The sequence below is a fragment of the Kitasatospora sp. NPDC058444 genome (assembly GCF_042721415.1).
GTDB lineage: Bacteria > Actinomycetota > Actinomycetes > Streptomycetales > Streptomycetaceae > Kitasatospora.
The window spans coordinates 1-46092 of the sequence record NZ_JBHXLL010000060.1; the positions used below are offsets into that span (position 1 = coordinate 1).

General features: G+C 72.4%; 33 protein-coding genes and 5 pseudogenes. 21 read left to right on the forward strand and 17 right to left on the reverse strand.

Translation table 11 applies throughout. The features are described from left to right. Window positions 1–225: pseudogene (locus tag ACFWP2_RS36310) on the forward strand (hypothetical protein); the annotation flags it as partial. A gap of 51 nt (window positions 226–276) precedes the next feature. Here ACFWP2_RS36310 and ACFWP2_RS36315 read toward each other — a convergent pair. Next, window positions 277–426: pseudogene (locus tag ACFWP2_RS36315) on the reverse strand (IS5/IS1182 family transposase); the annotation flags it as partial. Window positions 427–1161: 735 nt separating this feature from the next. Between ACFWP2_RS36315 and ACFWP2_RS36320 the strand changes: the two are divergent. From ACFWP2_RS36320 to ACFWP2_RS36330, 3 genes are all read left to right on the forward strand, one after another. After that, window positions 1162–1893: a ribonuclease BN gene (locus tag ACFWP2_RS36320; RefSeq protein ID WP_380459753.1), complete on the forward strand. Its 732-nt coding sequence runs from the start codon at window positions 1162–1164 to the stop codon at window positions 1891–1893. Then, window positions 1890–2291: a hypothetical protein gene (locus tag ACFWP2_RS36325; protein ID WP_380459755.1), complete on the forward strand. Its 402-nt coding sequence runs from the start codon at window positions 1890–1892 to the stop codon at window positions 2289–2291. Before ACFWP2_RS36320 ends, ACFWP2_RS36325 begins: the two co-directional genes overlap by 4 nt. Before the next feature lie 248 nt (window positions 2292–2539). Then, window positions 2540–3565, forward strand: coding sequence for a hypothetical protein (locus tag ACFWP2_RS36330; RefSeq protein ID WP_380459757.1), 1026 nt, complete (start codon window positions 2540–2542; stop codon window positions 3563–3565). Between the two features lie 19 nt (window positions 3566–3584). On the opposite strand, the gene ACFWP2_RS36335 is transcribed toward ACFWP2_RS36330, so the two are convergent. The 3 genes from ACFWP2_RS36335 to ACFWP2_RS36345 form a co-directional block, all read right to left on the reverse strand. After that, complete coding sequence (locus ACFWP2_RS36335; RefSeq protein ID WP_380459759.1) at window positions 3585–4196, reverse strand: hypothetical protein; 612 nt, start codon at window positions 4194–4196, stop codon at window positions 3585–3587. A 347-nt stretch (window positions 4197–4543) separates the two neighbouring features. Then, window positions 4544–5737: a serine hydrolase domain-containing protein gene (locus tag ACFWP2_RS36340; protein ID WP_380459761.1), complete on the reverse strand. Its 1194-nt coding sequence runs from the start codon at window positions 5735–5737 to the stop codon at window positions 4544–4546. Between the two features lie 405 nt (window positions 5738–6142). Then, window positions 6143–7066 (reverse strand): ArsR/SmtB family transcription factor, encoded by a 924-nt coding sequence (locus tag ACFWP2_RS36345; protein ID WP_380459764.1) that lies wholly within the window; start codon window positions 7064–7066, stop codon window positions 6143–6145. Window positions 7067–7700: 634 nt separating this feature from the next. Here ACFWP2_RS36345 and ACFWP2_RS36350 point away from each other — a divergent pair. The 4 genes from ACFWP2_RS36350 to ACFWP2_RS36365 all read left to right on the forward strand — a co-directional run bounded on the left by ACFWP2_RS36350 (window position 7701) and on the right by ACFWP2_RS36365 (window position 13070). Further along, window positions 7701–8786: a cytochrome P450 gene (locus ACFWP2_RS36350; RefSeq protein ID WP_380459766.1), complete on the forward strand. Its 1086-nt coding sequence runs from the start codon at window positions 7701–7703 to the stop codon at window positions 8784–8786. After that, window positions 8783–9949, forward strand: a complete 1167-nt coding sequence (locus ACFWP2_RS36355; protein WP_380459768.1) for a cytochrome P450 — start codon at window positions 8783–8785, stop codon at window positions 9947–9949. Before ACFWP2_RS36350 ends, ACFWP2_RS36355 begins: the two co-directional genes overlap by 4 nt. 96 nt (window positions 9950–10045) lie before the next feature. Beyond that, window positions 10046–11281 carry an MFS transporter gene (locus tag ACFWP2_RS36360; protein ID WP_380459770.1) on the forward strand — a complete coding sequence of 412 codons (1236 nt, stop codon included), beginning with the start codon at window positions 10046–10048 and terminating at the stop codon, window positions 11279–11281. A 4-nt stretch (window positions 11282–11285) separates the two neighbouring features. Next, a complete protein-coding gene (locus tag ACFWP2_RS36365) occupies window positions 11286–13070 on the forward strand; it encodes a prolyl oligopeptidase family serine peptidase (protein WP_380459773.1) in 1785 nt (594 codons plus the stop codon). Window positions 13071–13073: 3 nt separating this feature from the next. On the opposite strand, the gene ACFWP2_RS36370 is transcribed toward ACFWP2_RS36365, so the two are convergent. After that, on the reverse strand, window positions 13074–15407 hold the full coding sequence (locus ACFWP2_RS36370) for an ATP-binding protein (RefSeq protein WP_380459775.1): 2334 nt from the start codon (window positions 15405–15407) through the stop codon (window positions 13074–13076). Window positions 15408–15546: 139 nt separating this feature from the next. Between ACFWP2_RS36370 and ACFWP2_RS36375 the strand changes: the two genes are divergently transcribed. Next, window positions 15547–16455, forward strand: coding sequence for a hypothetical protein (locus ACFWP2_RS36375; RefSeq protein WP_380459777.1), 909 nt, complete (start codon window positions 15547–15549; stop codon window positions 16453–16455). Between the two features lie 75 nt (window positions 16456–16530). Here ACFWP2_RS36375 and ACFWP2_RS36380 read toward each other — a convergent pair whose 3' ends face one another. The 4 genes from ACFWP2_RS36380 to ACFWP2_RS36395 all read right to left on the reverse strand — a co-directional run bounded on the left by ACFWP2_RS36380 (window position 16531) and on the right by ACFWP2_RS36395 (window position 24512). Further along, the gene (locus ACFWP2_RS36380; RefSeq protein ID WP_380459779.1) at window positions 16531–17454 is read right to left on the reverse strand and encodes a glycoside hydrolase family 19 protein; all 924 of its coding nucleotides are present in this window, start codon (window positions 17452–17454) and stop codon (window positions 16531–16533) included. Window positions 17455–17755: 301 nt separating this feature from the next. Beyond that, window positions 17756–19267, reverse strand: a complete 1512-nt coding sequence (locus ACFWP2_RS36385) for a phosphodiester glycosidase family protein (RefSeq protein ID WP_380459781.1) — start codon at window positions 19265–19267, stop codon at window positions 17756–17758. 14 nt (window positions 19268–19281) lie between these two features. Further along, window positions 19282–20010 (reverse strand): peptidase inhibitor family I36 protein, encoded by a 729-nt coding sequence (locus ACFWP2_RS36390; RefSeq protein WP_380459783.1) that lies wholly within the window; start codon window positions 20008–20010, stop codon window positions 19282–19284. Between the two features lie 101 nt (window positions 20011–20111). Then, the gene (locus ACFWP2_RS36395; RefSeq protein ID WP_380459785.1) at window positions 20112–24512 is read right to left on the reverse strand and encodes a LamG domain-containing protein; all 4401 of its coding nucleotides are present in this window, start codon (window positions 24510–24512) and stop codon (window positions 20112–20114) included. A 633-nt stretch (window positions 24513–25145) separates the two neighbouring features. On the opposite strand from ACFWP2_RS36395, the gene ACFWP2_RS36400 reads away from it, so the two are divergent. Next, entirely contained in the window at window positions 25146–25619 is a 474-nt protein-coding gene (locus tag ACFWP2_RS36400) for a phage tail protein (RefSeq protein ID WP_380459787.1), read from the forward strand. 16 nt (window positions 25620–25635) lie between these two features. Here ACFWP2_RS36400 and ACFWP2_RS36405 read toward each other — a convergent pair whose 3' ends face one another. The 3 genes from ACFWP2_RS36405 to ACFWP2_RS36415 are packed head-to-tail and all read right to left on the reverse strand — an operon-like array spanning window position 25636 to window position 29573. Then, window positions 25636–26568 (reverse strand): DUF4436 family protein, encoded by a 933-nt coding sequence (locus ACFWP2_RS36405; protein WP_380459789.1) that lies wholly within the window; start codon window positions 26566–26568, stop codon window positions 25636–25638. An 18-nt stretch (window positions 26569–26586) separates the two neighbouring features. After that, window positions 26587–28212: an alpha/beta fold hydrolase gene (locus tag ACFWP2_RS36410; RefSeq protein ID WP_380459792.1), complete on the reverse strand. Its 1626-nt coding sequence runs from the start codon at window positions 28210–28212 to the stop codon at window positions 26587–26589. Beyond that, window positions 28209–29573, reverse strand: coding sequence for an alpha/beta fold hydrolase (locus ACFWP2_RS36415; RefSeq protein WP_380459794.1), 1365 nt, complete (start codon window positions 29571–29573; stop codon window positions 28209–28211). Before ACFWP2_RS36415 ends, ACFWP2_RS36410 begins: the two co-directional genes overlap by 4 nt. A gap of 1149 nt (window positions 29574–30722) precedes the next feature. Here ACFWP2_RS36415 and ACFWP2_RS36420 point away from each other — a divergent pair. Next, window positions 30723–31985 (forward strand): hypothetical protein, encoded by a 1263-nt coding sequence (locus tag ACFWP2_RS36420; protein ID WP_380459796.1) that lies wholly within the window; start codon window positions 30723–30725, stop codon window positions 31983–31985. 74 nt (window positions 31986–32059) lie between these two features. On the opposite strand, the gene ACFWP2_RS36425 is transcribed toward ACFWP2_RS36420, so the two are convergent. Continuing rightward, window positions 32060–32968, reverse strand: coding sequence for a LysR substrate-binding domain-containing protein (locus ACFWP2_RS36425; RefSeq protein ID WP_380459798.1), 909 nt, complete (start codon window positions 32966–32968; stop codon window positions 32060–32062). A 264-nt stretch (window positions 32969–33232) separates the two neighbouring features. Between ACFWP2_RS36425 and ACFWP2_RS36430 the strand changes: the two genes are divergently transcribed. The 5 genes from ACFWP2_RS36430 (at window position 33233) to aspA (ending at window position 38791) form a co-directional block, all read left to right on the forward strand. Then, window positions 33233–34021, forward strand: a complete 789-nt coding sequence (locus tag ACFWP2_RS36430) for a gamma-glutamyl-gamma-aminobutyrate hydrolase family protein (RefSeq protein WP_380459800.1) — start codon at window positions 33233–33235, stop codon at window positions 34019–34021. A 31-nt stretch (window positions 34022–34052) separates the two neighbouring features. Next, window positions 34053–34760: a FadR/GntR family transcriptional regulator gene (locus ACFWP2_RS36435; RefSeq protein WP_380459802.1), complete on the forward strand. Its 708-nt coding sequence runs from the start codon at window positions 34053–34055 to the stop codon at window positions 34758–34760. Between the two features lie 19 nt (window positions 34761–34779). Beyond that, window positions 34780–36219, forward strand: a complete 1440-nt coding sequence (locus tag ACFWP2_RS36440) for an amino acid permease (protein WP_380459804.1) — start codon at window positions 34780–34782, stop codon at window positions 36217–36219. 108 nt (window positions 36220–36327) lie between these two features. Beyond that, window positions 36328–37344 (forward strand): asparaginase, encoded by a 1017-nt coding sequence (locus ACFWP2_RS36445; RefSeq protein ID WP_380459806.1) that lies wholly within the window; start codon window positions 36328–36330, stop codon window positions 37342–37344. Window positions 37345–37381: 37 nt separating this feature from the next. Further along, window positions 37382–38791, forward strand: coding sequence for an aspartate ammonia-lyase (aspA, locus tag ACFWP2_RS36450; protein ID WP_380459808.1), 1410 nt, complete (start codon window positions 37382–37384; stop codon window positions 38789–38791). Between the two features lie 224 nt (window positions 38792–39015). Here the strand turns inward: aspA and ACFWP2_RS36455 are convergent, their stop codons facing one another. After that, window positions 39016–39390 (reverse strand): hypothetical protein, encoded by a 375-nt coding sequence (locus tag ACFWP2_RS36455; protein WP_380459810.1) that lies wholly within the window; start codon window positions 39388–39390, stop codon window positions 39016–39018. A 463-nt stretch (window positions 39391–39853) separates the two neighbouring features. Here ACFWP2_RS36455 and ACFWP2_RS36460 point away from each other — a divergent pair, with 463 nt between their 5' ends. After that, entirely contained in the window at window positions 39854–40618 is a 765-nt protein-coding gene (locus ACFWP2_RS36460) for a maleylpyruvate isomerase family mycothiol-dependent enzyme (RefSeq protein ID WP_380459812.1), read from the forward strand. Window positions 40619–40632: 14 nt separating this feature from the next. Further along, a pseudogene (locus ACFWP2_RS36465) lies at window positions 40633–40872 on the forward strand (transposase); the annotation flags it as partial. 196 nt (window positions 40873–41068) lie between these two features. Here the strand turns inward: ACFWP2_RS36465 and ACFWP2_RS36470 are convergent. After that, window positions 41069–42052, reverse strand: coding sequence for a GNAT family N-acetyltransferase (locus ACFWP2_RS36470; RefSeq protein ID WP_380459814.1), 984 nt, complete (start codon window positions 42050–42052; stop codon window positions 41069–41071). On the opposite strand from ACFWP2_RS36470, the pseudogene ACFWP2_RS36475 reads away from it, so the two are divergent. Further along, window positions 42051–42494, forward strand: a pseudogene (locus tag ACFWP2_RS36475) (TnsA-like heteromeric transposase endonuclease subunit); the annotation flags it as partial. The gene ACFWP2_RS36470 and the pseudogene ACFWP2_RS36475 overlap by 2 nt on opposite strands. 171 nt (window positions 42495–42665) lie before the next feature. Here the strand turns inward: ACFWP2_RS36475 and ACFWP2_RS36480 are convergent. Beyond that, window positions 42666–43784, reverse strand: coding sequence for an NADAR family protein (locus ACFWP2_RS36480; protein WP_380459816.1), 1119 nt, complete (start codon window positions 43782–43784; stop codon window positions 42666–42668). A gap of 182 nt (window positions 43785–43966) precedes the next feature. Here ACFWP2_RS36480 and ACFWP2_RS36485 point away from each other — a divergent pair. Together ACFWP2_RS36485 and ACFWP2_RS36490 are read left to right on the forward strand one after the other, a co-directional pair. Next, window positions 43967–44179, forward strand: a pseudogene (locus ACFWP2_RS36485) (IS5/IS1182 family transposase); the annotation flags it as partial. 120 nt (window positions 44180–44299) lie between these two features. Further along, entirely contained in the window at window positions 44300–44806 is a 507-nt protein-coding gene (locus tag ACFWP2_RS36490) for a DUF6624 domain-containing protein (RefSeq protein WP_380459818.1), read from the forward strand. A gap of 290 nt (window positions 44807–45096) precedes the next feature. On the opposite strand, the gene ACFWP2_RS36495 is transcribed toward ACFWP2_RS36490, so the two are convergent. Then, complete coding sequence (locus tag ACFWP2_RS36495; protein WP_380459820.1) at window positions 45097–45621, reverse strand: AAA family ATPase; 525 nt, start codon at window positions 45619–45621, stop codon at window positions 45097–45099. Window positions 45622–46092: the final 471 nt, after the last annotated feature.

Below are 46092 nucleotides of genomic sequence, written 5' to 3' on the forward strand. Positions count from 1 at the left end.
CACTACACACCCGACGTCGCCAAGGTCACCATCAGCTACGGCGACGACCCGACCCAGTACCCGGCCGTCATGGCGGGCGGCGCGTTCGTCCACACGGCGGCCATCTCCACCGGCCCCGACGCGAACACCTTCCCCCCGGCCCCCTACGTCCACGCCTACAACGCGGACGGCCAGGAGATCTACAACCAGAAGACCCAGCCCACCATCAAGAACACCCGCCCGTAGACGCGACTCCGAACACCCGGTGGCGGAGCGGGGCCACACGGCGGGCGGGCAGAGGGAGAAGTCCACGACGCGGCCGCGCTTCCCGGTGCAGCGCCGCAGCCTGCCGAAGCCGTTCATCCACGAGTGGCTCCGCTCCACCACCCACCTCCCGTCGGCCCGGATCGGGGCGGGGACGCCCTTGCGGGCGATCTCGCCGGTGAAGTCCGGCGGCTGCCACTCGGCCCCGCCCCCGGCTGGTCGACACCTCGGTGCACCGCGGGCAGCGGGCGCCGGGGCGGCCGTCGGCCCGGCACCTCCCGGGGTCGCCGGGCCGGGGCATCATGCGCCGGAACGCCGGAACGCCGGAACGCCGGAACGCCGGAACGCCGGAACGCCGGAACGCCGGAACGCCGGAACGCCGGAACGCCGGAACGCCTCCGGGTACGGTCCGGGCGATGGGCCGGGACACCGGAGGGTTTCGCGGCTGTCGCGCCCACCGGTGGCCTTCACGGGCCGTCGTGCTGCCGGCTGGACGGCGCCGATGGCCGCGGTGCCTACCGGGCACCTGGCGCACCTGTGGCTGCGGTGTGTGACCGACGGGGTGCGTCGCGTGCGGCCCGGTTCCTGGGGCCGCCTGACGCCGCCGTGCGGCCGCGACGGCGGGGCCCTGTCGCCCTGCTCGAGCCGGGGCGCGGTGGGAGGGTGGATACAGGGGCTCCAGCTGATCGCCGATCCGGGCGATCATCGCCGGGAGGGTGCACGATGCGGATGCACAACGGCCCGGGCAAGGTACGACACGGGCATGCGGCACGAGCCAGAGCCGCTCCGGGGAGCCGACTGCCGGGCGGGAAGGCCGCCGGCCGGGCGAGCGTACGGCGTGCCCGGCTCACGACCGAGTGGGGCCGGGCGAAGTACGTCGGGTCCTGGGCCGAGAACCTCTGGCAGCGGCTGAACGCGGTGGACTTCCTCAACCAGGCCGTTCAGCTGGCCGCGACGCTGCTGCTGTGCGCCGTCCCGTTCCTGCTGGTCGTGTCCGCCCTGGCCGGGCGGTCGGCGGTGTCGGCGCTGACCCGGCGGCTGGGACTGAGCTCCGAGGCGGCGACCGATGTCGGTCATCTGTTCGCGTCTTCCGCAACCACGTCCGCAGCCGTGACCGGTGTGTCGTCGGTGTTCTTCGTCCTGGGCGGTCTCGCCGCGGCCGGCTCGATCCAGCAGCTGTACCGGCGGGTGTTCCAGCTGGGCGGGCAGTCCTGGGACAAGCTGCGCGCGCTGGTGTGGCTGGCCCTGGTGATGGGCTGGGTCGCCCTGGGAAGCGCGGTGGGGCGCGGGTTCCACGCGAGCGTGCCGGTGCTGTGGTGGATCGTGCACGTCGCCGCGTTCATCGGCTTCTGGTGGTTCACGATGTGGTTCCTGCTGGCCGGGAGGGTCGCCTGGCGCAGACTGTTCCCGTGTGCCGTTGCCACCAGCCTGTTCTGGATCGGCATGGTGGTCGTCTTCCACTTCACCCTCTCCGGGATGATCGTCGGCAACAGCGATGAGTACGGGCCGATCGGGGTCGTCTTCTGCCTCATGTCGTTCTTCATCGCTGTGGGAGTGGTGATCATCCTGGGTGCGGCCACCGGCATGATGTGGGACGAGCGCGGCCTGTCGTGGCGTGCCGCGATCAGCAGGATTCGTCGCTCGTCATGACCGCGCGGAGCGGAGCGATCCCCGGGAGCAGGGGGAAGCCCGGCCCTCCTCCCCGAGGACCGCTGGAGCGCGTACTGCGTGCGGCCCCCACTCCCGCGGACGTCGCCGCCCTGGGCGCCCACGCCCGTCCCGCCGCGGAAGCCGGCACCCGCGTCGGCGGCAGCAGCGCCCTGATCCGTACGCCGTACCGGCTGTCCAACGGGCACGGCTTCTACAGCCGGCCCGAGCGCCGCGAGGGCCTCTACTTCCCCGCGCGCGACGGCGCCGGCACCGTCGTGCCGTGGGAGAAGTCCTGGATCGCGGACAACGACACCGACTCCGAGGTCTTCCTCTGCTTCGACGGCCGCTCCTTCGTCGACGAGGTGTACATCACCCGGGCCGAGGACCAGAAGAGCTGACCGCGGACCCGGCCCGCGCGGTGCACAGCACGGTGCCGTCGGCGGCGGTGAAGATGAGCGTGCCCCGGCCCGTGAACTCGCGCAGGACGTCCACCGGATGGGCCTCGGCCGTCGGTGATCGATGTTCGCATCTCTCCACTGGTGTCGGGCGGTTGATGCGGGGATGCGCCGGGCCGGGCAGCGCCGGAAGGCCGTCCGTGACCGAACCGTGTGGCGGCTCGTTGTCGGGACATGAGTCTGGATGACCGATGACCGAGCGTCCCGCGCGCGACAGGGGCGCGGCCCGTCGTATCCGTCGGCAGGCGGCACGCGCCGGGGCCGCCCGCGGTGCCGGTGAAGCCGGTGGTGGCGCCGAGGCGGTCGCCGGGCCCGAGGCGGCGCCACCGGAGGACCGGACCAGGGCGTTCCTGGAGAAGGCCGCGTACGTCGTGGCGCCGGGGTCGGTCATCGTCGGCCTGCTGTACTACATCGGCAGGACCTACACGACCTCGTACTACGTCCACTTCGGCATCCCGACGACCGACCTCGAACTGTCACGCGAGAGCTATCTGGCGGTCGTTCCCACGGCCCTGTTCCTCCCGCTCTGGGTGCTGCTGTGGTGTGTGCTCGTCGTCCTGGCGGTCTTCGGCCTGGTCCTGCACTGGCTGGCACGGCCGCGGGAGAAGCCGCTGTGGCAGCTCGCTGCCGTCACGTGCGCACTGGCAGGCGGCCTGCTGCTCCTGCTGGGATTCCCGGTCTTCACCGAGCCGAGCTGGTGGACGCGCGGGGTCCTGTCGCTCCTGGAAGCCGGCTGGCCCCGCGTGGTCATTCCTCCGTTGGTGGTGGCGCTCGGTGCCGCGCTGGCCCTGTTCGCGCTGCGCCTCCACCGGATCGGCCGCCGGGAGCGGGGCGCCCCGCCGGTCGGCCTACGGATCCAGCGGCTCGCCGGCGCCGTGCTGATCGGGCTGTTGACGATGAGCCTGTTCTTCTCCCTGGCGCGCTACGCGGACGAAGCCGGGGACGACCAGGCGGCCCTCGACGCGGAAGCCGGGTTCGGTGGCCGGGTCAGAGTCCTGATCAACTCCCGCTCTCCCATCACCCACGATGCCCACGGCATCGAGGCCAAGGACCTCGGCGACACGGGCGGGCCGTACCGCTACCAGTATCGGGGGTTCATCCTGCTCGCCAAGTCCAGCGCCCGCTACTACCTCGTCTCGCACGAACGCCTCTGGCCAAAGGACGTGACCGTAGCCCTGCCGGACAACGAGGACATCCGCATCGAGACGCTCGGCTGACGTCTCGGCTCTCCGTCGCTCAGCTCTCCGTCACCTCGGGCGAGGGCGCCTCGGCCGAGGAAGTGGTCCTGGGGGAGGGCGTGGTCACGGGCGTGGGCGATTTCGAGGACGACGACGGTGACGGCGAACCCGGTTCCACGCCCTCGCCGATCAACTCGACGCGATAGTCCGCGTCGGCCGCCGACGTGTCGACGGTGAGTTCGGCGGTGTGCGTGCCGACGGTCGTCGGCGAGAAGGCGATCGTGATGACGCAGGTGTCCCCGGGCTGAAGGGTCCTTCCGGTGCATGGGTTGTCGGCCACCGAGTAGCTACCCGTCGACAGGTGCACAGCTCCGATCGTCGTCCCGGTGCCGGTGCTGGTGGCGGCTTCGACGCCGGTGACGGTGTTGCTTTCGGGCGGGGCGGAATGGGTGCCGAGGGCAATGCTCTTGTCGGACTGCCCGCCGAGCGGCGTGGAAGGAAGCATCGCCTTGGCGGCCGGCGAGCCGCCTTTGCTACCCGGAAAGAGCGTGGAGATCGCGCTCGGGTCAGAGGCGGACGACCCGGTCGGCGCGGGCGTCTCCCCGGAGGACGAGCCCCCGCCGCACCCGGCTGTCACCGCCAGCAGTACGACGGCCGTGGCCGCCCGCACCGCCCGTCCTGCACGAACAACGTTCCGTCCACCCGGCACGATCGCCTCCGCTCCGCGAGAAATGGGTCGCGGTCGAACCTTCGCCTATTCGCGTGCCCGGGTGGCAGCAGCACGCCTCCGTGGCACGCGTCATCACCCGCACGGGCGGCGATCGAGGCCGTTTGGAGGGGGCCGTCGGTGAGAGCGGCGGCACCCGTGAGGCACGCCGGTCACCGCGGCGGCCCCGGCGGCGGGCTCCTGTCGGGTGATCAGGACACAGTCGGGGCCGCCCGGGCCGTTCGGCTGCCCGGCCGACCGCCGCCCCCGCCGCCCGCCCCCGCGCCGCGATCGGCGGCCGGTGGCTCGGATCAGGTGAGTGGTCCGGCGGGCCGCGGTGTCGCGGTGGCGGACGGGAGGGCCGGCGCCGGGGAGGCCGGCGGGCGGCCGCCGCAGGCGCCCGTGGCGTACAGGTCGGTGGAGGTCCTCTCCATCGCGGCGGGGTCGGACAGGTCGTACCGGTTGATCGAGGTGGCGAACTGCCGCTTGCCGGTGACCTCGCCGATCATCAGGGTGTTGTAGCCGGGGATGCCGCCGTCGTGTCCCCAGAACTCGCCGCAGGGCGTGGTCATCCGCTGGAGTCCGAGGCCGTAGCCGGTGGCCTCGCCCGGGCCGCTGGTGCGCTTCATCTCGGCGAGTTCGGCCGGGCCGAGCAACTGCCCGCCGAGCAGGGCGGAGATGAAGCGGGTGAGATCCGCGGTGGTGGAGATGCCCGCCCCGGAAGCGGATGCCATCGACGGGTTGAGCAGTGTCACGTCGGCGGGGCCGGTGGGGAGCTTGTAGTAGCCGTGCGCGTGCGCGCCGGGAATGAAGGGCGAGTCGATGGGCATCGAGGTGCCCGTCAGGCCCAGTGGCCGGATGATGCGGCCGTTCACCTCCTGTGCCCAACTGCGGCCGGTGAGGCGCTCGATGATCATGCTGACGAGCACGTAGTTGGTGTTGGAGTAGTGCCAGCCCTGTCCGGGGGCGAAGTACGGCGGGTACTTGTTGGCGATGTCCACGAGCTGCTGCGGCCGGTAGGACGTCCAGCGCCCACCCGCCAGCCACTGCCGCAGCGTCGCCTCGTCGCTTGCGTCGAATGCCGGGTCCTCGGTGTAGTCGTGGATGCCGCTGGTGTGGTTGAGCAGTTGGCGCACGGTGATGGCGGTGCCGTTGGGCACCACGCCCGGCAGGCGGCTCTCGACGGAGTCATCGAGGCCGAGCCGGTGTTCCGCGACCAGCTGGAGGACCACCGTCGCGACGAAGGTCTTGGTGACGCTGCCGATCCGGAACCGGCCGTCCGGATCGGCGGGGGCACCGGTGGCCAGGTCGGCCACGCCGGCCGCACCCTTCCAGGCCGTGGAGCCGTTCTCCCGGACACGGGCCAGCGTCGCCGTGGTGCCGCCCTCCCGGACCATGGCCCGGACCACCGCGTCCAGGGCCGCCCGGTCCGCCTTCCGTGCCTCGCCCGCCGCCGCCCGGTAGGGCGCCGCCGGGGCGTCCGTCGCGCCGGCGGTCGGAGCCAAGGTCGCTAGCAGGCCCGCGCCGGCGAGCGCGACGACCGCCGACCGCCTGGCCGTGCCCCGCCACCGCCGACCCCTGGACCCGACCCTCCCGGGCCTCGGATCCGTCGTCCCGTCCGCCATGCCGTCCTCCCGGAGTCGACCGAAGGATGTGATCAACATCCTTCGCAGTAAAGGTAGTTGGCACGATGTCAGGTCGTCGCGACGCGGGGCGTCCACCTCAGGTCCGGAGGAGGTCCGCCCCGGGGCCCATCTTCCTGCCCGCGGAACTCCACCTCAGGTCGAAGGCCGCCCCCGATGATCCCTGAGGGGTGTTCGCTTCGGGGCGTCGTCGACCCGGCGACGCCCCGCCCGGCCGCCGCGTACCGCCTTCCGCCCATCCGTCGGTCGGCGCTGTGCCGGAGGTGGCTACGCCGGACGGTCCGCCGCCGGGCGGCATCCGCCGACGAGCTCGGTGCCCAGTGGGGTGATGCTGTGGAGCACGGAGGTGCCCTGGCGGCGGGTGATGACGAGGCCGGCCGCACGCAGGACGGCGGCGTGCTGGCTGGCCGCGGCGGGGGTGACGCCGAGTCGCCGGCCGAGTTCGCTGGTGGTGGTGCCGGTGGCGATGGCTTCCAGCGCGGCGGCGCGGGTGCGGCCCAGCAGTGAGGGCAGGGCGGTGTCCCCCTCCGTCTGCATCCCCCGGACCGTGGTCCGGAAGGACACCGCGTCGAGTGCGACGGGGAAGGCCAGTTGGAGCGGCTGGTCGTGTGCCGCACAGCTGCGGTGGCTGTCGACGTTGGGCCAGAGGAAGAAGGACGGTGCCAGCAGCAGGCCTTGACCGTCCAGCCGGATCTCGGCGGCGTCGGCGGAGGGGATCTCCAGTACGGGGGAGTGCCAGCGGACGGACGGGTGGAGCGTCGCCAGGAGGCCCTCGACCCCCTGTTCGGCCATGATCCTGCGGCGGATGGCGATCTCGCCGTGCACGGCGGCCGAGATGCGCTGCCAGAACGGGGCGACGGCGATGTCGTGGTAGGCCCGGAACGCCGTGCTCATCCGGTCGAGTGCCGCGTGGTCGGCCTCGGCCAGGTCGCGCATCCATTCCGGTAGTGCGCGTGACGCTCCGAGTACGGCCAGTTCGGCGGCGATCCGCTCGGGTTCCGCGCGGAGCCGGGCGAGACCCTCGTCGAGGGTTCGGGTACCGCGTACCGTGGTGAGGAACTCCGGCCGGCCTATCGGCGCGTCGGGCGGCAGCAGATCGAGCAGCGGGCCCATGGTCTCGCGGGAGAACCGGGACCGGACGAGTGCGCGCCACGGTCCGTAGGCGGACGCCTGGTCGCGACGCTGGAGCACGCGGACGCTGTTCGCCGTTTCGGCGAGCGGATCCGGAGTGAGCGCGATTCGTACCCGTGAAAGATCATCGGAAGTCAAATGGACCCGCAACACTGGCTCCCCCTGTGCCATCGCCGGTGATTGCCTTCCGGGTCAGCTTCGTCAGGGTGATCGTTCCTGTCCAGTGTTTTGACGAAAGTGCCGTCCCCGCTCCGGAGCCGATCTTCATGGATGTGAATGAATGGCGAGTGCGATGACGGTCAAGGGAGCGTATTGCGCAGCTCGGTGCGGTAGACGCTGTTGGCCGTGGTTTGTCCGGTTTGCCTCGAAGGGAACCGGACCGATCGCCGAATCCCCGATTCTCCACGGCTTTTAAGCGTGGATTGAACGTCCTCGACAACCCGGGGCGGCCGGGCGAGGGTAGTGGTGGCTGCCACCGCAGCGATAGGAATCCCGGCCACAGGGGGAGGCTGACATGCGTTACAACTACTGAGATTGACTAATTGATGCGGCCCAGGTCATGCACCTGGGCCGCATGTCAGCATTGCTGCCGCCGGTTCGTGAGGAATGCATGATGCTCGATTATGACCCGCTTTCAGCGGACGTGATTGCCGACCCGTATCCGGTTTACTCCGAACTGCGTTCGGCTGCCCCGGTGTTCTGGAGCGAACGGCTCGGATCGTGGGTACTGACCTCGTACGAAGACTGCCGTGCCGTCATCGGCGACACCGGGACGTTCGCGAGCGACTGGCGTCGCGCGGGCCATGACGAGAGCGGTGCGACGCCGTCCATGCAGTCGCTCGATCCGCCGGAGCACACGCCCGTCCGGAGGCTGTTCACCCTCGCCTATCGCGCACAGGACCTCGACGGCATCGGGATCCGGGCCACCGAGGCCGCGCGCGCCGTCTTCGAACAGCTGGCGGACGCGCCCGAGTTCGACTTCACCGCCCAGGTGGCCAGGCCGGTGGCGCTCCGTGCGGTCTGCGAGCTGCTGGGGGTGGAACCGCCCCCGGTGGCGAGCTTCGCCGAGCTGTCCGACGCGCTGGTCCGCGGCATGGACGCGGGTCTCGTTCCCGAGGTGCTGGAACCGGCACTCGCCGCCCGGGTGGAGATCACCCGGCTGCTCGCCGAGTGGGCCGTCGCGGAGCCGAAGCCCGGTCTGGTCGCGGACGTGCTCGCCGGCGCCCGGAGCGCCGGCGTCCCGGACGACGAGGTCTGGAGCAACGTCCGGGTGCTGTTCCTGGCCGGCTTCAGCACCACCGTGGCCGCGGCCGTGAACGCGGTGCTCGCGCTGCTCCGGCACCCCGAGGCGCTCGGCCGGATGCGCGCGCCCGGCGTGCTGGAGACCGGGGTGGACGAACTCCTGCGCTATGACGGCCCGGTGCAGGGCACCACCCGGGCCTGTGTCACCAGGACGGAGATCGGCGGGGTGACGATCGAGCGCGGTGACCTGGTCATGGCGCTCTTCGGCGCGGCCAACCGCGATCCCGCGCGCTTCGAGGCCCCGGACGAACTGCGGGTGGACCGGACGAAGAACCGGCACCTCTCGCTGGGCTGGGGCCCGCACGCCTGCACCGGCGCGTCGCTCGCCCGCATCGTCATCCGGTCACTGGTGACCGCACTGCTCGACGCACCGGCCGCCACCCGGCTCGCCGGCGCCCCCTGGCGGGCTCCCCGGGCGACCCTGCGCTACCCCGACCGGCTGCCGATGACCTTCCTCCCCGTGGAGCATGACGCGTGAGCATCGAGACGAGCGCCTACCACCCGCTGGACCCGGCCGTCCACGCCGACCCGTACCCCGCCTACGCGGCCATGCGCCGCACCGGCGGCCCCTGTTGGAACGAGCGGTTGAACGGCTGGCTGGTCACCTCCTACCGGGACTGCCGGCAGGTGCTGCGGGACCACGAGACCTTCGCCGCCGACTGGCGGCGGGCCGGTGAGAGCATGCCGGACAGCGCGCTCAGCATCCACCATCTCGACCCGCCCGAGCACAGCGTGGTCGCCGGCCTGATCGCGAGCACCCTGCGGCCGCTCAGCTCACCGGAGTTCGCGGCGCGGGTGCGCGTCACCGTCGACGAGCTGCTCGACAGCCTGCCGCCCGGGCCGGTGGACCTGATCGGTTCCTTCACCGTGCCGCTGTCCCGCTGGTTCGTCCCCAGCGCCATGGGACTGCCGGAGTTCGAACCCGAGGTCATGGAACCGATCGCGGCGGCGATCATGCGCGCCATGGACGCCGGGCTGGTGCCCGAGGCCGGCAAGCCGGGAGCGGCCGCGCGCCAGAAGCTGACCGGCATGCTGAAGTCCTGGATCGACGACATGGAGCCCGGCGCCCCGCTGCGGAACCTGCTGGACGACGCCCGCCGGGCCGGCCTGCCCGAGCTGATGACGATCAACTCGCTGCGCACCCTGGTGGTCAACGCCTTCAGCTCCGTCCCCGGATCGCTGGGCAACTCGCTGTACGCGCTGGCGCGCCACCGCATCCCGCTGAAGGAGCACCTGGGCACGCCGGGAGTGCTCGACGACACGGCCCCCCAGGAGCTGTTCCGCTACGACACCCCGTTGCAGGCGACCACCCGGCTGTGCGTCACCGACACCACGCTGTCCGGCGCCGACATCCGGCGCGGGCAGGACGTCGTGGTGTTCTTCGGCGCGGCCAACCGGGACCCGGAGCGGTTCCCGGAGCCCGACCGGATCATGTTGGACCGAACTCCCAACGGGCACCTGGCTTTCGGCTATGGTGCGCATGCCTGCGCCGGGTCGATGCTCTCGAAGCTCCTGCTCGGCGAGGTGCTCCAGGCCCTCGCCCGCCGCGGCGCGTCCCTCCGGCTGGCGGACGAGGTCACCCGCCATCCGTACGCCACCATCCGGTCGCTCGCCGCGCTGCCGGTGGAGATCTCCGGCTGAGTGCCGGCCGAGGGCCGTCCGAGTGCCGGCCGACAGCCGACCGAGTTCGGCCCGAGTGCAGGCCGAGTTCCGACTGAGGAGAGGGGAGCCGCCCCCGTGAGCAGCACAGGCCGCTACCGCGACGCGCTCGCCGTGGCGGAGTTCCGCGCGATCTTCGCCGCCCATGTGGTCTCGGTCACCGGCATGGTCGTCGCGAACTTCGCGCTGACCGTGCTCATCTACGCCAGAACCGGATCGCCGCTGCTGTCGGCACTGGTCTTCACCGTCACCTTCGCCCCGTATCTGGTCGCGGGGACGCTGCTGAACGCGCTGACCGACCGCCTGCCGATCCGCCGGCTGCTGGTCTGGTGCAACCTGGCCTCGGCAGCGCTCACCGCGGTGATGGCCGTCCCCGGGACCCCGGTGGTGATGCTGCTGGCACTCGCGTTCGGGCGCGGCCTGATCGCCCCGGTGATCGCCGGGGCGCGCGCGGCCACCCTTCCCGATGTGGTGCCCGGGCCGGCCTTCGTGCCGGCCCGCAGCCTGCTGCGACTGGTGTCGCAGAGCGCGCTGCTCGGGGGCACGGCGGTGGCCGGCGTGCTGCTCACCGGCGTCTCGGCGACCGGCGTGCTGATCGGGAACGCCGCCTGCTTCGCGGTCTCGGCCGCGCTGCTCAGGTTCGGCACCGTGGAACGCCGCCCCGAGGACACCGCCGAACGCCCGTCCCTGATCCGGGACTCGTTCAACGGCATGGGCGCGATGTTCCGGGTCCGACCGCTGCGGAGGGTCCTCCTGCTCAGCTGGGCCGTCCCCGCGCTGGGCGTGGCCGCCGAGGCGCTCGCCGTCCCGTACACCGGGAGCGTGCACGCCGGGAGCCTCGGCGCCGGCCTCTTCCTGTCCGCCGTCCCGGCCGGCGCCGTGCTCGGCGAGGTGCTCACCAACACCCTGGCCGACGCGGGCCGGCAGGTCCGGCTGGTCGGCTGGGCCGCCGCCACCGTCTTCGCGCCGATGCTGGTGTTCGTCCTCCACCCGCCGCTGGCCGTCGCTCTGCCGCTGCTCGTGGTGAGCGGCCTCGGCTTCGCCCACCACCTCGGCCTGGACCGGCTGCTGATGGACGTCGCCCCGGAGGAACTGCGCGGCCGGGCGCTCAACCTCCAGTCCACCGGCCTGATGTTCTGGCAGGGCCTCGGGTTCGCCGCGGCCGGTGCGGCCGCCCAGTTCCTCGGCGCGGCCCAGGTCATCGCGCTCGCCGGCTGCTGCGGCCTGCTCTGCGTCGCCTGCCTGATCGGGCCCGGACCCGCCCGCCGACCGGAACACCGCACCGACGCCCCCGTCACCGCTGCCTCGGAGTGAAGAGTTGACCGATCACGAGCCCGTCATCGACCAGGAACGGTGGAAGGCCAGGTTCCGGGCGGCCCGGGTCGGCCTGCCGGAATGGGCCGCGGACGCCCCGGCCCGCAGCTTCCACCGCTCCAACGCCTCGGGAACCTGGGAGATCCACGCCCGGGACGAAAGCACCGGCACGACCCGGCAGGTGACCCACCGGGCGAACGGAACCCTCACGGCGGCCATCGACCCGGCCGGCGACTGGCTGTGGTGGTTCGCCGACGCCGACGGCGGTGAGTACGGCGTCTGGATGCGCCAGCCGTTCGACGGCGGCGACGACGAACCGGCCGTCCCGGGCCTGGAACCGGCCTACCCGGCGGGTCTGGCCCTGGGATCGAGCGGTCTGGCGGTCGTCGGCGGCACGGTCCGCGGCGGAACCGCCATCCACCTCTGCGTCCCCGGGAAGAGCCCGACGGTCCTCTACCGGCACGAGCAGGACGCCTGGGTCGCCGCGCTGTCCCGGGACGAGTCGCTCATCGCGATCGGGCACAGCGAGGCGGGGGACAGCCGGCACCCGGCCGTGCGGGTGCTGCGCCCGGACGGAACCGTGGTGGCCGACCTCGCGGACGGGCCCGGCCTGGGCGTGCGGGCCGGATCCTTCTCCCCGTCCCCGGGCGAGGCGCTCCTGCTGGTGGAGCACGAGCGGCGCGGCCGCCCCGAACCCCTGCTCTGGGACGTCCTGACCGGCCGGCAGGAGGAGATCCTCCTCGACCTGCCCGGTGAGCTCACCGCCTCCTGGTACCCGGACGGCTCCGCCCTCCTGATCACCCACACCCACCACGCCCGTCACCAGCTCTACCGCTACGACCTCGCGCACAAGGAGCTGACCCGCCTGCCCACCCCGCGTGGCGTCATCGCGGGCGCGGCGGCCCGGCCGGACGGCACCGTGGCGTTCGCCTGGACCGACGCGGCCTCGCCACCGGTCATCCGCTCGACGTCCGGATCGGTGCTCCTCACCCCGCCGGGTCCGACACCGCCGTCCTCCGTCCCCGTGGAGGACCTCTGGGTCGACGGACCGGGCGGCCCGATCCACGTGCTGATCTCCCGGCCGCCCGGCGGTGAGCGGCCCCACCCCTGCCTCTTCGACGTGCACGGCGGCCCCGCGGGCTGGAACGACGACTCGTACAACCCGCCCGCCGCGGTCTGGGTGGACCAGGGATTCCTGGTCGTGCACCTCAACTTCCGCGGCTCGACCGGCTACGGCTCGCGGTGGCGCGACGCGATCGAGGGCCGCCCCGGACTGACCGAGCTCGAGGACGTCCACGCGGTGCGCGACCGCCTGGTGGCCGACGGGATCGCCGACCCGGCCCGGATGGTGCTCTCCGGCCGGTCCTGGGGCGGCTACCTCACCCTGCTGGGCCTCGGCCTGCGGCCCGAGGCCTGGACGCTCGGGTTCGCCGACGCGCCGATCGCGGACTACCTCACCGCCTACCGGGACGAGACGGAGATGCTCCGGGCGTACGACCGCTCGCTCTTCGGCGGATCCCCGGACGAGGTGCCCGAGCGGTACCGGCGGTCCTCCCCGCTCAGTTACGCCGAGCGGGTCCGCGTCCCCGTCATGATCCTCGCCGGGGAGAACGACCCCCGCTGCCCGATCCGGCAGATCGACCGGTACGTCGAACGGCTGGGCGAACTGGGCAAGGAGTGCCGGGTGTACCGGTACGACGCCGGTCACGGCTCGCTGGTCGCGGAGGAGCGGATCCGGCAGACCATCGAGACGATCGACTTCGTCGGCGCGCACATCACCACGTCGTGATGTTCAGGGCAGTTCGCCCCGCTGCTCGTACGTCCACACCGCGAGCTGCGTGCGCGAGGTGAACCCCAACTTGCCCAGGATGCGTTCGACGTGGTTCTCCGCGGTGCGCTGGGCGATCGTGAGGCGCGCCGCGATGTCCTTGTTGGTGAGGCCTTCGGCGACCAGTTCCGCGACCTGGCTCTCGCGCTTCGTCAGTCCCGGCACCCCGGCCGTCTCGTCCAGGACGTAGGCCAGTGCCTCGTCCACGGTGGTGCGCGCTCCGCGGCGGAACTCACGGTCGAAGGCGGCGGCGCCCAGCGCCTCCCGTACATCGGCGTCCAGGCGCAGGTGCTGCGTGCGCATGAACGGTGCCGCGCCGAGCCGCCCGCCCAGCGACTCCCACAACAGGTGCAGCACACCCAGGAGCCGGGCCGCGCGCCGCGGGGCGTCCCGGGTGCTCCAGGCGATGACCTCCACGCACATGGCCACGTCCCACCAGTCCTGGAAGGGGCGCAGCCGGGCGATGGCCGCCCCGGCCCGGGCGGTCGCGCCGGCGGGTTCGCCCGCGCGCAGGGCCAGCAGTGCGCGGGCGAGCAGGGCCATCCCGTGCAGCCAGGACTCGCCGTGGGCGAGGGCGGCCGCCTCGACCTCGTCGCACGCCTCGGCGGCCGCGGCGGCCTCGCCCCCGTAGGCGTGCGCGATGGCGAACTTGACCCGGCATTCGAGCGCCGCGTCGGGGCAGCCCAGCTCGCGGAACTCGGTGCGCGCCCGCGCGAACAGCTCGGCGGCGTTCGCGAAGTCCCCGCGCCAGACGGCGAGGATCCCGTGGTGGTGCCGCACCCACGCAGACTCGCGCCGGTGACCCCCGTGCCCGGCCGCCGCCTCGCAGGCGGCGAGCGCGTGCCCCACGTCGGCCTCCGGGTCGCCGTTCAGGATGCCCAGGTACGTGTCGGTGACCTGGGCCTGGAGCCGGACGGTGGCGTCCGGGCCGGCCGGGTCGCCGCCGTCGTCCTGGGCGTCGGCGGCGAGCAGCCGGGACAGCCAGTGGCGGCCCTCGGACAGCAGGCCCGCGGTCATCCAGTAGTGCCGGGGCGAGACGGCCAGGGCCAGACCGGCGCGCGCGTGCCCGGGCCGCTCCAGGCAGAACTCCAGGGCGGCGCGCAGGTTCGGGTGGTCCTGGCGCAGGCGGGTGAACCAGTCGACCTGGCGGGGCCCGAACCACTCCTGCCCGGCTCGCGCGGTCAGCTCGGCGTACCGGTCCCGGTGGCGACCGCGCAGCGTGTCGAGGGAGCCGGACGCGGCCAACCGCTGGTGCCCGTACTCCCGTACCGTCTCCAGCATGTGGTAGCGCGAACGCCCGTGCACGTGGCGGCAGTTGACGATCGACCGGGTCACCAGGCCGTCCAGGGCGTCGAGCAGGGCGGCGGGCGGCAGTTCGGCGTCCGCGCAGACCCGTTCGAGGCTCTCCAGGTCGAAGCCGCCACGGAACACCGAGGCCCGCGCCCAGAGCAGCCGCTCGGGCGCGGTGCACAGGTCGTGGCTCCAGTCGATCAACGCGCGCAGGGTGCGCTGCCGGTCGGCGGCGACGCTGCTCCCTCCGGTCAGCAGCGCGAACCGGTCGGTGAGCCGCTTCAGGATCTCCTGCGGCGTCAGGCTCCGGACGCGGCCGGCGGCCAGCTCGATGGCGAAGGGCAGCCCGTCCAGGCGGCGGACGAGCTCGGCCACGGCGGGGGCGTCGGACCCGGTCAGGGCGAAGCCGGGGAGCACGGCGGCGGCCCGGTCGACGAACAGCGCGACGGCCGGATTGCCGTTCAGGGCCCGCAGGCCGTGACCCGCGTCGGCGTCCGGCACCGGCAACGGCTCCACGGGGAAGACCTGTTCTCCGGCGATGCGAAGCGGCTGCCGACTGGTCGCCAGGACGCGCAGCCCGGGAGCGGCCCGCAGCAGCGTGTCGGTGAGGCGCGCGCAGGCGTCGATCACGTGCTCGCAGTTGTCCAGGACCAACAGGGCGCGCCGCTCGCGCAGCCTGGCGGCGAGGACGGCCGCCGCATCGGCGCCGGGGCGCCCCGGGTCGGCCACGTCGAGGGCGCCGAGGACGCTCGGTGCGAGCAGCTCCGGGTCCCGCAGGTCGGCGAGTCCGGCGAGGTACACGCCGTCGGGGAAGACGGAGCGTGTCGCCTCGGCCGCCGCGCGCAGCGCCAGCCTGGTCTTGCCCACGCCACCCGGTCCGGTGAGCGTGACCAGGCGCGCGCCGGAGAGCAGCCCGGCGATCCGGGCCGTCTCCGCCCGCCGTCCGATCAGCGGCGTCAGTTCGCCGCCGAGGCCGGCGATCGTCCCCGTGGCTGCCCCCGTTCCCATGGGTGGCCATCTTACGGACGCGCACGGACGGTACCGGCACCGTGGGGGGCGGGAATTGAGTAGTTCTCCCGTTGTCCCCCGCGCGAACCCGCCCGAGACTCGACGACGCGACAGCGGACGACGATGCGAGGTGTGTGTGGTGTCAGCAGGCACGGCGGGGGGACCGGAGCCGACCGGGCGGCTGGGGCAGCGGGTGTGGACCTACCAGGGGGCCTACGCGCGCAGGCCGCTGAGCGCGCTGGTCGTGCTCCTCATCGTGTTCGGCGTGATGTGCACCCTCATCAGTGACCACTACGACGAGGAGGCCTCGTTCCGCCTCGCGTTCTGGGCGGTGCCCGGGGCGGCCGCGCTGTGCCTCGCCCTGTGCGTGCGGCACTCCCGGATCCGGATCCGGGAGTATGAGCACGGCTTCGAGCTGCGCCGGCCGGGGCGCCGCACGCTGCGGTACGCGTGGGAGGAGATCGCCTCCGTCGAGTCGACCCGGGTGTCCGTCCACATCAACCTGGCGCACTCGCACGACGTGCTCAAGGCCGTGATCCGCCCCTACGCGGGCGGCCGGATCCGCCTCAGGGGCCTGGACTACGTCAAGGTCCGGGAGGAGTGCGGCTTCTGGAGGATGATCACGAAGGTGGCCCCCGACACCGGCGCGCGCTTCGTCTCGGTCGCGACGCGAGCCGTCGCCGAGGCCCGGGCGCAACGCCTCCTGGACGAGCTCGGCGCGGGCGGCGCGTTTCGCTGGGGTGCCCTGACCTTCACCGCGGAGGGGATGACGCTGTCCCCCTTCCCGGCGCCGGTCGACTGGTCCCGTCTCGCCCTCGTCTCCGCGGGCCCGGAGAGCGGCGTCCGGCTCGACGTCCGGGGACTGGCCGCGCACGTCGGCAGCCCGGCCCTGTCGGGGCGCAAGACCAGAGGGGGCTACCGCACCGAACGGGACCGGCTGGAGGTGTTCGTGCCCGTCCGCCGCCCCGGATCGGACTACGCGGCGCTGAGCATCCTGCTCACCTACGGCTCCGCTCTGCGGGGCGGGCGGGAGGACGGACGCGAGTAGGACGAAGGACGCCGACCGCGGTCCGCCTCCCGGCCGCTTCCCGCGGACCGGCCAGGTCCCGATGGGCCTCGGGGCTCAGCAGCTCAGGTTGTCGCCCGGCACGGTGCCGAGCAACTGGGTGAAGCGCTGGTAGGCGTTGATCCGGCTCTGCACCTGCGCGGGGTTGCCGCCGTTGCACTCCAGGGAGCCGTTGATGCTGCGGATGGTCTCGCCGAAGCCGTAGCCGTTGACCATGGCGTTGTGCGGGGTCATGGTGCCCGGCCCGTTCTGGGTGTTCCAGTACCAGAGCGCGGTCTTCCAGGCGACGGCCGGGTCGGTCTGCACCAGGTTGGGGTTGCGCAGCAGGTCGATGCCGAGGGCGTCGCCGGCCGCCTTGTAGTTGAAGTTCCAGCTCAGCTGGATCGGGCCGCGCCCGTAGTAGGCGGCCTGCCCGGCCGGGCAGCCGTACGGCTGTGAAGTGTCGCAGTAGTGGGGGTAGTTGGCGGTGTTCTGCTCGACCACGTAGACCAGCGCGCCGGTCTCGTGGTTGACGTTGGCGAGGAAGGCGGCGGCCTCCTGCCTGCGGACGGTGTCGCTGCCGGTGGCGGCGAAGGCGGGGTAGGCGGCGAGGGCGTCGATCAGGCCCTGGTAGGTGTAGAAGGGGTTCCGGTTCGGGAACATCTGGTCGAACTGGGCCTGGCTGACCGGGAATCCGCCCGGCTTCGGCGTGCTGGTGGACGTCGGCGTGGCGGTGGGGGTCGGCGTCGGGCCGGTGCCGCAGCCGCCCTGGTCGGACCAGACGCCGGAGCCGCCGGTGCTGGGCGGCTCGTTCTGGGTCCACCACTTGGCGAGCCAGTTGTGGCCGTTGTAGGAGACGGCGGCGCCGCCGGTGTAGACGGCCGAGGAGTTCCAGGGCGTGGCGCAGACGGCGGCGCTGGCGTTGGCCGCGGGCAGCAGCAGGACCACCGCCAGCGCCGTGACGGCGGCGGAGAGCAGTGCGAGCAGGCGTTTCGTGGACACTTGATCACCCCTTGTGCGGTGTGGGGCCGCACGGTCGTGGAGGTAGGGACGTCGGGGCAGGGGAGCCGGGCCCCGCGAGGCGCGTCGTGGGGGACGGGCCGACCGGAGTGCGGGCCGGTGCGGGGCTGACCCAGACTCAAGCGGAATGGTCTATACCTGTCAAGGGGGTGCGGCGAAAGAGGCGCCCCGCGGAACGGGGCGCCGCGGCCGGGGACGCGGCACCGGGGCGGCGAGAGGCCCTCCCGTCGGCCGGGCCGGCGAGAGGGCCGGGGCCGGCCGACGGGAGGGCCGGGGTGCGGGCCTACTTGGCGAGGCCGTAGCCGCCGACCGCGGCGTACACGGTGTCGGCGACGTGACGCGGCGCGGAGTCCGTGGTGGTGGTGACGGGCGGTTCGCTGCCGTTCTGGTCGCGCAGGTTGAGGGTGGTCGAGCCGCCGCCGTCCATGTTGACGGCGTCGACCAGGTTGAGCGCCTTGAGCAGCTGGGCGAGCTCGCTGCGGGTGGCCCCGGCGGCGAGGGGCGCGGTGCCGCCCTTCTGGCCCTCGACGGTGACGAAGAAGAGGTGGCCGAAGCCGTCCGCGCCGCCGGCGGTGCGCCAGGCCCGCGCGGTGTCACCGGGCACCTGGTAGACGACCGAGGCGTCGCGGAGCAGGACGTCGCCGACGGGGGTGGCGTACATCGCCGGGTCGATCGGCAGCTCGACGGCGCCGGCCGGGGCGCGGCCGAACCAGGTGTCGGCGACGGTGTCGCCGAAGCGGGTGTCGGTGACAACTGTGTGCAGGCTGACCGGCCTGCCGGCGCAGGCGTTGTCCCAGAGCCAGGTCGCGCCGTCGCCGGTGCCTTCCAGGGCCCGTCCGCCGGGCGGCACGTCGTGGCCGCCGCGCGGGGCGTCGGAGACGATGCCGCCGGCGGTGGCGCCGGGGCGGAAGCAGGCGGTGGCGACGCCCGCCGCGTTGAACAGCACCTCGACGCCCGGGTCGTCGTCCGTGGTGGTGGCGGTCTGCCTGAGCAGGTCGGCGGCCGGCGTCCTCGCCCCGAACTCGGGGGTGAACTCGACGATCTCCGACGGGTCGAAGCAGACGCCGCCGGCGACCGTCACGTCCGTGTTGGCGGGGTCGGTGTTGCGCAGGCAGTGGCCGGCCCGGCCGGGGAGCCGGTTGACGCCGTCGACCTTGCGGCTGACGGTGGCGTCGTCGGAGAGCCGCACGGTGAGCGCGGTGCCGAGCTCGGTGATGTACGGGCGGCCGTTCTGCAGCATCAGCACGGAGTTGGCGGGGCGCAGCCCGACGGCCTTGCCGGTGACGGGGTCGTAGGCGTAGCGGCCTCCGCCGGCCTCGCTGAGCAGCCGCCCGTTCCGCATCGAGGTGCCGCCGAGGTCGCCGAGGTAGATCCGGTCGGTCTGGTCCAGGACCACGCCGTCGTCGAAGTAGCCGCCGTTGACCCCGAGGTAGGGGCGTCGGCTGGTCACGCCGGTGGTCTGCTCCAGCATCTCCTGGACGGTCTGCGTGGTGTACATGCCCTGGCCGATCGAGCCGTCGAAGGTGATCGGGGCCCGGTTCGGGTCGATGTCCATGACGTTGACCGTCCACGTGCGGTCGGTGTCCTGGTAGACGGTGCGGGTGATCCCGGGGAACGGCGTGGTGGCCGCGGCCTGGGTGAGGGTGATGGGGCCCAGGACGATGTCGCCCGGGTCGGTGTCGCCGGTCGCCGCGCCGGCCAGGCCGCTGCCGGGGACGGCGAGGACGGAGGCCGCCAGGCCGAGGGCGGTGGCGGTCCGGATCGCGGTGGCCCGCCGGACGAGGGTGTGCTTCATGAGGGGCTCCCGGTTCAGCAGAAGTCGGTGGCGGGGCGGCCGTTGGCGGCGACGACGAGACGGTCGGAGCTGAGCGTGCCGGCGTAGGGCGCGGGGACGAAGGTGCTGTCGCCGCTGAGGACGACGAAGGCCCGGTAGGTGGAGCCGTTGGCGGTCCAGGAGCCGGTGAGCCCGTTGTCCGGGTAGAAGCAGGCGTGCTTGGCGGTGTGGTTGAAGACGGAGACCGTGCGGTCGTTCCACTCGGTGCCGTAGTCGCGGACCTCGTCCTCGGTGAGGGAGGTCATCGCGCCGCGGCCGCCCTCCTCCGCGAACAGGCAGAGCCGGCCGGTCTCGCAGCGCTCGTAGCCGGTGAAGCAGCCGGCCTTGGACTTGGCGCCCTTGAAGGAGGTGACCTTGCCGTCCAGGTGGGTGCCGAGGTCGGCGAGGTCGGCCTGGCCGCCGGGCCGGACGGCCTGGACGGTGCCGCCGTAGGCGCCGTCGGCGTAGAGGCAGGCCCAGTAGGCGGACTGGTTGTCCACCGAGCGGGCCCGGTCGTTCCAGGCGGGGTCGACGCCCTGGACGGGGACCCGGGGGTCGTTGGCGAGTTCGGCGCCCTGGCCGCCGTTCTGGTCGTAGAGGCAGAAGCCGCCGACGGCGCAGTGGCTGGTCCAGCTCGCGGCGGTGGCCCGGGTGCCGGGCAGGAAGGCGATCACGAGCGCCACGAGCAGGATGCCCATGACGGCGCGCGGGAGGTGTTGCCTCACGGCGGAGTTCCCCTTTCGGTGAAGCGGTGGTCGGAACACGGTGGAACGCAGGGCGCGGGCCGGGCGGCAGTGCGGCCGCCCGGCCCGGGCTCCCGGACCGGTCAGGGACCGGTGGTCGTCGGGATCTCGGTGTTGTAGTCCGCGAGCCTGGCGATCTGAGCCGCGCTCAGGATCCCCTGGTAGGCCCAGACGTCGTCCAGCTCGCCGGAGAAGTACTCGCCCCAGGTGCCGGCACCCGTCCTGGCCCGCCCGAACTGCAGGCCCGGGCCCGCGTCGAAGGGCCGCCTGGCCGGGCCCCAGGAGGTCCGCGAGACGCAGGAGTCGCCGCCGGTGCAGAGCTGGTTCTCCGGCTGCCCGTTGACGTACAGCGACAGCTGTCCCGCCAGGGCGTCGTACGTCACCGCGAGGTGGGTCCAGTTCTCCAGCACGCTCGTGGCGGGGGAGTGGGCGACGACGGTGCGGCCGGTGGTGGCGCCGTCGCCGGTGTTCACCTCGGCCTGCCACTCGCCCAGGTGGGCGCCGGTGGCCGGATCGTCCTTCAGGTAGTGCCAGCGCACGGTGACCGCGTCGCCGTTGGCGCCGGCCTGGGAGAGCACCGTCATGTCCCGGGTCGGGACGCCGGCGGTGTCCGCCCACGCGGCGAGGGTGAAGCTCTGGTCGGCGTGCAGCGGGGTGGTGGCGCTCTGCGCGTAGCCCTTGACGCCGTCCAGCCGGAGTGTGCCGGGAGTGAGGAGGAGCCCGCCGCCCGGGTCGGTCCTCGCGCCGTCGCCGAGCTGCGCTCCGGAGGCGGTGCTGTTCTCGTCCGGTGAGACGGGCGGGGAGCCGGCCGCGGTGTCGAGTCGCCAGCGGCCCACCAGCTGCGGTCGCTGCTTGACCAGGTCGGCGGCCTCGGTGGCGGTCACCACCCGGTCGTAGAGGCGGACGTCGTCGATGTCGCCGTCGAAGAAGTCGCCGTTCCTGCCTTCCCGGCTGATGGCGCCGATCTGCACCGGGCCGGGGTCGGGCCAGGGCGTGGTCTGGACGTAGTCCGTCTCACCGACCAGCGTCCCGTTGACGTACAGGCGCAGCTTCTGCGCGGTGGCGTCGGAGACGCCGAGCAGGTGCGTCCACTGGCCCTCGTTCGGGCCGAAGCAGGGGATGCCGTTGACCGGCCCCGTGCAGACCGGCTGGACGGCGCGCACCAGGGTGTCGGCGGCGCTGTCCTCCTTGTAGCGCCCGAAGATCCACTTCTTGCTGTAGGCCGAGTAGTAGAGCGAGAACTCGTTGTTGTGGGCCCCGATCTGGTCGATCACCACGCGCGCGGCGGTGTCGCCGTCGGCGAGCTTGGGCAGTCGCACCCAGCTGGAGACGGAGAAGCTCCTCGTCCCGTCGACCATCGGCCGCGCGGTGCGGGCGTAGCCGCTGGTGCCGTCCAGGCGGATCGCCTTGTCGGCGACGCCGGGGATGCCGAGCTGCGCCGCGCCGGAGACCGTGAGGTCGTCGGACTCCGACGCGCTGGGTGCGGTGCGGGCGTTGCCGTCGAGGTGCCAGACCGCCTTGGCCGGGAGGCCGGCGGCGAGCTGCCGGTCGGCCGCCACGTCGGTGACATCGCTCGCGGACAGCGCGCGGTCCCAGACCTTCACCTCGTCCAGCGCGCCCGACCACGGGTCGTTGTAGCCGCCGCGGTAGCGCATCCGGCCGAGCTCCAGCGACCCCCGGGCCGACCAGGAGGCCGGGGCGGCGACCGGCGCACCGGCCGGAACGCCGTTGACGTACAGCATCACGGTCCTGGCCGCGGCGTCGTACACGCCGGTCAGGTGCGTCCACTGGTTCAGTGCCGCCGGACCGGTGGCGCCGGCCAGTTGGTAGCCGTAGCCGACGTCGTCCGTGCTGACCGTCTCGAAGGCCCAGCCGCCGTTGCGCACGCCGAGGCTGAAGCCGGGCATGTACGACCCGGACTGCGAGACCGCCGAGCGGTTGCGGTCGGCGTTGGCGAGCTTCACCCAGGCCGAGACGGTGAAGCTCCTGGCGGTGTCGAGCACCGCGCCCTGGGTGCTCGCGTAGCCGTCGGCCGTGGCGTCGAAGGCCAGGGCGTCGCCCAGGTGCCCGGGGGACTGCGGGCTCGCGCCGGAGCCCAGTGTGGCGTCGGACCCGCCGCCCGTGCCGGTCAGCCTGGTGCCGGAGGGGTCGTCCATGGACCACCCGGCGCGCTGCGGCCGGCCGGCCAGGACGTTGAAGTAGTACGTCTCGGGCTGCGAGGCGTTGCCCGAGCCGTCGATCGCGCGGGCGGTGAGGGTGTGCAGGCCGGGTTTCTCCGGCAGCAGGTTCACCGTGGCGGCCGCGCCGCCGCTGACGGCCACCTCGTTGGTCAGGGCCGTGCCGTCCACCACCCACTGGTACTTGGCCACGTCGGTGGCCTTCGACCTGATGGTGAAGCTTCCGTAGCGGCCGACGCCGTCGGTCCAGGGCAGGGTGGCGGTGGCGTCCGAGGAGCCCGGGTAGGACGAGGACGTGATGGCGGGGCCGTCGGGTGCGGTGGTGTCGACGGAGAAGTAGCAGTCGGTCGGGTCGCCGTCCGAGGACCACGGCCCCCACTCGGCGCCGTCCCAGGCCCGCACCTCCCAGCCGTACTGGCCCTTCGCGGGCGCCGGCAGCGCGGGCAGGGTGATCGAGAAGGCCGAGCCGGAGGCCTTGAAGGTGTCGGAGCCGGGCGCGGTGCCCTCCGCGCCGGTGGACCACCAGCGGCGCCGGAAACCGGTGGTGCCGTCGTCCCAGGCGGCGGCGAACTGGAGGCCGACCGCCTCGCCGTCCGGGTCACCGGCCTTCGCGGTGAGCTGGGGCCACTTGTTGAGCTTGACCCCGGTGGACACGCACATGCCGGGCGACATGGTCAGGTCGCTCATCGAGGTCTGGCGCGGAGGCACGTTGTAGCGGACCCGCAGCGCGGCGTCGTCGGTGAACTTCTTCCAGCCGTAGAGGTCGCTCTCGTCGCGGGCCCGCAGGCCGAAGGTGGTGGACGACCAGCCCCAGTTGGCCGCGTCCTGGACCAGGTCGCGGACCGGGCCCGAGTCGCCGCCGAACTCCAGTTGGCCGGCCGGGCAGTCACCGCTCCAGCCCTTGGCCGTCCAGACGGTCTGCAGGTAGCGGTTCCAGAACCCGCTGCCGTTCTGGCCGTCCCAGGTGAGGCCCGAGCTGATGTAGCCGGTGTTCCAGAGCTCGACCGGCGTCTGGTGGGTGCAGTCGAAGGACCAGCTCTCGTTGGCGACGAACTCGGCGCTGAGGATGTGCTTCCCGGCGAACTGGCTGGTCGGCACCTGGAAGAACGCCCGCTTCACGTCGCGCGGCTGACAGCGCGAGGTGTCACCGCAGTACCCGACGCCCCAGTCGCCGACGTACTTTCCGTTGTAGGTGAAGTGCCAGTACGCCTGCGAGTGCCAGTACTGCGAGACGCCCGCCCAGTCGCCGGCGTGCGGCGTGCTCCAGGCCGGGTCGATCATGACCGGGTAGACCGTGCCCGGGTCGTCCAGCATGGACCGGTCCGGGGTGAGGACCATCCCGTCCTGCGCCTTCGGCAGCTCCACGCCGATCCGGGCCACCTTCGCCCCTTCGCCGGGGGCGGCCAGGGACGGGGCCTCGGGCGCCTGTTCCGTGGGTGCCTGGGCCGCGGGCGCCTCAGCAGCGGGCGCCTGCGCCGCGAGCGATCGCTCCTGCGGGCGGGAGGTCTGCGCGGGCTCGGCGGCCGGCGCCGCCTTGGTTGCGGAGTCCCACATCACCGGGGTCGGGGCCTCGAAGACCGTGCCGCCGGCGCCCTTGTCGACGGCCGTCATCGAGCCGTCCGCGGCCTGCGCGACCGTCAGGCCGTCGCCCTGGAGGCCGAGCCGGAGCCGTCCGAGCTCGGGGTTCTTCGCGGCCTGCGGGGTGTGCACCACGAGGACCTGGGTGAACCCGGTCCGGGTCGCGGTCAGCCGCAGGTCCACGTCCGGCAGGACCGAGCGGTACTCGGCCGTACTGCCCTTCAGGTCGGGCTTGGGCAGCGGCTTGGGCCAGCTGAGCTTCAGCTCCCGGCCGGCCGAGGCCATCCGCACCAGCGGACGGCCGCTGCCGCCGCCCGAGAACTCCACCTCGGCCGTCGCCGCCTTGGCCGCCACCACGCCGCCCGGCCGCTCGGCGAGGGTCGGGTCGATGTCCACCCAGGTACCGCCCCGGCGCACCCAGTGCGGCTGGACGTACGTCGTCGTCACCAGCTGTCCGTCCGGCTGCGCGACCGTGGCACTGGACTCGGTCCGCTTCTGCGCGACGTCCACCGGCTTGCCCGTCCGCCGTGCCTCGGCGACCGCGAGGCCCTCCGGCCCCTCGGCGGAAACCGCACCGGCCGCCGTCGCCCCCTGACCGGGCCCGGTGCCCACGGCACCCGCGCCGCCCGCGGCGGTCGCCGGAACGACCCCCGCCCCGAGCAGCGCCCCCACGGTCAGCGCGGCGGCGAACCAGCCCTGGGCGAATCGCCTCCACCTTGTTCTTTGCACTGTTAACCAATTCGAGATCGACCGACATCGTGAAATGACGGCACCGAATCGGGCCTGCGGGGAGGTCCACGGAACGGGTGAAACCGATGGGGACGCGGTCGGAATCGGAGACATCCCACCGGGTCGGGCATCGGATCCGCACTCGATGTCCCGAGCGCGCCGTCGTGTGCGCCCCGTGAAGGCCTTTTCCTCGGCGCCAGGGCAGAACTGTAGGGGGCGCGGGCGGTCGGCAGGCCGGGGTGACCTGTCCGGCCGCCTGTCTCACGACTGTCTCACGGCTCTGACCTGCTGTTATTCAAGCCGGAAAGGCGCTGAATTGGAGACACCGAGGGGAGATCGGAGGGTTCGACAGGACGATCCGGGTGTCCGGGCAGGACCTCTCGGCCGATTCATAGGTTCGTATACGATGCTCAAATTGCTACTGGCGGAACGCAAGTCGAGAGGATTTCAGGGAATAGATCAGGACGCGTTCGCGCCGTGCGCGCGCCGACCGGGATAGCGCGGTGCGGTGTGGCACCGTACGGGGTGGGTGCGGCGCCCGACGGGGAGCTCGCGACCGGTTGCCGGGAACGCGGAACTCCCGCATTCCGGGGCGTCCGCCGTTCACCGACGTCGAGGAGGAAGGAGCCGTCAATGACGTACACCGTGGATTTCGAGACCGTCTCGACCGTGGGCCTGGAGTCGTCGCCGGTCGCGGAGGCGCTGGCCGGCCTGCGGGCGAACGAGGCCCGCTACTTCAGGAACAAGTATGGCCACGTCTTCACGGTGGAGCCGGTGGAGTCGGCGGGCGACGCCCGGGAGGCCGTCGACTGGGTGCACCGGATCCTGAAGGAGGAGCGCGACATCGTCATCTCGTCCCGACCGCTGGAGGCCACGGCCTTCCAGGTCGAGGACATCCGCATGGCCTACGTCTTCTACGAGAGCGGGCTGGCGGTCAACGTGATGTACACCGTCGACGACGCCAAGAAGCGGGCGGTCGGGTTCAAGCTCTCGGAGGGGATGGAGGTCCCGGAGGAACTCGCCTCCCGGTTCAAGTTCGCCCGGCAGAAGTCGAAGCTCGCCGGCACCATCCGCGGCTCGTATTTCGTCGTCAAGGGCGAGTACTGACGGCGGCACCTGCGGGTCAGGGGTCGCCCGGTTCGGCCCGGGGGGCCTCGGTGGCCTGGTCGGCCTGGTCCGCTCGGGCCGCCTGTTCCGCCCGGGCGCGCTTTCGGCGTTCGACGCGGGTGCCGGCGATCACGGCGGCGGTCAGGCTGGTCGCGATGATCGCCTCGGCCCAGAAGAACGCGATGTAGTCGATCAGCGAGCCGATCGGCGGCCCGCCGGGCGCGGCGTTGCGCATGCCGATCAGCGCGAACAGGGTCGCCGCCATCCAGCCGAGGGCGGGCCACACCATGCCCTGGCCGCCGCGGTACACCACTTCCGCGCCGCCCATGACGGCCAGTGCCAGCGCCCACATTGCGGCGATCATGAACCAGGCCAGGATCAGCGTGCTGCGCGCCCGGGTGGCCCTCGCGTGCAGGACCACCGCCCCGGAGGCCGGGGTGTCGGCGGTGGGGTGGACGGAGAAGAACGGGTCCGCGTCGCCGAAGACGAGGCCGACGGGCACGGCGCCGGTGCTGTCCGAGGCCGAGAAGGCGGCGGTGAACCGGTAGCGGTCGAAGGGGTAGTCGGTCTCGGTGCCGCCGTAGAGGCCGGCCGGGACGAGCTGGGGTTCCGTCACCTCTCCGGGTGCCGTCCGCAGGACCGTCCTGGCGATCGCCCCGACCGTGATCTCCACCTGGCGGCTGAAGGCGGACGAGCCGGGCCCCTGGGCCAGGCCGCCGTGCGGAAGGGCCACGACGAAGAGCGTCAGCTGCGCACCCCCGGGGTCGAAGTCCTGGGACGCGACGTTCAGTTCGACCCAGTCGGGGGCGCTCGGCACCGCGAGTGCCCGGCTCCGCTGCCGGGTGTCGCGCTCGTCGAGGTAGAGCGCGACACCCGTCCCGCAGGCGAGGGCCAGCAGCAGGACGGCGAGGGCGAAGCGGTTTCCGCGCAGCCTGGCGAGGGCGCTCACGACGGGGACCGGAAGGCCCTACGGCGCGATCTCGAACGCGGGCGGCTCGAGCCCGGCGAGGCAGCCCGTGTCCGGTGCGGTCGGGGCGTCGAAGAACGACCGGGTGATCGACTGGGCGCACGGCGAGTCGGCGAAGACCACGTGGGCGACGTAGGGGACCGTCACCTCCGTGGAGCGGCTGAGCGTGCGGGCCGCGTACGGCCCGCTGCTCGGTGCGGTCTGGGCGTCGAATCCGCCGGAGAGCACGAGGGTCGGGATGTTGCTGTCCGTCACGTCCCGGACCGAGTCCGGCGCGGCGGGAACGTCCCAGGCACGGCAGTCCGCCTGGAGGAAGGCGAGCAGCGGGGCGTTGGCCACCACCGACCGGGGGAAGGACGGGAAGGCGCGGTGCCCCGCCCGCATCACGTCGGCCCGGCTCTCGAACGGCGTCCACTCGCTGCAGAAGACGCCGTAGGCGAGCCCGTGGGAGACCCTGCCGACGGCCTGCGGGCTGAGCTTGCCGCCCGCCCACTGCTCGGCGATCCGCCGGGGGTCGCCGTGGGCCAACTCGTCGATGGAGCGGGGCACGCCGGCCGCCAGGTGGGTGGCGGAGACCAGCCAGTTCACCAGGACCCCGCCGTCCAGCACGACCTCGACCGGCTCCGGGCGGCCCGGGACGGTGACGGTGGTGGTGACCGGGTCGGCTTCGAGCTCACTGACGAGGCGCTCGAAGGTGCCCTTCAGGTCCGGGTAGCGGTCGGCGCAGGCGGGCTGCCGCGCGCAGGCCCCGAACAGGCCGTCGAAGCCCTCGCGCGCCGCCTTCCAGGTCACGGCCCCGCCCGCCAGGGACGGCGGCAGTACGCCGTCGATGCCGACCGAGCGGATGCCCTGCGGGTGCAGGCGCAGGTAGGTGAGGGCCAGGTCGGTGCCGTACGAGATGCCGAAGACGTTCCACCGCTCGATGCCCAGCGCCCTGCGCAGGTCCGCGTAGTCGGCGGCGCTCTCGGTGCTGTTGTAGGCACTGAGGTCGACGCCGCGGCCCTCCAGTTCGTCGTGGCAGGCCCGCGTCGCCTCGACGTGCAGGTGCCCGGTGGAGCGCGCGTCGTAGACGAGGCCGAGGGCGCTCGCGTTGAACTCGTCGATGTTCGGGCAGGTGAGCGCCGGGTCGGCCGAGTAGGTCCCGCGCTGGGACATGAAGATCACGTCCCGGTCGCGGTTCAGGTCGCCGTTGAGCGCCAGGGGGATCTCGGAGACCGCGTCGTCGCCGGGCCCGCCGGCGAGCCACACGATCGGGTCGTCGGCCTTCCGGTGGGTGGCCGGCACGATCGCGACGCCGAGGGTGATCTTCCGTCCCTCGGGGTCGTCCCGGTCCTCGGGCACGGTGAGCGTTCCGCAGCGGGCCCCCGTCAGCGCGGGGGACGGGTCGGCGGTCCTCGGGCAGGGGCCCGGCGCGTAGCGGGCGTGGCCCGCCGTCCCGGCGACGGTGCCGAGGGGCTCCCCGGCGCCGGACGCCGCCTCGGCGGGCACCGCGGTCAGGCCGGTGGCGAGGCCGGTGAGGAGACCGGTGACGAGGCTTTGGACGAGGACGGCGGCGGTGGCCCCGGCCAGGGTGGTCAGCGACCGTCGCGCGGTGCGCCGGTGCCGGGCTGGGTGGATGGACATCATGCGGACTCCGGGCCGGGGGTGACGGTGAACGGTTCGGGGGCGAGCCCGGCCACGCAGGCGGTGTCCGGCGGCGCGGTCGGATCCGCCAGGAAGGAGGCCAGGACGCTCTGCGCGCAAGGGGATTGGGGCACCACCCAGTGGCCGATCCCGGGGATCCACACGGTGGTCGAGCGGGACAGCGTCCGGGCCGCGTACGCGCCCCAGGCCGCCCCGGACTTGGCGTCGAAGGTGCCGGAGAGGACGAGCGCGGGCACGTCGCTGACGGTGGCCACCCGCTGGACGTCGGTGCGGTCCGGGACGTCCCAGGCCCGGCACACGCCGTACTCGAAGGGCAGCTGCGGTGCCTGCGCCAGCACCCGGCCCGGCCAGCCGGGGAAGGCCTCGCGGCCCGCCTCCAGCACGTCGGAGCGCGCGTACCCCGGCACCCACTCGCCGCAGGCCACCGACTGGGTCAGGCCGTGGCCGACCTCGCCGACCGGGGTCTTCGCGCCCGCGGCCTGGGCCCGTGCGAAGCGCTCCGGATTCCCGTCGGCGAGCTCGTCGAGCGCCGCGGGGACGTCGACGGCCTTCACGGCGTTGGCGACCAGCAGGTTCACCAGGGCGCCCCCGTCGAGGACGACCTCCACCGGCTCGCCTCCCGACGGCGGCCGCGCCGTCAGCCGCAGCGGACCCGCCTCCAGGCGCCGGACCTGCTCCGTCAGCGTGTCCGGGAGGTCCGGGTAGCGGCTCCCGCAGACGGGCTGCGCCGCACACGCCGCGAGGATCGCGCCGATCCCCTCCCGGGCGCTGTCCCACGTCCACGGCAGACTCACGATGTCCGGGGGCACGACCGAGTCGATCGCGACCGAGCGGATCCCCTCGGGGTGCCGCCGCAGGTGGGTGAGGGCCAGTTCGGTGCCGTACGAGTACCCGTAGACGTTCCAGCGGTCGATGCCCAGTGCCCGGCGCAGGTCGGCGAAGTCGTCGGCGTTCTCGGTCGTGTTGTAGGCGTCCAGGTCGATCCCGTCGGCCGTCAGGCGGTCGTGGCACTGTCTCGCCGCACGCACCAGCCGCCGCCCGGTCGACGGCGCGTCGTAGCGCAGCCCGACGGACTCCGCGGTGAACCGGTCGATCTCCGGGCAGAGCAGGGCCGGCTGGGAGTGGAGCGTGCCGCGCTGGGCCATGACGATCAGCTCGCGGTCGCGGTTCACACCGGAATCGAGGAGGAAGGGGATGCTCCCGAACGCGTCGCCCCCGGGCCCGCCTTCCATGAACACCACCGGGTCCCCGGCCGGCGCCGCCGAGGCGGCGGGGATGATCGCGACGGCCAGCCGGATGGTGCGTCCGGTGCGGTCGGCGCGGTTCTCCGGCACCTCCAGCATCCCGCAGCGCCCGGGGACCGGCTCGGGGGTCTGCGGGCAGGCGCCGGGCACGAACCGTGCCGCGGTTCCCGACAGGGGAGCGCGGACGGCCGGTGGCACCGCACCGGCCGGCGTCGGACCGGCCGCCCCCAGGACGGCCAGGCCGGCCGTGGCGAGCGCCGTCCCGGTGCGTGCGCCCCGGGAGCCTCGCCGTCCCCACCGGTGTCGTGCCGGTATTCGCCCGGACCGGGCGCTCCCGTGGACGGACGGCGGGTGGCCCGGGCTGTCGCCCTGTCTCATCATGTGGTCCCGTCTCTCTCACGGCCCCGGAACGGACGGCGCCGCGTGGTGCCGGCCGCCGCCGCACGGTTCGTCCGGGGACTGCGCAGCCCAGCCTCGGGCCGCCGGGAGACGGCCACCACTCGTGGGCTCCACTCGGAGCAGTGGCCGCTCCGGCTCCGGCAGGCGGCGTGCCCGCTCCGGGCGAGGCCGTGGTCACCGTGCGACTACGGCACGGTCCGGGCCGGATCCACTCGCCGGGCCGCCACCGGTGCCTGGGGCGGCGTCCAGGCGAACAACCACCGATGTGCTTCGACGAGGCCGACCAGCCGGGCGCGTCGTGGGCGGGCGGCCCCGTCCGTTGCGAGGGGCGCCGGCCGTCCGCGGCGGCCCACCGCCGACGGGGAAGCCCGTCCCGGGCGACGCCGGATCCTGGGGCTGCGCCTCCTCCAACGGCTGCTGACCCGGGCGTTGCTGCGCACACCCCCGGTGCTCGAGGACTGAGCCCGGCACGGCGGCGAGTCAGGGCCCTTCCGGTTCCGCCCGGGTATCCGGGACCGCCCGGGCCGCCGGTTCGGACGGCTCCGTGCGGGTTCCGCACGCCGGTGCGGGGTTCCGGTGCGGACTCGGACTTCCTGTCTTGCTGTCTGACAGGTTCACGCGCTGATCATGCGACGCCCGGTGACGTCGCGTCAAGGCCGGATTCATGCCCTGTCGTGCGGGTGGCGGCGTCGGCGTTCTGCGATCGCCTGCCCTCGGCTCCGCTCGTACACGGACCCTCGCGGCGTGACAAGTCCACTACTGATCGGATTTGATCGTACGGGCTCTCGCAGGGCAGGCTCGGTGCCGCACAGTGGCGGAACCGCCACGGTCCGGCACGGAGGGAGCCGCATGTCCGGGACCGAAGACAGCAAACCGACCGCACACGTCGTCGTCGGGTACACCCCGCAGGACGGTTTCGTCGCCGTCCAGCTCAGTCCGCCACCAGCGGAGTACGTGTGGCACGACCGGCAGGCCGAGCACCACCAGGAACGGTTCGGGCCGGGTAACGGCTACCAGCAGTGGCTCGCCGTCGATGCCGCGACCGGTGCCGTCTGGTTCGGGGACACCGACTGGCGAACGCGGGACGAGGACGCCGACCTCTGGCTCCCGGGACACCGCCGGGCCGCGGTCGGCGATGGCGCTCTTCCCTCGCCGGCGGTCTTCGCCCTCCCGCTCACCCACCGCGCTGTCGACGACCGGGGCACCGACACCTGGCGCTTCTTCGGCGCCGAGGAGCTCCACGCACTGGTCCGGCGGGTATTGCCCATGGTCCAGCGGGTGATCGGCTCGCTGCACCGCGTGGGCCCCGGCGAGGAATTGGAATGGTCCGCCGAAGCCGCCACGGCCTGGATCGATCTCGAACAGGCCTGCCGGTACACGCTCGACGAGACGGGAACGGTGGTCTGGGCCGAACCCCGGATGAGCCCGGTTCCCGCGTGGCGGGTCGAGGTGGCCGACTTCCTCGCCCGGAACCCGGAGCTGTGCGACCCGGCTTGGGCGACGGCCACCGACGCCGAGTTGGACGGCTGCGCCGTTTACGAACCCGAATCCGGTTACGGCGGCGTTCCGGGACGGATGTGCGCTCCGACGGGCGTTCGGATCGAGGAGGGTTACGCGTTCTACGGTCACCGCGCGGCGCTGTACGCCTACCGCGCGGCCGCCTGCGGCGACCGCATCCCGGTCGAGGCCGGGCTCTGGCTGCGGAGCAGCGATGCCGGACGGAGCAGCTGGGAGGGCGCGAAGGTCGTGGGAGCGAGTCTCGCCGACGCCCCTGACTGCGTGTTGGACCACCTCGCCGAGACGTTCCGCGGCGCTGCGGCCGACGACGGCGTGGTCCTCACCGGCCTGACGGCCTACCTGTGGCAACAGCGGGCCGAGGAGAGGGCGGCGGTGGACGACACGCTCGCCGCCACCGGGGAGGAGCTCAAGCGCCTGGAGGAGTTGCTCAAGGACGTCCGCCTGGTCCGGAACACGGTCCTGACCCGAGTCCTCAGCTGGACCGACGGGCGGGACGACGAGGTGATCGCCCGTCTCGCGGTGATGTCCCCCGTCGCCGTGGCCGATTGGCGTGAGCGGCTCACCGCCGACCGGAGCATCCCCTCGCAGGCGTGAGCGGCTGCCCGGATGACCGGCCCACGGGCGGCCGGCATCCTTCGGAGGCGCACTCGTCGCGGCGTCGCCCCGGCTCATGAGAGGGCGGCCTGTGCCTGCGCGGCGAGCATCCGTTCCAGGGCCAGGAGGGCGCGCGGGGCGTGCCGGGTGTCGATGCGGACGGTGTAGATGAAGCGTGTCAGCTCCGGGCCGGCGAGGGGACGGGCCACGACCTGGGTGATCCCCGGGGGAAGGGCCAGCCTCGGCATGACGGCGACGCAGAGGCCGGCGGAGACGAAGCCGAGCACGGTGTTGAAGTCGTCGCCGTCGTATTCCAGGCGGGCCTGGAAGCCCGGCGTCTTGGCCATCTGGGCGAGCAGCTCCAGGCGCAGCGCGGCCTCCGGAGCCGCGATCCACGTCTCGGACGCGAGGTCCGCCAGGTCGATGACGTCCCGGTGGGCGAGGTGGTGGTCCGCCGGGACGACTGCCACGACCGGGTCCCGCGCGACCAGCAGTCGGCGCAGCGTCCGGGGCGGTGGCATCGGAATGAAGTCGTAGTCGTAGCTGAGGGCCAGGTCCATGTCCCCCCGCTTGAGCCGGTTGTAGCCGGCGTCCGGCTCCACCTGGGAGAGGCTGACCTGCACGTCCGGATAGGTCGCGTGGAGCTCTGCCAGCGCCTTCGGGACGATGCCCGCGGCGGAGGAGGCGAAGGCGCCGAGCCTGATCCGTCCGGCCGTGCCGGCACGCATGGCGTCGAGTTCCACGGCCGCCGCCGCCAGTGCGCTCCGCACGCGCTGCTCGGCGTCGAGGAGGACCCTGCCGGCCGGGGTGGCGCGCACGGGGCGGCGCTCGATCAGGATGAGGCCGGCGCGGCGTTCGAGTTCGGCGATCTGTTGCGACACGGCGGGTGCGCTGTAGCCCAGCTCGCGGGCGGCGGCGTTGAAGGAGCCGTGGCGCACCACGGCTTCGAGGGTGGCGAGCAGCCGGGGGTCGAGTCTCTGCACGGAGTTAAGGCTCACTTATCTGTCGCGAAGATGTCTTTTCTTGTGCTTAAGCATGAACGGCAGCAGGATTCTTGCTCGCGGCCCGGATGCGCAAGCCTCCGCCCCGGGACCGCGACCCACCCCACCCGCCTCGGGCGCGTCCGTGTGCCCGCGGGGCCGTGCACCCCCTCCTCCCCAGCCCGCCCGCACCCGCCTCCGTCGAGCGGACGGGCTGCGGGGGAGACGGCCGTCGACGATCTACCCCCGCCCCTGAAAGGACGTGGTATGCCCAAGCCACTCATCGGACTGACCACCTACCTCGCCGATGCCCAGTGGGGGGAGTGGGAACTGCCCGCCGCCCTGCTTCCCGCGGCGTACGTCAGCTGCCTCCAGGCGGCGGGCGGTCGCGCGGTCCTGCTGCCGCCGGACGCGCCGGAGGCCGCGCCCGACGTCGTCGCGCGCCTGGACGCGATCGTCCTGACCAGCGGTGAGGACGTGGACCCCGCGTCGTACGGGGCGCGGCCGCATCCGTGCACGGGGCCGCCGGCGCGCGAGCGCGACCGGTGGGAGCGGGCCGTGCTGGCCGAGGCCCTCGCGCGTGACCTGCCGGTGCTCGGAGTCTGCCGCGGAATGCAGTTGATGAACGTGCACGCGGGCGGCACCCTGATCCAGCACCTCCCCGAGAGGGTGGGTCACCACGGGCACAACCTGCACGGCGGGCACTTCTCCCCCCACGCCGTCACCACGGTGCCGGGGACGCGGATCGGTGCGCTCCTCCCGGGGACCCGCCAGGTCGCCACGCACCACCACCAGGCGGTGGAGTCCCTCGGGGCCGGCCTGATCGTGGCTGCCCGCACGGCGGACGGCACCGTCGAGGCGATCGAGAGCACCCGGCACCGGTTCGCGGTCGGCGTGCAGTGGCATCCCGAGATGGCCTTCGACTCGGCGGTGGTGCACGCCCTGGTGGCCGCGGCCAGGTCGACGTCGGCCCCCGCGCCGACTCCCGTCGGCGAGCGGGAGGTGCGTGTCCGGCCTATTCCACCGGAGGTCCCGCGGACGAATCCGGGGTCTTGACACACGGCGCTCCGAACTCCAGGATCAGCCCGTGAACCTGTCAGACAGCAAGACAGGTGGGGCGATCCCGCGGCGCGTCAGCGCGATGGAAGCGGTCTTCGGCCACCTGCGCAGCGCCATCGAGCGCGGTCAGTACGCCGTGGGGGACAAGCTCCCCTCGGAAGCAGAGCTGTGCCGGACCCTGGAGGTCAGTCGGCCCGTGCTGCGGGAGGCACTCCGCGCCCTCCAGACCCTGGGCCTGACGGTCTCGAAGACCGGCAAGGGCACCTTCGTCGTGGCGAACACGGTCGACGAACCCACCTTCGGCGACTACGCGGCCGGCGACCTCCTGGAAGTCCGCCGGCACGTCGAGATCCCGGTCGCCGGCTACGCGGCGCTGCGCCGGACCCCGGAGGACCTGGACCACCTGGCCCACCTGCTCGACCGGATGGAGCGGGAGACCGACACCACCGCGTGGGTCGCCCTGGACACCGTGTTCCACCTGGCGGTGGCCGAGGCCTCCCGCAACCCGGTGTTCCGCCGGGTGATCGAGGAGATCCGTGACGCACTGGCGCGTCAGTCGACCTTCCTCAACGAATTCTGCGGCAGGCGCGAGCAGTCCAACTGCGAGCACCGGGCGATCGTCGAGGCCCTGATCGACGGTTCCGAGGCCGACGCCGTCGAGGCGATGTCCCACCACCTCCACCGCGTGGAGGCCACCCTCACCGACATCGTGCGCCCCCAACGGGCGGACACCTAAGAGAAGGCAGAGCCGAGGCGTGAGCGAGCAGTTCCTCAAAGACGAGAAGCGCCCCACGACCCGTCACGTCGACGCCGGTGACACCGGCTACAGCAAGTCCCTGAAAGCCCGGCACGTCAACATGATCGCCATCGGCGGTGCCATCGGCACCGGGTTGTTCCTCGGCGCGGGCGGCCGGCTCGCCGATGCCGGGCCCTCCCTGTTCGTCGCGTACGCGATCTGCGGCGTCTTCGCGTTCCTCGTGGTGCGGGCGCTCGGCGAGCTCGTCCTGTACCGCCCTTCCTCCGGCGCCTTCGTGTCGTACGCCCGGGAGTTCATGGGGGAGAAGGGCGCGTACACCGCCGGCTGGATGTACTTCCTCAACTGGGCGACCACCGGCATCGCCGACATCACCGCCGTCGCCACCTACACCCACTACTGGCACCTGTTCTCCGACGTTCCGCAGTGGGTGATCGCGCTCGTAGCCCTGGCCGTCGTCCTCACCGTGAACCTCATCTCGGTGCGGATCTTCGGTGAACTCGAGTTCTGGTTCGCCATCGTCAAGGTCAGCGCCCTGGTCGTCTTCATGGGCATCGGGATCTTCCTGCTCGTCACCCGGCACCCGGTCGACGGCGTCGTACCCGGTCCGTCGCTGATCGCCGACAACGGCGGGATCTTCCCCAACGGCCTGCTGCCGATGCTGTTGATCATCCAGGGTGTCGTCTTCGCCTACGCCTCCGTCGAACTGGTCGGCGTGACGGCCGGGGAGACCGAGAACCCCGAGAAGATCATGCCCAAGGCGATCAACTCGATCATGTGGCGGGTGGGCCTGTTCTACGTCGGCTCGGTCGTGCTGCTGTCGATGCTGATGCCGTGGAACGCCTACACCTCCGGCCAGAGCCCCTTCGTGACGGTGCTCTCCCACATCGGTGTCCCGGCGGCGGGCAGCGTGATGAACCTGGTCGTCCTCACCGCGGCGATGTCCTCGCTCAACTCGGGCCTCTACTCCACCGGCCGCATCCTGCGCTCGATGGCCGTCAACGGATCGGCCCCGCGCTTCACCGCCCGGATGAGCCGCAGCCATGTGCCCTACGGCGGCATCCTGCTCACCAGCGGCATGTGCGTCCTCGGTGTCGGCCTCAACTTCGTGGTCCCCGCCGAGGCGTTCGAGATCGTGCTCAACCTCGCGGCCATCGGCATCATCGCCACCTGGGGCATGATCATGCTCTGCCACCTCCTGTTCTGGCGGAAGAGCACGGCCGGCGACCTGACCCGCCCCGGCTACCGACTGCCCGGCTCGCCCTGGACCGAACTCGTGACGCTGGCCTTCCTCGCCACCGTCCTGGTCCTCATGTACGCCGACGGCGGAGCCGGACGCACCACCGTGCTGTGCGTACCGCTCATCGCCGCCGCACTCGTCGCCGGCTGGTACGCGATCCGCGGGCGCATCGCACGCACCGCCGCCGGAGCCGACGACTGAACCCGGGCGGCCCGGGAGGACCGCGCGGACCCACCGCGCCTCCGCCCGGGCCCGCCGCCCGCAGGCACGTAGGCCAGCGCCCCCACACCATCACCTATCGAGGCAGTCATGCTCACCAGCCCCCTCACGGACGCGCCCGCGATCCGCGAACCCCGCCACGCGCCCGTCGCCCACGTCACCCGGAGCGGCGTGATCGAGGGCACTCACTACGGCTCCGTCGTCGTCCTCGGCGGCGACGGCGAGGTCCGGTTCCACCTCGGCGACGCGGAGGCCGCGTTCTACCCGCGATCGGCCCTCAAGCCCGTCCAGGCCGTCGCCATGGTCCGCGCGGGACTGCCGCTCGACGGCGAACTGCTCGCCCTGGCGATGGGCAGCCATTCCGGCGAGGAACGCCACCTCGCCGGTGCCCGGCGGATCCTGGCGCTCGCCGGCCTCACCGAGGACGACCTGCGCAACGTTCCGGACCTGCCGTTCGGCCCGGCCGTCCGCGACACCTGGATCCGGGAGGACCGTGCTCCCTCCCGGCTCGCCCAGAACTGTTCTGGCAAGCACGCCGCGATGCTCCACCTCTGCAAGCTCAACGGATGGCCGCTGCAGGACTACGACGCCCCCGAGCACCCGCTCCAGCGGATGATCGCGGAGGTCGTCGAGGAACTCACCGGCCAGCGCATCGCGCGCGCCACCGTGGACGGCTGTGGCACCCCCCTGTTCGCCGTCTCCCTCCACGGTCTGGCCCGTGCCGCCGCGCGCATCGCCACCGGCGCGCCCGGGACCCCCGAATTCAGAGTGGCGGACGCCCTGCGCAGCCACCCGGAGATGGCCTCCGGTGCGGGGCGGGACATGGCCGAGCTGATGCGCGCGGTACCCGGGCTGCTCACCAAGGACGGCTTCGAGGGCGTCCAGATCGCCGCGCTGCCGGACGGCCGCGCCATCGCCCTGAAGATCGCCGACGGGGCGAACCGGGCGCGCGTCCCGGTGGCGGCGGCCGCCCTGGCGCTGGCGGGAGTCGACCCGCGGCTGCTCACCGGGTTCGCGGGGGAGCCGGTCACCGGCGGCGGCCGGCCCGTCGGCGGCGTGCGGCCGGTGGCGGCCCTGGACCCGTCGGCCCTGCTCGCCCCCGCCTGACCCGACCCACCACTCCGAGAAGAGGACCCGCACACCCATGACCGCCGCCACTCGCAGCGAACACGACCTGCTCGGGGACCGCGACGTCCCCGCCGACGCCTACTGGGGCGTCCACACCCTGCGAGCCACCGAGAACTTCCCCATCACGGGCACGCCCATCTCCGCCCACCCGCACCTGATCGACGCGCTGGCCGCCGTGAAGGAGGCCGCCGCCCTCGCCAACGAGGAACTCGGCCTGCTGGAAGCCGCGAAGGCGGAGGCGATCGTCGCCGCCTGCCGCGAGATCCGCGACGGCGAGCTGCACGACCAGTTCGTCGTGGACGTCGTCCAGGGCGGCGCCGGCACCTCGACCAACATGAACGCCAACGAGGTCGTCGCCAACCGGGCGCTGGAGCTGCTGGGCCACGCCAAGGGCGAGTACCGGCACCTGCACCCCAACGAGGACGTCAACCTCGGCCAGTCCACCAACGACGTCTACCCGACCGCCGTCCGGATCGCGACCGTGTTCGCCGTGCGGGGCCTGCTCGACGCGATGGCCGTCCTCCAGGACGCCTTCGCCCGCAAGGCCGTCGAGTTCCGCGACGTCCTGAAGATGGGCCGCACCCAGCTGCAGGACGCCGTGCCGATGACGCTCGGCCAGGAGTTCTCCGCCTTCGCCGTCATGCTCGACGAGGACCGCAGCCGCCTCGCGGAGGCCGTCGAGCTGATCCACGAGATCAACCTCGGCGCGACGGCGATCGGCACCGGCCTCAACGCCCCCGCCGGGTACGCCGAATCCGCCCGGCGCCACCTCGCCGACATCACCGGGCTGCCCCTGGTCACCGCCGCGAACCTGGTCGAGGCCACCCAGGACTGCGGCGCGTTCGTCCAGATGTCCGGCGTGCTCAAGCGCGTCGCCGTCAAGCTGTCCAAGACCTGCAACGACCTGCGGCTGCTGTCCTCCGGGCCGCGCGCGGGCCTCGGCGAGATCAACCTGCCACCGGTGCAGGCCGGTTCGAGCATCATGCCGGGCAAGGTCAACCCGGTGATCCCCGAAGTCGTCAACCAGGTCGCCTTCGAGGTGATCGGCAACGACGTCGCGATCACCATGGCCGCCGAGGCGGGGCAGCTCCAGCTCAACGCCTTCGAGCCGATCATCCTGCACTCCCTGTCGGAGTCGATCACCCATCTGCGAGCGGCCTGCCACACCCTCGCCGAGCGTTGCGTCGTCGGCATCACCGCCAACACCGAGGTGCTGCGCGCGACCGTCGAGAACTCCATAGGGCTGGTGACCGCCCTGAACCCGCACATCGGCTACACGGCCGCCACCGACATCGCCAAGGAGGCCCTGGCCAGCGGCCGGGGCGTGGCCGAACTCGTCCTGGAGAGGGGCCTGCTCCCGGCGGAGCGGCTAGCGGCCCTGCTGCGGCCCGAGGTCATCGCCGGCAGCGGAGCGGCCGTGGCCTGAGGACGACGCCGAGGCCGGCTTCCGGGCCGCTTCGCGGGCGGTGCTGATCCTGACGGCCGGTCACCGGTGCGGAGCCGCCGCCCTGCGGTCGAAGTCGGCGGGCCGTCCTCCGTCGGTGGCGCACCCGCGCGGCCCCGGCAGGGCCTGCCCGGGCCGTGCCCGGGTGAGCCGGGCCGGCCGCGCGAGGAACCTTCGGCCGTCCGAGGACAGTGCGGCTCGGGGTGTCACTGGTCGGAGTAGCCGAGGTCTCCGACCGTCCAGCTGCTGATGTCCGCGATGGCGATGCGGTACATGCCCCCGGTGTGGGGCAGGCCGTAGCTGCCCTGCAGGATGCGGGCGACGTGCAGGTGCAGGTGGGTGGGGTCGGAAGCGAGCAGGTCCGGGTCGCTGGTGGCGGAGGTCGCGAACAGCGCCGCGAAGGGCTTCAAGTGGTCCGAGCCGGCGAGCACCTCTGCCACCCGTTCGAGCCAAAGGCGTTCCGGTGCCAGCCGGCCGGTGATGACCGCCCCGGGGACGACCACGGTCAGGGGCATCTGGTCGCTGCGCTCGGACTCCACCATCCTGGCGATGTCGACGAGCAGCGCATCGGGGTTCGACATGGACCCGAGAACAGTGCCCGCCGAGCCCGCGAGGTCCGGGCTGCGACGGCGGTGGCTCGATCCCGGCGTCGCGCACCGGCCCGGTGCCGGCTCGAGGGCGTCGCGCCACCGGGCCGGTCGTCCCGGCCGACGCACCCGGCTCCGGCCCTCCGGGGAACACGTGCCGGGTGGCGGCGCGAGCCGGGGCGCTCTCCGCGTCCGTGTCGGGGAGGTGGAGGCCGAGGTCGCCGTGCAGGGACTCGCGCAGGGTGGTCAGATCGGCCAACGGGGCGTCGTGCAGCCACGCTTCGGGGGCGGTGAGCCGCAGGTCGGTGAAGCTGGCGCGGACGGCGTCGGTGTCGAGGGTGCTGGTGTCGACCAGGGTGCCGTCGAACTCCTCGACGCCGAATCCGCAGCTCAGCTCACTCTGGAACGATCAGTTAATCGAGTGCGAGGGTCCCGGTCCGGGTGATACAAGATCCGTGTGACTGAGCGATTCTCCTTCCCCACCCTGCTGCAGATGATCGACGAGCGGTCCGCCGCGTTCCGGGCCGCCGTCGCCGCGGCCCCCAGCCTCGACGCCGACGTCCCGTCCTGCCCGGGCTGGACGCTGTACGACCTGGCGAACCACCTCAGTGAGGGGGACCGCTTCTGGGCCCACATCGTGCTGAACACCGCGCCGGGCGACGAGCGGCCGAGCAAGGACGGGCTGGTGGCGCCCAGGGAGCGCGCGGCGCTCATCACGTGGCTGGCCGACTCGACGGAGCAGCTGCTGACCGCTCTGCGCGAGGCCGGCCCGGACCGGGGCTGCTGGGCCTGGTGGGAGCCGCTGGCCTCGCCGCACACGGTGGCCGCCGTGGCCCGCCGCCGCGTCCCGGAGTCGCTGATCCACACCTACGACGCGCAGCTGGCCTCCGGTACCCCGCAGGAGCTGCCGACGACCGAGGCGGTCGACGCCATCGACGAGTTCCTCGCCACCGTCTGCACCGTCACGGTCCCGTGGCCGAACGAGCCCGCCACCATGGACTACCACGCAGCCGAGGCCGGCACCTGGCGCCAGACGGTGGACGCCGCCGGTTCCCGCTTCACCCGCCTCACCTCGGCGGAGGCCGCCGAGAGCAAGCCGACCGCCGCCCTCTACGGCACGGCGAGCGAGATGGCCCTGCTCATGTACATGCGCATCCCGGCCGACTCGCTGCGGACGGAGGGCGACGCCGGCCTGCTCCAGCAGCTGCAGAACTGGGGCTGACTGATCGTTTCGGAATGAGTCGAGCCGTGGGTCTCGCCCTCGACGATCTCGGTCGGCGGGGTGCCCGGGTGCGTGCTGATCCTGTTCCGGACGACCTGTGGGAGCGGGTGGCTCCGCTGCTGCCACCCGCTCCCGAGCGGCGCTACCGCCGTCCCGGGCGACTCCGCGTCCCGGACAGGGTGGCCCTCGCGGGCATCATGCACGTGCTGCGAACCGGTGTTGCCCGGCGCGATGTGCCCACCGAGACCATGGGCTGATCCGGAGTCACGGCCTGGCGCCGGCCGCGGGACTGGACCGAGGCCGGCGTTCGCGTTCGCGTGGCTGCACCGGTTCAAGCGGCTCCGCGCCCGCTACGAGCGACGCGCTGACCTCCACCAGGGACTGCTCGAACTCGCCTGCGGAGGCATTGTCCAATCCTGTGGACTGACCGGACAGCCCAATGACCGGTGATCAAGCAAGCGGCTTGCGGTAACGGATGTACTCGTTCTGCCGCCGGAACCCCACACTCTCGTAAAGGTCGTAGGACCGGTGCGGGTTCGCCGTGCCCGTGAACAGCCGGGCAGTCGTTGCACCCTGCTCGCGAAGGCTCCGCAGCCCGTCCAGCAGGAGGACCCGGCCGATTCCAAGGCGTCGCTGGTCCGTCCGGACACTCAGCTCTTCCACCTCGCCCACGGTGTGGTCGTGACGGCGGATGGAGCAGAGGGCGACGCCGACCATGTCCTGCCCGTTCCAGGCAGCCCTCCAGCACGCGGGGTCGGCGGTGTCGACGAAGTCCTGGAAAGGCCATCTCTGAGCGAAGCCCGTGTCCGCGTACGAATCGACGACCGTCCTCCAGGCCGCACGGTAGTGGCTCGTCCCGATCGGCCCTGTCCGTATCCCGGCCGGCAGTCCGCTGCCCACCTCGGGCACCTGCTGCAGATCGCCCAGCTCCAGCTCGACCAGGCTGAAGACACGTCGGTAGCCGGCTGCGCGCAGCAGCGCCGTGGCGTCCTGCTCGGAGGCCACAGCGTTCGCGCCGATCACTGCCGTCCGCGCCGTTCCATGCTGTTCGACGAGCTGGCGGATCCGCTCTTCGGCCCAGCTCAGCATGGCTGAGCCGATGCCCTGGCCGCGATGCTCGGGCAAGAGGTAGCCGCGGTGCAGGTACAGCCACGTATCGTCCCGCTCTTGCCACCACCGGATCGTCGAGTAGCCGACGACGCTCCCGTCGAGCACCACCAGGATCTGGTTCTTGGACGGCTCCTCCAACTTGGCAGAAGCTTCGGCGATCTCGGCCGCTGTCGGGAGCCCTTCCACAACCGAATGGACATCGACGTGGTCCCGTTCAACACATCCCAGCCGCACCGCAGCCATGGCGCTGTGGTCCTCGTCGCCACGATACGTCCGGAACCCGAAGCCGACCGGAAGGTCCTGTCCTGCCGTGCCATCCAACATGACCGGATGTTCTCGAACTTCGAGGCAGGTCCGCCACCCTGTTCACGCCGCGGTCGTCTGCGGCTGTTCCGCTTCGCAGCCGTTCCGGCTGTACTGGCACGATGGCCGGCGCGAGCGCCGCCCCGCGCCGGACTACTTCGTAGGCCTGGCCGACGGCCGGGGCCGGGTGGTCGATGTCCGCGCGGCCGACCGGCTGGACGAGCAGGCTGCGGAGGCCTGCGCCGCGACGGGCCGGGCCTGCGCCGCGGCGGGCTGGGACTTCGAGCACGCCGGCACGCCGGATCCGGTGCTCATGGCGAATGTCCGCCGGCTGTCGCGCTACCGCAGGGCGAGGGCGGCGGAGCCGGCGGCGGTGTCGGAGCGCCTGGTCGAGGTCTTCGCGGTTCCTCGGCCGTTGTACGAGGGCGCCGAGCTGGTCGGGGACCGGATGCTCGTCCTGCCGGTGCTGTTCCACCTGCTGTGGTCCGGTCGCCTGGCCACGGACCTGGAGGGCGAGTTGCTCGGGGCGACCAGTTGCCGTGGTTGCTCCATGAGAACCCCAACGCCGTCGAGGACGAAGCCCTCTGAGTGCTTGATGCCGTTGGGGTTCTCGAGAGTCACTCGCCTGGTCCGGTCACAGCTCCGGGATCTCAGTCCGCCGCGCGTGCAGCTCGGAGCGGATCAGTTCGAGGAGACGCCCTGTCCAGTTGCGCCCTCGGCCGGCGTTGTCTCCCCAGAAGGCCGAGTCCATGTCGTCGTAGAGCACGGTGGCGTCTTCTGTCGACAGCAGGATTTCGGCCAGTTCGGGGTGTTGGTCGTACTTGGCGCGCAGCAGACGCGTCATGACGGCGGTCCGGACATGCTCCCAGCCCTCGCGGCGAGGCGCTTCGGCCGCGAGCTTGCGCGCCGCCGAGACGGTTTCCGCCATCGCGATCCTGCCCCGGACCTCGGGCTGAGCAACTGACAGGGCCCAGTAGGCATGGGCGACGGAGGGGTAGCGGGTCTCCCCCACGGTGATCGGGGCGGGGTAGTCGTTGCGCAGGCCGACCTTGCCGGGATCATCCATCGGCTCCTTGGGGAACGTCTGGGCGACGTGAACTGCCGGGGCATGGGACGTCACTGGTCCGTCCGCGGGGACGCGCTTGGGCCGCTCGGCCCTCCAGCGGGCCCGCTCCTCGAAGTATGCGAGGGCACTGTCGTAGTCCTCCTGCGTGACCGTTCCGTCGAACGACAGGTAGGTCTGGCCCCCGGGTCCTGCCACCAGTACCCGCAGCGGCTGGTCCTTGCGGTCCATGTCGCCCAGCGCGTAGCGGCGCTGCGTTTCCGGGATCGCGAGGAACGCGGCGCGGGCTGCGGCCCGGTTCTCCTCGGTCCGGTCAGCGAGGAAGGCGTCGACGGCGGCGAGGCAGCGGCCGGTCGAGTCGGGCCGCCCGTTCAGCTGGTCGATGGTGTCGCGGACTTCGGCGAGCAGCAGCTCGGGGGTCTGCCAGCTTTGCGGCTCGCTGAACTTCCATTGCGCCAGACCGTGCGCGGATGCCTCCGCGCCCTCCGGGAGGCTGGTGGCCACCCAGCCGGTGCGCAGCTTCTCCTCGAACTCCTCGATGGTGACCAGGCCCCAGCAGCCGATGAGCCCGTCGGCGTAGATGAAGAGATCAGTGAGGAAGTAGTGGCCGTTGCGGATGAAGACGTGCCGCCAGGTTCCGGGTATGCGGACGCCGTCCGCGGTGCGATAGGTGATCTGGTTGCCGATCATCCTGAGATTGTGTCGCAGCGAAAACCCAGTTGGCACCGGTTTTTCCTCCGGGCCGGCTGAAGCGCCCACCTCAAAGCCCCAGCCGTCGTCGGACACCGAACCGGCGGTCAACCTCCGGTGAGACAACCGGCAACCAGTCAAACTCCGCTGAGACTGGTGAAACTTCGCTGCGACGGGTCACGCGCACCCGCCCTGACCACCTGGGCGGCGACAAGGCGTACAGCTCTCGCCGTCGCTACCTGCGCAGACGCCAGATCAAGCACGCCATCCCGGAGCCCAAGGGCAATCGCCTGAAGCACTTCTTCCGCGCCGTTGCGAAGTACTTCGACAAACGGGCCTACGGCTTCCATGGGACGGTCAGCGTTGAGTCGATCCGGCGCTGGCTCCGTGGGTAGATCAAGTATCCCAAGATCCGGACGTGTCTGTCACCGTCCTCCGGGAGGAGATTCTGTCGCGATTCGCACACCTAAGGTTGCGGATGACCAGCGAGAACCTCGATCTGACGTGGAGTCGGGATGGCATCTGACATTGCCGCAGTGGCTGCGGAGCTCAACACGATGGTTGCGGCAGATCACCAGGCCGCGCGCAAGGCGAACAGCGATGAACCCGCGGAGCAGTTGGCCTGGCGGCGCTTGACCGCGCAGCACGCGGACCGTCTCAGCGAGATCATGGACGCGCACGGGTGGCCGACCGCGGAACTGGTCGGTGAGGACGCGGCACGGGCCGCGTGGCTGATCGCGCAACACGCCGACCGGCAGCTCGACGTTCAGCGGCGCGCGCTGCGGCTGATGGAGCAGGCGGTGGCCGACGGCGCCGCCAGCCCGAGAGATCTTGCCTTCCTGCAGGACCGCACCCTTGTGAACGAAGGGAAGAAGCAGATCTACGGCACGCAGATCGCCGGCGTGAAGGACGGCGCGCCGATCCCATGGCCCTGCGAGGAACCCGAGCGCATGGACGAGCGCCGTGCAGAAGTCGGAATCCCGCCGTTCGCCGAGTACATCGCTCAGTTCTCTGTTGCCTGACGCCCCGGCATCCGGCGGATCACGTTCACGCCTGATCCGCCGGACAGGCCCCTAACGGGTCTCTCTGGGCATCGTGGTGCAGCGGACTCGTTCCCCTGCGGCCTTCGTGTTGGTCGCGCGTGTCGTGTCCGTGGTCGGAGCACATGCTCAGACGAATACCGGATCCACACCCGGCGAACTCCCGGACGACCGATCCCTTTCGAGGCATCGTTCGAGGCCAGGGCATGAAGAACGAGCTTGCGGAGATGTGCAGAGCGCCCTCCTTTCCGAGCCATGTCGGGTCGGAGCAGTCACGCGAACGACGGCCACCGGGACGCGGCCCACTCCCGCCAGCCCGCCCAGCCCGGAGGCGGCCCGGCGACCTCGCCGCCCGCCAACTCCGCCGCGTCGGGCTCCTCGAAGTGCGCCCGCCCGTCCAGGATGTCGGCCTCGGTCATCGGAAGCGTCTCCTCGGGGGTGGTCGCCCAACGATGGGCTATCCGGGCGCGCTGCGTCGCGTCGTCCACCGGCAGGTAGAGCATCCGGAAGGACGCGCCCTCGGCCTCCGCCAGCCACCGGATCGCGGAACGCTCGTCACGGGACCAACAGCCGTAGTCCACCACGATGTTGGTGCCCAGCCTGACCGCCTCCAGGGCGAGCCACAGCATGCGCCCCTCCAACACGTCGCGCTTCCCGTCCGCCTCCGCCGCACCGAACAGCGGAATCATCCAGTCGTCGGGCGTCAGCCGCAGCGCGCCGTGCTCGTTGGCGATTTGTCGAGCCCTCGTGGTCTTCCCGGCCCCTGGAAGGCCGACCATCAGGAACAACGTGGTCACCCCCAGAGCGTGGCAGGGCGGCCGGGCGGACGACCAGCGCTTTATCCGCCCGATCACGACCCGCGCCTGTGGCGAGCCCTCCAGGGCTGATCACCACCAGCTGGGCCACCGTGGGGGCGGCGGCCGGCTGGTCTTGTTGCGAGCCCTCCAGGACTGATCACCACCCGCCACCGACCTCGCCGACGCCCTCGAAGCGTTCGCGTTGCGAGCCCTCCGGGGCTGATCACCACCCAGGTCGCGGGCATGCGTCCGGACGCTGACCCCACGTTGCGAGCCCTCCGGGGCTGATCACCACCCCAACTGAGGAGCACACCGTGACCGACCAGCCCGCGTTGCGAGCCCTCCGGGGCTGATCACCACGAGGTGCGTGGTGCGTTACTGACTTCGGCTGATCAGGGTGATGTTGGGGTGTCGAGGGTCAGGCCGGTGCCGGCTATGAAGCCGTCGAGGGTGTCGGGCCGGTACTGCAGG

Coding starts and splice junctions, on each gene's coding strand:
- ACFWP2_RS36400 (WP_380459787.1), top strand. CDS start 25,146: ATGACGTACACCGTGGATTTCGAGACCGTCTCGACCGTGGGCCTGGAG.
- ACFWP2_RS36330 (WP_380459757.1), top strand. CDS start 2,540: ATGACCGAGCGTCCCGCGCGCGACAGGGGCGCGGCCCGTCGTATCCGT.
- ACFWP2_RS36370 (WP_380459775.1), bottom strand. CDS start 15,407: ATGGGAACGGGGGCAGCCACGGGGACGATCGCCGGCCTCGGCGGCGAA.
- ACFWP2_RS36410 (WP_380459792.1), bottom strand. CDS start 28,212: ATGATGTCCATCCACCCAGCCCGGCACCGGCGCACCGCGCGACGGTCG.
- ACFWP2_RS36325 (WP_380459755.1), top strand. CDS start 1,890: ATGACCGCGCGGAGCGGAGCGATCCCCGGGAGCAGGGGGAAGCCCGGC.
- ACFWP2_RS36430 (WP_380459800.1), top strand. CDS start 33,233: ATGCCCAAGCCACTCATCGGACTGACCACCTACCTCGCCGATGCCCAG.
- ACFWP2_RS36415 (WP_380459794.1), bottom strand. CDS start 29,573: ATGCTGGAGGTGCCGGAGAACCGCGCCGACCGCACCGGACGCACCATC.
- ACFWP2_RS36455 (WP_380459810.1), bottom strand. CDS start 39,390: ATGTCGAACCCCGATGCGCTGCTCGTCGACATCGCCAGGATGGTGGAG.
- ACFWP2_RS36420 (WP_380459796.1), top strand. CDS start 30,723: ATGTCCGGGACCGAAGACAGCAAACCGACCGCACACGTCGTCGTCGGG.
- ACFWP2_RS36490 (WP_380459818.1), top strand. CDS start 44,300: ATGGCATCTGACATTGCCGCAGTGGCTGCGGAGCTCAACACGATGGTT.
- ACFWP2_RS36385 (WP_380459781.1), bottom strand. CDS start 19,267: ATGAAGCACACCCTCGTCCGGCGGGCCACCGCGATCCGGACCGCCACC.
- aspA (WP_380459808.1), top strand. CDS start 37,382: ATGACCGCCGCCACTCGCAGCGAACACGACCTGCTCGGGGACCGCGAC.
- ACFWP2_RS36480 (WP_380459816.1), bottom strand. CDS start 43,784: ATGATCGGCAACCAGATCACCTATCGCACCGCGGACGGCGTCCGCATA.
- ACFWP2_RS36445 (WP_380459806.1), top strand. CDS start 36,328: ATGCTCACCAGCCCCCTCACGGACGCGCCCGCGATCCGCGAACCCCGC.
- ACFWP2_RS36470 (WP_380459814.1), bottom strand. CDS start 42,052: ATGTTGGATGGCACGGCAGGACAGGACCTTCCGGTCGGCTTCGGGTTC.